This window comes from Paractinoplanes atraurantiacus, assembly GCF_900215205.1.
GTDB classification, from domain to species: domain Bacteria; phylum Actinomycetota; class Actinomycetes; order Mycobacteriales; family Micromonosporaceae; genus Actinoplanes; species Actinoplanes atraurantiacus.
Genome location: NZ_OBDY01000034.1, coordinates 57,092 through 112,440, shown reverse-complemented (window position 1 = coordinate 112,440; position 55,349 = coordinate 57,092). Strand labels below are relative to the sequence as shown.

At 71.5% G+C, this 55,349-nt stretch carries 57 protein-coding genes (2 of these 57 running past the window's edge); 27 read left to right on the top strand and 30 right to left on the bottom strand.

Annotated elements, in window-relative coordinates; all coding sequences use genetic code 11:
• On the top strand, positions 1-2,446 hold the 3' portion of the coding sequence (locus CRP55_RS44635) for a S8 family serine peptidase (RefSeq protein ID WP_097328158.1). The gene continues 326 nt to the left of window position 1, outside the view; 2,446 of the gene's 2,772 nt are visible here — the last part of the coding sequence; the start codon falls outside the window, past its left edge; the stop codon is at positions 2,444-2,446.
• 158 nt (positions 2,447-2,604) lie between these two features.
• Positions 2,605-5,397, top strand: a complete 2,793-nt coding sequence (locus CRP55_RS44630) for a S8 family serine peptidase (protein WP_143235373.1) — start codon at positions 2,605-2,607, stop codon at positions 5,395-5,397.
• On the opposite strand, the gene CRP55_RS44625 is transcribed toward CRP55_RS44630, so the two are convergent.
• Positions 5,394-5,945, bottom strand: coding sequence for a hypothetical protein (locus CRP55_RS44625; protein ID WP_097328156.1), 552 nt, complete (start codon positions 5,943-5,945; stop codon positions 5,394-5,396). The two genes, CRP55_RS44630 and CRP55_RS44625, sit on opposite strands and share 4 nt — an antisense overlap.
• 120 nt (positions 5,946-6,065) lie before the next feature.
• Between CRP55_RS44625 and CRP55_RS44620 the strand changes: the two genes are divergently transcribed.
• A complete protein-coding gene (locus CRP55_RS44620; protein ID WP_245923754.1) occupies positions 6,066-7,046 on the top strand; it encodes a glycoside hydrolase family 18 protein in 981 nt (326 codons plus the stop codon).
• Here the strand turns inward: CRP55_RS44620 and CRP55_RS44615 are convergent.
• Both CRP55_RS44615 and CRP55_RS44610 read right to left on the bottom strand, forming a co-directional pair.
• A complete protein-coding gene (locus tag CRP55_RS44615; RefSeq protein WP_342751616.1) occupies positions 7,043-7,894 on the bottom strand; it encodes a serine hydrolase in 852 nt (283 codons plus the stop codon). The genes CRP55_RS44620 and CRP55_RS44615 overlap by 4 nt on opposite strands.
• Positions 7,895-7,997: 103 nt before the next feature.
• Entirely contained in the window at positions 7,998-8,924 is a 927-nt protein-coding gene (locus CRP55_RS44610; RefSeq protein WP_097328154.1) for an acyl-CoA dehydrogenase family protein, read from the bottom strand.
• A gap of 22 nt (positions 8,925-8,946) precedes the next feature.
• Here CRP55_RS44610 and CRP55_RS44605 point away from each other — a divergent pair, with 22 nt between their 5' ends.
• Entirely contained in the window at positions 8,947-9,426 is a 480-nt protein-coding gene (locus tag CRP55_RS44605) for a pyridoxamine 5'-phosphate oxidase family protein (RefSeq protein ID WP_097328153.1), read from the top strand.
• Position 9,427: 1 nt separating this feature from the next.
• Here CRP55_RS44605 and CRP55_RS44600 read toward each other — a convergent pair whose 3' ends face one another.
• The 12 genes from CRP55_RS44600 to CRP55_RS44545 form a co-directional block, all read right to left on the bottom strand.
• The gene (locus CRP55_RS44600; protein ID WP_097328152.1) at positions 9,428-9,922 is read right to left on the bottom strand and encodes a flavin reductase family protein; all 495 of its coding nucleotides are present in this window, start codon (positions 9,920-9,922) and stop codon (positions 9,428-9,430) included.
• On the bottom strand, positions 9,915-10,397 hold the full coding sequence (locus CRP55_RS44595; RefSeq protein ID WP_097328151.1) for an NADPH-dependent FMN reductase: 483 nt from the start codon (positions 10,395-10,397) through the stop codon (positions 9,915-9,917). The genes CRP55_RS44600 and CRP55_RS44595 overlap by 8 nt, the downstream gene beginning before the upstream one ends.
• 106 nt (positions 10,398-10,503) lie before the next feature.
• Positions 10,504-11,289, bottom strand: coding sequence for a riboflavin kinase (locus tag CRP55_RS44590; protein ID WP_218854996.1), 786 nt, complete (start codon positions 11,287-11,289; stop codon positions 10,504-10,506).
• Positions 11,286-12,611 (bottom strand): MFS transporter, encoded by a 1,326-nt coding sequence (locus CRP55_RS44585; protein ID WP_097328149.1) that lies wholly within the window; start codon positions 12,609-12,611, stop codon positions 11,286-11,288. The genes CRP55_RS44590 and CRP55_RS44585 overlap by 4 nt, the downstream gene beginning before the upstream one ends.
• Positions 12,611-13,945, bottom strand: a complete 1,335-nt coding sequence (locus CRP55_RS44580; protein ID WP_097328172.1) for an NtaA/DmoA family FMN-dependent monooxygenase — start codon at positions 13,943-13,945, stop codon at positions 12,611-12,613. Before CRP55_RS44580 ends, CRP55_RS44585 begins: the two co-directional genes overlap by 1 nt.
• Complete coding sequence (locus tag CRP55_RS44575) at positions 13,942-14,550, bottom strand: cysteine hydrolase family protein (RefSeq protein ID WP_097328148.1); 609 nt, start codon at positions 14,548-14,550, stop codon at positions 13,942-13,944. Before CRP55_RS44575 ends, CRP55_RS44580 begins: the two co-directional genes overlap by 4 nt.
• Complete coding sequence (locus tag CRP55_RS44570; RefSeq protein WP_245923753.1) at positions 14,547-15,575, bottom strand: LLM class flavin-dependent oxidoreductase; 1,029 nt, start codon at positions 15,573-15,575, stop codon at positions 14,547-14,549. Before CRP55_RS44570 ends, CRP55_RS44575 begins: the two co-directional genes overlap by 4 nt.
• 41 nt (positions 15,576-15,616) lie before the next feature.
• Complete coding sequence (locus tag CRP55_RS44565; protein ID WP_097328146.1) at positions 15,617-16,699, bottom strand: ABC transporter substrate-binding protein; 1,083 nt, start codon at positions 16,697-16,699, stop codon at positions 15,617-15,619.
• A gap of 29 nt (positions 16,700-16,728) precedes the next feature.
• A complete protein-coding gene (locus CRP55_RS44560) occupies positions 16,729-17,544 on the bottom strand; it encodes an ABC transporter permease (protein WP_097328145.1) in 816 nt (271 codons plus the stop codon).
• Complete coding sequence (locus CRP55_RS44555) at positions 17,541-18,332, bottom strand: ABC transporter ATP-binding protein (protein WP_097328144.1); 792 nt, start codon at positions 18,330-18,332, stop codon at positions 17,541-17,543. The genes CRP55_RS44560 and CRP55_RS44555 overlap by 4 nt, the downstream gene beginning before the upstream one ends.
• A 153-nt stretch (positions 18,333-18,485) precedes the next feature.
• Entirely contained in the window at positions 18,486-19,328 is an 843-nt protein-coding gene (locus CRP55_RS44550) for an LLM class flavin-dependent oxidoreductase (protein ID WP_143235371.1), read from the bottom strand.
• A gap of 24 nt (positions 19,329-19,352) precedes the next feature.
• Positions 19,353-20,210: a Vgb family protein gene (locus CRP55_RS44545; protein ID WP_097328142.1), complete on the bottom strand. Its 858-nt coding sequence runs from the start codon at positions 20,208-20,210 to the stop codon at positions 19,353-19,355.
• A gap of 81 nt (positions 20,211-20,291) precedes the next feature.
• On the opposite strand from CRP55_RS44545, the gene CRP55_RS44540 reads away from it, so the two are divergent.
• Positions 20,292-21,692, top strand: a complete 1,401-nt coding sequence (locus CRP55_RS44540) for a GGDEF domain-containing protein (RefSeq protein WP_097328141.1) — start codon at positions 20,292-20,294, stop codon at positions 21,690-21,692.
• Here CRP55_RS44540 and CRP55_RS44535 read toward each other — a convergent pair.
• Positions 21,661-22,572: an RNA polymerase subunit sigma-70 gene (locus CRP55_RS44535; protein WP_097328140.1), complete on the bottom strand. Its 912-nt coding sequence runs from the start codon at positions 22,570-22,572 to the stop codon at positions 21,661-21,663. The genes CRP55_RS44540 and CRP55_RS44535 overlap by 32 nt on opposite strands.
• 57 nt (positions 22,573-22,629) lie before the next feature.
• Here CRP55_RS44535 and CRP55_RS44530 point away from each other — a divergent pair, with 57 nt between their 5' ends.
• Positions 22,630-23,184, top strand: a complete 555-nt coding sequence (locus CRP55_RS44530) for a dihydrofolate reductase family protein (RefSeq protein ID WP_097328139.1) — start codon at positions 22,630-22,632, stop codon at positions 23,182-23,184.
• Here the strand turns inward: CRP55_RS44530 and CRP55_RS44525 are convergent.
• From CRP55_RS44525 to CRP55_RS44510, 4 genes are all read right to left on the bottom strand, one after another.
• Positions 23,155-24,057, bottom strand: a complete 903-nt coding sequence (locus tag CRP55_RS44525) for an aldo/keto reductase (RefSeq protein WP_245923752.1) — start codon at positions 24,055-24,057, stop codon at positions 23,155-23,157. The genes CRP55_RS44530 and CRP55_RS44525 overlap by 30 nt on opposite strands.
• On the bottom strand, positions 24,054-24,554 hold the full coding sequence (locus CRP55_RS44520) for a hypothetical protein (RefSeq protein WP_143235370.1): 501 nt from the start codon (positions 24,552-24,554) through the stop codon (positions 24,054-24,056). Before CRP55_RS44520 ends, CRP55_RS44525 begins: the two co-directional genes overlap by 4 nt.
• A 9-nt stretch (positions 24,555-24,563) precedes the next feature.
• Positions 24,564-25,706, bottom strand: a complete 1,143-nt coding sequence (locus tag CRP55_RS44515; RefSeq protein WP_179855614.1) for a hypothetical protein — start codon at positions 25,704-25,706, stop codon at positions 24,564-24,566.
• 99 nt (positions 25,707-25,805) lie between these two features.
• Positions 25,806-26,645: an MFS transporter gene (locus tag CRP55_RS44510; RefSeq protein ID WP_097328137.1), complete on the bottom strand. Its 840-nt coding sequence runs from the start codon at positions 26,643-26,645 to the stop codon at positions 25,806-25,808.
• Here CRP55_RS44510 and CRP55_RS44505 point away from each other — a divergent pair.
• The gene (locus CRP55_RS44505) at positions 26,607-27,041 is read left to right on the top strand and encodes a LysR substrate-binding domain-containing protein (protein WP_179855609.1); all 435 of its coding nucleotides are present in this window, start codon (positions 26,607-26,609) and stop codon (positions 27,039-27,041) included. The genes CRP55_RS44510 and CRP55_RS44505 overlap by 39 nt on opposite strands.
• A 57-nt stretch (positions 27,042-27,098) precedes the next feature.
• The gene (locus CRP55_RS44500) at positions 27,099-27,821 is read left to right on the top strand and encodes a CYTH domain-containing protein (protein WP_245923751.1); all 723 of its coding nucleotides are present in this window, start codon (positions 27,099-27,101) and stop codon (positions 27,819-27,821) included.
• 4 nt (positions 27,822-27,825) lie between these two features.
• On the opposite strand, the gene CRP55_RS44495 is transcribed toward CRP55_RS44500, so the two are convergent.
• On the bottom strand, positions 27,826-28,392 hold the full coding sequence (locus tag CRP55_RS44495; RefSeq protein ID WP_097328135.1) for an HD domain-containing protein: 567 nt from the start codon (positions 28,390-28,392) through the stop codon (positions 27,826-27,828).
• Positions 28,393-28,437: 45 nt separating this feature from the next.
• Positions 28,438-28,887, bottom strand: coding sequence for a MarR family winged helix-turn-helix transcriptional regulator (locus CRP55_RS44490; RefSeq protein ID WP_097328169.1), 450 nt, complete (start codon positions 28,885-28,887; stop codon positions 28,438-28,440).
• An 86-nt stretch (positions 28,888-28,973) separates the two neighbouring features.
• Between CRP55_RS44490 and CRP55_RS44485 the strand changes: the two genes are divergently transcribed.
• The 12 genes from CRP55_RS44485 (at position 28,974) to CRP55_RS44430 (ending at position 39,942) form a co-directional block, all read left to right on the top strand.
• Complete coding sequence (locus tag CRP55_RS44485; protein ID WP_097328134.1) at positions 28,974-29,609, top strand: FMN-dependent NADH-azoreductase; 636 nt, start codon at positions 28,974-28,976, stop codon at positions 29,607-29,609.
• Positions 29,606-30,262, top strand: coding sequence for a hypothetical protein (locus tag CRP55_RS44480; protein WP_097328133.1), 657 nt, complete (start codon positions 29,606-29,608; stop codon positions 30,260-30,262). Before CRP55_RS44485 ends, CRP55_RS44480 begins: the two co-directional genes overlap by 4 nt.
• A gap of 451 nt (positions 30,263-30,713) precedes the next feature.
• Positions 30,714-31,634, top strand: coding sequence for a sensor histidine kinase (locus tag CRP55_RS44475; protein WP_218854993.1), 921 nt, complete (start codon positions 30,714-30,716; stop codon positions 31,632-31,634).
• A 124-nt stretch (positions 31,635-31,758) separates the two neighbouring features.
• The gene (locus tag CRP55_RS44470) at positions 31,759-32,406 is read left to right on the top strand and encodes a response regulator (RefSeq protein ID WP_097328131.1); all 648 of its coding nucleotides are present in this window, start codon (positions 31,759-31,761) and stop codon (positions 32,404-32,406) included.
• A gap of 1 nt (position 32,407) precedes the next feature.
• On the top strand, positions 32,408-35,182 hold the full coding sequence (locus CRP55_RS44465) for a Na+/H+ antiporter subunit A (RefSeq protein WP_097328130.1): 2,775 nt from the start codon (positions 32,408-32,410) through the stop codon (positions 35,180-35,182).
• The gene (locus CRP55_RS44460) at positions 35,179-35,568 is read left to right on the top strand and encodes a Na(+)/H(+) antiporter subunit C (protein ID WP_097328129.1); all 390 of its coding nucleotides are present in this window, start codon (positions 35,179-35,181) and stop codon (positions 35,566-35,568) included. The genes CRP55_RS44465 and CRP55_RS44460 overlap by 4 nt, the downstream gene beginning before the upstream one ends.
• Positions 35,565-37,064, top strand: coding sequence for a Na+/H+ antiporter subunit D (locus CRP55_RS44455; RefSeq protein WP_097328128.1), 1,500 nt, complete (start codon positions 35,565-35,567; stop codon positions 37,062-37,064). Before CRP55_RS44460 ends, CRP55_RS44455 begins: the two co-directional genes overlap by 4 nt.
• Positions 37,061-37,603 carry a Na+/H+ antiporter subunit E gene (locus CRP55_RS44450; RefSeq protein ID WP_097328127.1) on the top strand — a complete coding sequence of 181 codons (543 nt, stop codon included), beginning with the start codon at positions 37,061-37,063 and terminating at the stop codon, positions 37,601-37,603. The genes CRP55_RS44455 and CRP55_RS44450 overlap by 4 nt, the downstream gene beginning before the upstream one ends.
• Positions 37,600-37,884 carry a monovalent cation/H+ antiporter complex subunit F gene (locus tag CRP55_RS44445; RefSeq protein ID WP_097328126.1) on the top strand — a complete coding sequence of 95 codons (285 nt, stop codon included), beginning with the start codon at positions 37,600-37,602 and terminating at the stop codon, positions 37,882-37,884. Before CRP55_RS44450 ends, CRP55_RS44445 begins: the two co-directional genes overlap by 4 nt.
• Entirely contained in the window at positions 37,881-38,222 is a 342-nt protein-coding gene (gene mnhG, locus CRP55_RS44440; protein WP_097328125.1) for a monovalent cation/H(+) antiporter subunit G, read from the top strand. The genes CRP55_RS44445 and mnhG overlap by 4 nt, the downstream gene beginning before the upstream one ends.
• A complete protein-coding gene (locus CRP55_RS44435; RefSeq protein ID WP_097328124.1) occupies positions 38,219-38,662 on the top strand; it encodes a BON domain-containing protein in 444 nt (147 codons plus the stop codon). The genes mnhG and CRP55_RS44435 overlap by 4 nt, the downstream gene beginning before the upstream one ends.
• 110 nt (positions 38,663-38,772) lie before the next feature.
• Complete coding sequence (locus tag CRP55_RS44430) at positions 38,773-39,942, top strand: hypothetical protein (protein WP_097328123.1); 1,170 nt, start codon at positions 38,773-38,775, stop codon at positions 39,940-39,942.
• A gap of 52 nt (positions 39,943-39,994) precedes the next feature.
• Here CRP55_RS44430 and CRP55_RS44425 read toward each other — a convergent pair whose 3' ends face one another.
• Together CRP55_RS44425 and CRP55_RS44420 are read right to left on the bottom strand one after the other, a co-directional pair.
• Positions 39,995-40,765: a dienelactone hydrolase family protein gene (locus CRP55_RS44425; protein WP_097328122.1), complete on the bottom strand. Its 771-nt coding sequence runs from the start codon at positions 40,763-40,765 to the stop codon at positions 39,995-39,997.
• A complete protein-coding gene (locus CRP55_RS44420) occupies positions 40,762-41,712 on the bottom strand; it encodes an alpha/beta hydrolase (RefSeq protein WP_097328121.1) in 951 nt (316 codons plus the stop codon). The genes CRP55_RS44425 and CRP55_RS44420 overlap by 4 nt, the downstream gene beginning before the upstream one ends.
• Before the next feature lie 69 nt (positions 41,713-41,781).
• On the opposite strand from CRP55_RS44420, the gene CRP55_RS44415 reads away from it, so the two are divergent.
• Together CRP55_RS44415 and CRP55_RS44410 are read left to right on the top strand one after the other, a co-directional pair.
• Positions 41,782-42,330, top strand: coding sequence for a TetR/AcrR family transcriptional regulator (locus CRP55_RS44415; protein ID WP_097328120.1), 549 nt, complete (start codon positions 41,782-41,784; stop codon positions 42,328-42,330).
• Complete coding sequence (locus CRP55_RS44410) at positions 42,327-43,646, top strand: peroxidase family protein (protein ID WP_097328119.1); 1,320 nt, start codon at positions 42,327-42,329, stop codon at positions 43,644-43,646. Before CRP55_RS44415 ends, CRP55_RS44410 begins: the two co-directional genes overlap by 4 nt.
• On the opposite strand, the gene CRP55_RS44405 is transcribed toward CRP55_RS44410, so the two are convergent.
• The gene (locus tag CRP55_RS44405; RefSeq protein ID WP_097328118.1) at positions 43,636-44,205 is read right to left on the bottom strand and encodes a TetR/AcrR family transcriptional regulator; all 570 of its coding nucleotides are present in this window, start codon (positions 44,203-44,205) and stop codon (positions 43,636-43,638) included. The two genes, CRP55_RS44410 and CRP55_RS44405, sit on opposite strands and share 11 nt — an antisense overlap.
• A 67-nt stretch (positions 44,206-44,272) precedes the next feature.
• On the opposite strand from CRP55_RS44405, the gene CRP55_RS44400 reads away from it, so the two are divergent.
• From CRP55_RS44400 to CRP55_RS44390, 4 genes are all read left to right on the top strand, one after another.
• Positions 44,273-45,805: an MFS transporter gene (locus CRP55_RS44400; protein ID WP_097328117.1), complete on the top strand. Its 1,533-nt coding sequence runs from the start codon at positions 44,273-44,275 to the stop codon at positions 45,803-45,805.
• Positions 45,806-45,862: 57 nt separating this feature from the next.
• Entirely contained in the window at positions 45,863-46,564 is a 702-nt protein-coding gene (locus CRP55_RS51780) for a hypothetical protein (protein WP_101536251.1), read from the top strand.
• A gap of 710 nt (positions 46,565-47,274) precedes the next feature.
• Positions 47,275-49,905, top strand: coding sequence for a glycosyl hydrolase (locus tag CRP55_RS44395; RefSeq protein ID WP_097328116.1), 2,631 nt, complete (start codon positions 47,275-47,277; stop codon positions 49,903-49,905).
• A gap of 76 nt (positions 49,906-49,981) precedes the next feature.
• Positions 49,982-50,725 (top strand): SDR family oxidoreductase, encoded by a 744-nt coding sequence (locus CRP55_RS44390; RefSeq protein ID WP_097328115.1) that lies wholly within the window; start codon positions 49,982-49,984, stop codon positions 50,723-50,725.
• On the opposite strand, the gene CRP55_RS44385 is transcribed toward CRP55_RS44390, so the two are convergent.
• From CRP55_RS44385 to CRP55_RS44365, 5 genes are read right to left on the bottom strand one after another with little or no spacing between them, the layout of a single operon-like run.
• Positions 50,685-51,536: a helix-turn-helix transcriptional regulator gene (locus CRP55_RS44385; RefSeq protein WP_097328114.1), complete on the bottom strand. Its 852-nt coding sequence runs from the start codon at positions 51,534-51,536 to the stop codon at positions 50,685-50,687. The genes CRP55_RS44390 and CRP55_RS44385 overlap by 41 nt on opposite strands.
• A 12-nt stretch (positions 51,537-51,548) precedes the next feature.
• Positions 51,549-52,469, bottom strand: coding sequence for an SDR family oxidoreductase (locus CRP55_RS44380; protein ID WP_097328113.1), 921 nt, complete (start codon positions 52,467-52,469; stop codon positions 51,549-51,551).
• Between the two features lie 29 nt (positions 52,470-52,498).
• On the bottom strand, positions 52,499-52,873 hold the full coding sequence (locus CRP55_RS44375; RefSeq protein ID WP_097328112.1) for a sigma-70 family RNA polymerase sigma factor family protein: 375 nt from the start codon (positions 52,871-52,873) through the stop codon (positions 52,499-52,501).
• Complete coding sequence (locus tag CRP55_RS44370) at positions 52,857-54,212, bottom strand: NAD(P)/FAD-dependent oxidoreductase (protein ID WP_097328111.1); 1,356 nt, start codon at positions 54,210-54,212, stop codon at positions 52,857-52,859. The genes CRP55_RS44375 and CRP55_RS44370 overlap by 17 nt, the downstream gene beginning before the upstream one ends.
• A gap of 22 nt (positions 54,213-54,234) precedes the next feature.
• Positions 54,235-55,122, bottom strand: a complete 888-nt coding sequence (locus tag CRP55_RS44365; RefSeq protein WP_245923750.1) for a sigma-70 family RNA polymerase sigma factor — start codon at positions 55,120-55,122, stop codon at positions 54,235-54,237.
• Positions 55,123-55,258: 136 nt separating this feature from the next.
• Between CRP55_RS44365 and CRP55_RS44360 the strand changes: the two genes are divergently transcribed.
• Positions 55,259-55,349: the 5' portion of an alpha/beta hydrolase gene (locus CRP55_RS44360; protein WP_179855613.1), read on the top strand. Its footprint extends 563 nt past the window's final position; 91 of the gene's 654 nt are visible here — the first part of the coding sequence; its start codon is at positions 55,259-55,261; its stop codon lies off the right edge, out of view.

Here is a 55,349-nt window from a genome sequence, read left to right as displayed (position 1 = left end):
GCCGAACGACACGTACTACGCGCAGCAGTGGGGCCTCGGCAAGATCAAGGCACCGGCCGCGTGGGCGCGCACGACCGGCGGCGGCGTCGTGGTGGCGGTCGTCGACACCGGCGTCACCACCACCAACGAACTCAGCGGCCGGGTGCTGGCCGGATACGACTTCGTCAACAACGACGCCGACCCGTCCGACGACAACGGCCACGGCACCCGGTCGGCCTCGGTCATCGCGGCCAAGGGCGACAACGGGGCCGGCCTGGCCGGTGTCTGCTGGGACTGCAAGATCCTGCCGGTGAAGGTGATGGGCTCGGACGGCACGGGCTCCTCCGACGTCGTCGCCCAGGGCATCGTCTACGCGGTCGACCACGGCGCCGCCGTCATCAACCTCTCGCTGGGCTCGGACACCGAGACCCAGGTGCTGGCGGACGCGGTCAAGTACGCCACCGACCACAACGTCGTCGTGGTCGCCTCGGCCGGCAACGACGGCGTGACGAGCCGCTTCTACCCGGCCGCCTACACCGAGGCGATCGCCGTGGCCGGCTCCGACGCGGCCGACGGCCGCTACAGCTGGTCCAACTACAACAGCGCGGACGACCCCTGGGTCGACCTGACCGCGCCCGGCGCCAACTACGCGCAGGGCCCGACCTTCGCCTACGGCTGGTTCGTGGGCACCAGCTCGGCCGGACCGGTCGTCGCCGGCGTCGCCGCGCTGGCCCGCGCGGCCAAGCCGGCCGCCACCGCCGCCCAGATCCGGGCCGCGCTCGAGAGCCAGGCCGACCCGGTCGGCTCCTGGGTCGCCAAGGGCCGCGTCGACGCCGAGGGCACCCTGCAGAAGCTGGTCACCGGCGCCTCGGCCGCGCCGTCGACCTCGTTCAGCATCACCACCCCGGCCGCCGGCACGATCCCGGTCGCCCTCAACGACCCGTCCGACGACACCATCAAGATGGAGGTGCTGGTCGCCGACAAGGCCGTCGCCTCGACCGAGGAGTCGCCCTGGTCGATCGACTGGGACACCACCGGCCTCAACGGCACCAAGGCCGTCAAGGTGCGCGTCACCGACAGCGCCGGCAACGTGGCCACCTCGGCCGCCCGCTCGATCTCGTTCGACAACACCGGCCCGGCCCTGAAGTGGACCGCCCCGGTCGCCACCGCCGCCCTGCGCGGCACCACCACCATCACCGCGACCGCCACCGACAGCAGCGGGGTCGCGACCGTCGAGCTGCTCGCCGACGACGAGCTCATCGCCGAGGACCTGACGTCGCCGTACGCCGTGACGGTCGACACGACCACGCTGAACGCCAGCCAGGCGCTGACCCTGCGGGCCGTCGACAAGCTCGGCAACATCACCGACATCGCCCGCACCGTCACCGTCGACAACGAGGCGCCGACCGTCGACCTGACGCTGCCGGACGCCCTGCGCGGCAGCGTCAAGCTCACCCCGGACGTCGCCGACAACGTGGCCGTCAAGCTGGTCAAGGCGGTCATCACCGACAGCACCGGCAAGGCCGTCACCACGCTGAGCGCCACCAAGGCGCCCTGGACGCTGGCCTGGAACACCGGCAAGCTCAGCGGCGAGTACGAGATCGCGGTGACCGCCACCGACACCACCGGCAACAGCACCACCGGCACCTTCACGGCCAACGTCGACAACGCGGCGCCGTCCGCGGCGGCCACCGTACCGGCCATGATCGCCGGCCCGGTCACGGTGGAGCTGAGCGCGCCGTCCGACGACACCGCGAAGATGGAGCTGCTGGTCAACAACCGGGTCACCGAGACCGTCGAGTCGGCCCCGTGGTCGATCGAGTGGACGCCGGCCGCCGCCGGGTCGTACACCCTCGTGGTGCGCACCACCGACGCCGCCGGCAACGTCGCCTCCACCACCCGCAAGGTCACGGTCGACACGGCCGGCCCGCGGATCACCTGGTCGGCCCCGGCCGCCACGACGCTGCTGCGCGGCACCGCCACCGTGACCACGGCCGTCACCGACCCGGCCGGGGTGGCCAAGGTCGAGCTGCTGGCCGACGGCGAGGTCGTCGGCGAGGACACCACCGCCCCGTACGCCATCGCCGTCGACACCACCTCGCTGGCGGCGAGCCAGGAGCTCGAGCTGCGGGCCACCGACAAGCTGGGCAACGTCGCGACCCTGACCCGCACCTACACGGTCGACAACGAGGCGCCGACGGCCGACCTCACCCTGGCCGGCCCGCTGAGCGGCACCGCGAAGCTCACCCCGGAGATCGCCGACAACGTCGGGGTCAAGCAGGTCAAGGCGGTCGTCACCGACAGCACCGGCAAGACGATCACCACGGTCACCTCGACCAGGAGCCCGTGGACGATCTCCTGGAGCACCGGCAAGCTCCGCGGCGAGTACACGATCACGCTGACCGTGACCGACAAGGCCGGCAACACCGGCACCTGGACGGGCACGGCCGAGGTCACCAACGGCTGACACCCGCACCGCACCACAGCGCCGCCCGGGATGCTCTCATCCCGGGCGGCGCTCGTTCGTTCGGCCGATGCGCCGCCATCCGTTCCGCGGCGCGGTCCGGCCGATTTGTGCACGCGTACGGCCGCCGCCCGCCGATCGACAACTCCGTGGCCCACCGAATGAAGACTGCAGCCGCCGCGGCCCTCGCGACCGCCTCGCTGACCGCCGTCACCGCCGCGCCGGCTCTCGCCGCGCCCGCCGGCCCGAGCCCGTCCTCGCTGGTAGTCGGACTGCGCAGCGACAGCGCGGCCGCCACAACCGTGAAGGCTCTCGACGCCGACCCCGGCGTCGAGGTCCTGAGCAGCTCCACCACGCCCGCCCTGGACAGCCTGACCGTGACGGTCCCGGCCGGTGACCGCGCCGACGCGATCGCGGCGCTGCGCGACGACCCGAACGTCACCTACGTCGAGCCGAAGGCCGTCGCCTCGGTCGTCTCGACCGCCGCCCCGAACGACCCCAGCTACGCGTCCCAGTGGGGCCTCGCCAAGATCAAGGCGTCCGGCGCCTGGGCCTACACGACCGGCGACGACGTCGTGGTCGCGGTCGTCGACACCGGCGTCAGCGCGATCAGCGAGCTGTCCGGGCGGCTGCTGCCCGGCTACGACTTCGTCAACAACGACTCCAGCCCGGTCGACGACAACGGGCACGGCACGAAGGCCGCCTCGGTCATCGCGGCCAAGGGCGACAACGCCACCGGCATCGCCGGCGTCTGCTGGGACTGCAAGATCCTGCCGGTCAAGGCGATGGGCGCCGACGGCCGGGGCACGACCGACGTCATCGCCAAGGGCATCGTCTACGCCGTCGACCACAACGCCGACGTCATCAACCTCTCGCTCGGCACCGCCACCGACACCCAGGTGGTGCGCGACGCCGTCGCGTACGCCGCCTCGAAGGACGTCGTCGTCATCGCCTCGGCGGGCAACGACGGCGTGACCAGCCCGTTCTACCCGGCCGCGGTGCCGGCCGCGATCGCCGTGGCCGGCTCGGACACCAGCGACCTGCGCTACAGCTGGTCGAACTACAACGGCGCGGACAACCCGTGGGTCGACGTGGCCGCGCCGGGCCAGAACTACGCGCAGGGCACCGACAACAAGTACTACTGGTACGCCGGCACCAGCTCGGCCGGACCGGTCGTGGCCGGCGTGGCCGCGCTCGCCCGCGCGGCCAAGCCGTCGGCCACGGCCGAGCAGATCCGGGCCGCCGTCGAGGGCACCACCGACTCGGTCGGCTCCTGGGTGGCCCACGGCCGCGTCAACGCCGAGAACGCGCTGAAGGCCATCACCGGCGGCGTCGTGCCCACCCCGGCCGTCAAGGACAGCACTCCCCCGTCGGCCGCCTTCAGCGTGGCCACGACCGCCGGTGGCGCCGTCCCGGTCGCCCTCACCGACCCGTCGGACGACACGGCCCGCATGGAGCTGTTCGTCGCCGACAAGCTCGTCGCCACCGCGACGTCGGCGCCGTGGAGCATCGACTGGGACACCACCGGCCTCACCGGCAAGAAGGCCGTGAAGGTCCGGGTCACCGACACCTCCGGCAACGCGACCACCGCCCCCAGCGTCACCGTCACCGTCGACAACATGGGCCCGGCCCTCAAATGGGTCACCCCGGCCGCCAAGGGCAGCCTGCGCGGCACCGTCGCGGTGACCGCGACCGCGGCCGACCCCAGCGGCGTCACCTCGGTCGACGTGCTGGCCGGCGGCCAGGTCATCGGCAGCGACGACACCGCCCCGTACCGTATCGACGTCGACACCACCGCTCTGACCAGCGGCGAGACCGTGACACTGCGCGCCACCGACGCGCTGGGCAACGAGAGCGCCATCGCCCGCGCCCTCACCCTGGACAACTCCGCGCCGACCGTCGAGGTCTCGGTGCCGGGCATCCTCAAGGGCGCCGCGGTGATCACCCCGACCGTCGGCGACGACGTCGCGGTCAAGCAGGTCAAGGGTGTCGTCACCGACGACAACGGCAAGGTGCTGGCCACCCTGGTCACCAACAAGGCCCCGTGGGCGCTGGCCTGGGCCACCGGCAAGCTCGCCGGGGTCTACCACCTCCACGTGACGGCGTTCGACACCACCGGCAACACCACGACCGTCTCGACGACGATCGAGGTCGACAACGCGGCCCCGTCGGCCGCCGCCGACGTGCCCGCCGCGACCGGCGGCCCCATCACGATCGAGCTGAGCAACCCGTCGGACGACACCGCGAAGATGGAGCTGCTCCTCAACGGCAAGGTGATCCAGACGATCGAGTCGGCGCCGTGGTCGATCGAGTGGACGCCGGCGCTCTCCACGACGTACGCCGTCGGCGTGCGCACCACCGACGCCATGGGCAACTCGGCGACCACCACCCGCAAGGTCGTGACCGACCTGGTGGGGCCGCGGATCGCCTGGCCGACCCCGATCGCGTCGTCCCCGCTGCGCGGCACGGTGACGGCGAACATGACCGCCACCGACCCCTCCGGGGTGGCGTCGGTCGAGCTGCTCGCCGGCGACCAGGTCATCGGCGAGGACACCACCGGCCCGTACGCCATCGAGGTCGACACCACCACGCTGCCCGACACCCAGGTGCTGACCGTGCGGGCGACCGACAAGCTGGGCAACGTCAGCACGCTGAGCCGCACGTTCACGGTCGACAACGAGGCGCCGGTCATCGACATCGCCCTGCCGGCCACGGTGATCGGCCTGGCCAAGCTGACGCCCACGGTCACCGACAACGCCGGGCTCAAGCAGGTCAAGCTGGTCGTCAGCCAGAACGGCAAGGTCCTCAACACGGTGATGGCGACCAAGGCCCCGTGGACCCTGCTCTGGAACGCCACCACCCTCAACGGCAGCTACACCCTGACGGCGACCGCCACCGACAAGGCCGGCAACACGGCCACCTGGTCCGGCGAGGCCACCGTCACCAAACGCTAACCATCAGCAGTGACGCGGCCCGGGAGGTTCTCCCGGGCCGCGTTCTTTCTCCGGATCAGAACCCCGGCTCCCACCGGTACGGCCACGAGCGCCATCAGAGGCAGGCGGTCAGCCGGATAGAACGAGAGCGTGACGAGCAGCGCCATGCTCGCGAAGGCCCACGCCGACACGGCCACCGGCCGCCGGACCGCGATCACCACCAGGACGAGCACCTGCAACGCCAGGATCGCCGGGTGCCACGAGAAGGGCGTACGGCCGTGGGCCTGAACGAAGAGCCCGGTGACCACGGCCGTGAGAAAGGCGCACCGCCAGGCCAGCAGCGGCCGGGTGACGACCAGCGGAAGCGGCGCCGCCAGCGCGATCCCACCGGCCACGCAGAGAGGGAGCGGAAGCCCCGACTTGAGGTCGAGGTAGGTCGCGCCGCCGTGTGCGAGACAGGCCGCGCCGAGCGCGGCCAGCACCCACAGCAGCACCGGGGTGCCGAACCGTGGCGGGTCGGCCCCGATGAGGAGTGTCCGTCCGCCGCTGAGAAACCGTCGAAACGTCATGGCACGGACGCTAGGGACACGAACCCGCCGAGTCGTGATACCGAAGGGTGACCTTCGCCGTCATACCGGAGTACGTCGATTCGCGGATCCCGTCGACGGCCTGGATGAAACAGTGTGGTGGTGCGCTTTCTCGCCATCGTCTGCGGCCTGCTGCTCGCGGCCGGGTGCGCGGACAGCAACGGCGAAGCCACCTCGCCCACACCCAGCGTGTCGGTGACCGGCAACCACCGGGTGTCGCCGTATCTGGACATCGAGAGCGGGACGGCCGACGTCACCGCGATCGCCGAGGCGACCGGGCAGGCCGACTACACGGTGGCCTTCGCGGTGGCGAACAGCGCCGGGGAGTGCACGGCCACCTGGGGCGGGTCGACCGCGCTGGACGACGAAGAGGTCAAGGCCGACCTCGACGCGATCGGCGAGCTGGGCGGGCAGATCACCGTGGCCACGGGCGGGGCGGACGGGACCTACCTCGAGGCCGTGTGCACCGCGACGGAGCTCGCCACCGCGTACGAGAAAGCCCTGGACGCCGCCGGCAGCAACCGGCTCGACGTCGACATCCTGATCGGCGACGGCCAGAAGTTCAGCGCCGGCACGGTGGCCACGGCGCTGGAGGCGGTGCAGGCCGCGCGCGACACCGTCGTCTCCGTCACCGTGCCGGTCGCCGAGGACGGCGGCGGGCTCACCGACGACGCCACCGAGCTGCTGAGGAGCGTGAAGAGCGCCGGGCTGGACGTCACGGTCAACGTGATGACGATGAACTTCGAGGGGTCCGGCGACTGGGGCACGGCCATGACGAAGGCGGCCGAGGCGGTCCGCGACGACGTGGCGGCGATCTGGCCCGGCGTCAGCGACGCCGACCTGTACGAGATGCTCGGCGTCACCCCGATGATCGGGGTGAACGACAGCGGCGCCACCACGACGGTCGCGAACGCGCGGACCCTGCTCGACTACGCCGAGGAGAAGAAGCTGGGCTTCGTCCGCTTCTGGTCGGTCGACCGCGACAACGACGGCTGCGCCGACGGCACGGTCAGCAGCTCGTGCAGCGGCATCGCGCAGAGCGACTACGCGTTCACTTCGCTGTTCGCCGGCTTCCGGTCTTAATACTTCAGGTACTGCCGGGTCAGCTTGGCGACCTTCTCCACGAGCGCGATGCCATCCTCGTACGTCTGATTGTTGTGGGAGAGCACGGCGACCGAGACGTCGGTCTTGCGGTCGGCGGAGGTGATGCGTCCGATCGAGTTGACCGCCCACAGGCCGTTGTCGGCGTCGCGCGTGTCCCAGCCGTTCTTGACGGTGGCGGTCTCGCCCGCCTTGGCCGCGGCCGGCACACCCCAGTCCTGGTCGTCCTGGACGCTGGTCATCAGCGAGAAGGCGTACTGCCGGGACGGAACCGACAGCGGGCTCTTCGGGTTGACGAACTCGGCCAGCAGGCGCACCTGGTCGTCGGCGGTCGTGCGGGTGAGGCCCCAGGCGCTGTTCACGGCCGTCTGGGTCAGGCCCAGGCGCTTGTTGCAGGCGGTCAGGCCCTGAACCTTGCCCAGGTCGCCGAAGAGCTCGGTGGTGGCGTCGTTGTCGCTGTTGCGGATCGACCGGGCGGTCAGCTGCCGCTGGCCGGTCGTGAGCTTGCGGTCGTCGTCCTGGGCCTGCAACAGGGTGCAGGCGAGGATGGACGCCTTGACGACGCTGGCGGTGTCGAATTTCTCGGTGCCCTTGAACTCGAACCGCTCCCCCGTCTTGCGGTCGAGGACCGCGACGGAGAACTCGGGCACGGTCGGTGCGAGCTTGGTGAGCGCCGCGGTGAGCTGCTGGCGGCGCTGAGCGCGCAGGGCGATCGCCGGATCGACTGTGGTACGGGTCGGTGACGGTCCGCCTGAGGTCGACGACCCTCCGGAGTCGTCGCTGCCCTGGAGGCCCTGAACGATCAGCGCGCCGCCTCCGACTGCCACCACCGCTGCGACGATCAACGAGACTAGTTGGATTCGTTGCACCCGAGCATGGTGCCGTACACGGTCAAAAATGGCGAGACCGTGAGGGATTGTTCAAAGCGAGCAACTATTCACCCGCCGTCTGCGTACTCCCGAGCTGAGCCTCCCGCACGGCCGTCGTCTGCGCCTGAACGAGCAGAAAGAGGGCCGACCGCGCGTGCAGCTGCGCCGTGTCGTCCAGCGCCAGCCCTCGCCCGGCCCGCACGACCACGAGAGCCCGGGTCAGTGTCGACAGCACCTCGCCGATCTCCACCCGCACCCGCAGCCGTTCGGCGACCTCGCCACCGGCGTAAGCTCTCTGGCGCAATCGCTCGACCCTGGGCGCCCACGTCTCGGCGACCTGCCGCGCCGCCGGCTCGGCGGCCAGCTCCCGCAGCACGGTCCGGGCCAGTCCGAAGTGGTGCGGCTTGGCGTCGGCCGTTCCGGCCGCGTCGGCCCGCAGCCACTCGTCCAGCGGCGTCACGTCAAGGACCGATTCGGCTCGTACGCGGTCGAGCCGCACCCGCGCGGTCCGGCTGCCGCCGGCGGCGGCCAGCGCCAAAGGCGTGCCGGTCAGCCCCGGCCCGACGGGCACGAGTCCGGTCACCACGGTGCGGTCGCCGGTCACCCCGGCCACCACCAGCGCCTCGTTGAGGCCCCACCCGCTGACCCAGCTCACCGTGCCGTCGAAGACCCACCCGTCGCCGTCGCGTTCGGCCGTGACATGACCGCAGGGAAGGCGCCGCACGTCGCTGACGGCCACGCCGAGCAGAATGTCGCTGCGAGGCACCAGCTTCACCACGCGTGCGTGCTGCGCCCACACCAGCCAGGTGTTGAGGCAGGCTCCGGCCAGGATCTCGTGCACCCTCCGCTCGTCGTCCCCGCCCAGGGGCTCGAGAAGGCCGAGGGCGCGAAGGTCACGCACGGTCTTTTCCGGTACGCCGTCACGGTCTGTTTTCAGGGCCGCGGGCCGCAGGACCCGCTCCGCGTACTCCTCCACCCGCGCCAGCAGCATCGTTGAACCGTATCCTCAGACGATGTCGCTGGCGGAGCACGCGCGGGAACTCCTCGAGTCGAACCTGTATCTGACGCTGAGCACCGTCGACACCGACGGGCGGCCGTGGGCCTCGCCCGTCTATTTCGCGCCCGTCAGCGAGCGCGAGGTCCTCTGGTGCTCCGAGGCGAGCGCGCGGCACTCGGTCAATCTGACCGGCCGACCGGGAGTGAGCTTCACCGTCTTCGACTCCACAGTGGAGCCGTACCACGGGCGCGCCGTCTATGCCGACGCCGAAGCCGCCGAGGTCTCCCCCGGCGACGTCGGCGAGGCGCTCGCGCGCTATCCGAGGCGCGACGGCCACGACGTCACGATGCTGGACCGTGACGACGTGACCGCCCCGTCGGAATACCGGCTCTACCGGGCCTCCGTGACCGCCCTGTGGGTTCTCTGCCCGCGGGAGCCGCGCACCCCCTGCGAGGTGCACGGCCTGGCCAAGGACCACCGGGCCCGCGTCTTCTGACTCACGCGGCCGGCCGGTGCAGGCGCTCGTAGGCGCCGTTGAAGTACAGCAGCGGGTGCCGGTCCGGGTCGCTCTCCAGCGCCACCACCCGGCCGATCGTCAGGTAGTGGTCGCCGGTCTCGTGCTCCTGCTCCAGCGTGCAGTCGATGGAGGCCAGGACCCCCTGAAGGATCGGGCTTCCGGTGCTGCCGGGCCGCCAGGCGACACCCCGCCACTTGTCGGTTCCCGTACGGGCGAACTGGTTGCACAACTGCTCCTGCCCGGCCTCCAGGATGTTCACGCAGAACGCGCCCGCGCCCCGGATCAGCGGATAGGACGCCGAGGTCCGCGACGGGGAGAACGCGATGAGCGGCGGGTCCAGCGACAGGCTGAAGAACGACTGGCAGGTCATGCCGACCGGCGCACCGTCGACGACGGCGGTGACCACGGTGATGCCGGAGGCGAAGCCGCCCAGCACGCGGCGGAACTCGCGGCTCGCGATGGCGGTGTCAGTCACGGCCCACCAGCCCCACGTTCGCCTTGCCCCACTCCTCGACGATGTCGGTGAGCGAGTCCATCCGGGACATCACCATGTAGAGACCCCGGGTGGGTACGCTCGCGCCCAGCTCCACCAGCAAAGGGCGCAGATACGCCTCCACGGCCAGGGCGTGGTCGGGCGCCGCGCCGGTCATCACCGGGACGGCTGTCACGCCGGCCAGGCCGTTCGATCCGTACCGGTCGAGGAAAGCCTTGAGCAGACCGGTGTAGGTGGCCTTGTAGGTCGGCGAGGCGACGATCAACAGGTCGGATCCGGCGACCCGGGCGGTGAGCTCGTCGATCCCGGGCTCGGGCCAGGTGAAGAGGCGGCCGGCGTGGTCGGCGAGGTCGACCACCAGGCGGTCGTCGCCGCCGAACAGGCCGGCCACCGCTTCGGCGGTCACCCTCGTACGGGAAAGAGGTTTGGGGTTGCCCACGAGAACAGTGATTTTCATGGCGGAGGCGTACTCCTTTACTAGCTTGGAACATCAGCCACCGCGGAGCAGTCCGGAATGGTCGCCAGGCACAGAGGGATGAGACCGGCCGTCTGCGGATTCTCTCTTACTTGCCGACGACGGTTTGCAGCTTGCCGTCGCCGGTGTACAGCAGGACCTCGATGCCGAGGTCGCGGGCGGCCCGGGTGGTCCAGCCGGACGGGCTGAAGACCTGGGCCACGGTCTCGCTGACGCACAGCAGGATGCGGCTCTCGGGGAACATCGACGATCGCAGCCAGGTCAGCTTGAACATGTCGGCCATCACCTTGTTGCGGTGAAGGGAACGGAACGTCCCCTGGTTGCCGACCATCTGCACGAGCAGGCCGCAATTCTCGTCGGCGCCCTCGATCTCGAGCCGGGTGCCGTCGCCCAGGTTGATCGACCGGGGCCGCAGGTCGACGCCGAGCTCGTCGCTGAGGGCGAGCAGCATCGCACGCTCGATGCTGTCCGGCCCGAACCGGCGCCAGCCCCGCTCCTCGGCGTCCTCACCCATGGTCAACAGCCTACGGGCGGCGCGTTCGTCCGAGGCCATCGCCTCGACAAGCGCCTCGGCCGAATCGAACCGCTCCTGCTCCCGGATGAGCGTCACGAGCCGCACCTCGGCCCTCCTTCCGTACATGTCCTCGTCCCGGTCCAGGACGTACGCCTCGACGGTCCGCACCTCACCGCCGAAGGTGGGATTGGCGCCGATCGAGACCAGCGCCGGCGCGGCCGGGCCGCCGTCGAGCGCGAACATGCCCAGATAGACGCCGTCCCCGGGCAGCCCCGCCGGATCCTCGACGGCCAGGTTGGCCGTCGGGAAACCGAGAGGACGGCCACGACCGGCCCCGTGCACCACCTCACCGCGGATCACGGCGCACCCACCAGGGCCGGGGCGGCGATCGCGGCCTGGGACGACCGGTGACGCAGCAGGGCCGTCACCAATCCGGCCGCGGCGAGCAGGAACAGAGCGGCCAGCACCGCGCAGGCCGCCTCGAAGCCGGCGAACCCGGCCACCGCGAAGACCGCGAGCGGCCCGATCGCGGCGCCGATGTCACCGGCGGTGCGGGTCAGGCCGATGACGCCGCCGGCCGCCGAGGCGGGGTAGGCGTCGCCGGTGATGACGCCGGGGAGCACGCCGATGACGCTCGTGGCCAGGGAGTAGGCCACGATGGCCACGGCGAACCCGGCCGGCACGTGCAGCAGGGGCAGGCAGAGCATGGCCACGGCGCCGGCGATACCGGCCGGAACGAGCAGGGCGATGCGGGCGCCGCGGTCGACCCAGCGCGCGATCAGGGGCATCGCGGCCAGGCTGGCCACCGTACCGGCGGCGGTGGCCAGGCCCAGCGTGAAGGGCTTGAGGCCACCACTGTCGTACGCGAGGACGGGCACCAGGCCCTGCTCGCCGGCGAACCGGACGAAGAAGGTGGCGAACGCCTCGGCGCAGAGGGCCAGGAGGAGCCAGCTGCGCTTTAGCACGGGTTGCGGGCGCGTCCGGCGTTTTCCCCAGAGGCGGGTTGTCCACAGCCGCCCGACCTGATCATGCGCTTTTCCGGGATACTGACCGACGGGGGCTCCCCCTGGGAGGGCGGGCTCCGTGGGTGGGGGCGTTCTCGATGCGGCGGTCGACGACCAGTAATGCGACGCCGGCCGCGCCGCGTCCCACAGCAGCACCCCCAGCACCGGCACAGCCGCCACCGCGAACGTCCAAGCCGGCCCGACCACCCCCACGACCGCCCCGCCCAGCAACGCCCCCGCCCCGGCCGTGCTCATCTGCACCACCGTGGCCGTGGCCATCACCGCCCCTCGGCGCCCGGCCGGCGCCCCCGCCACCAGCAGGGCGAACCCCACCGTGACGGCGGCACCGCCGAGCACCCCCGCGACCAGCCGGAAGCCGATCAGCACACCCGCCGACGTGGCCAGCCCGGTCAGCGCCGTGACCAGCGCCAGCCCCACCAGCACCACCCGCAGGTAGGTCCGCGCCGGGAACCGGCGCAGCGCCAGCCCGGCCGGGATGTTGGCCAGGATCCGCCCCACGGCGAAGGCGGCCACGAGCGGTCCGAGCAGCCCGACCGCGATCCCGTAGGAATCCAGGTAGACCGGCAGCACCGGCACCGTGACACCCCACGTCATCTGGGCCGTCCCGATCAGCGCGCACATCAGCACGGTCTGCTGCGGCAAGGGAGTCGCGCTCATCAGATCGCGAGGTTCTCGCGGAGGGTGCGGCCCTGGTAGCGCGGCGCCAAAGCTCCCCGCCGCCGCAGCTCCGGTGCCAGCAGCTCGGCCAGGTCGGCCAGCCCTGAGGGCATCGCCAGCGGGCTCGACAGCATGTAGCCGCCGCGGGCGCCGGTGGCCGCGAAGTTCTCCTCGAGGGCGTCGGCGACCGTGCCCGGGTCGCCCAGCACGGTGTGGTCCATGCCGGTGGCGCTGCGCCAGCCGTGCTCGAAGAACTCCGTACGGCTCATCTCGTAGTCCTCGCCGTGCTCGGCCAGCAGCGTGCCGATCAGGCCGCCCGGTGTCGCCTGCGCCTCGGCCGCCTGCCGCTTCAGCTCGCCGAGGGGGAACGACGAAGGCAGTTTCGAGAAGTCGACGCCGGCGTTGTGGGAGAGGAACGCGCCGACCGCCTCCTCGCTCCAGAACGTCAGCACCTCGTCGCGCCGGGCCCGGGCCTCGTCCATGGTCCGCCCCACGATGACCTGGGTGGCCCACAGGATGCCGACCGACGACGGGTCGCGGCCCTGCTCTTTCAGGGCCTCGTCGAGCATCGTCCGGTGCCGCTGCTGCGACGGCAGGCTGCCGCCGAAGCCGAAGACCAGGTCGGCGAAGCGGGCCGACGCCGCGATGCCGCGCGGCGAGTTGCCGGCCTGCACCAGCATCGGCGCGATCTGCGGGCTGGGCACGCTCGGCAGCGGGCCCCGCACGTCGAAGAACTTGCCGTGGTGGTGGATGGCCCGCACCTGGGCCGGGTCGGCGAAGCGGCCGGTCTCCCGGTCCCGGACGATGGCGCCGGCGCCGACCGACTGCCAGAGCGCCTGGCAGACGTCGATGAACTCCTCCATCCGCTCGTAGCGCATGTCGTGGGCCATCAGCTGGTCGAAGCCGTAGTTGGCGGCGTCGGCGCTGCGGGTGGAGGCGACCACGTTGAAGGCGATCCGCCCGCCGGTGACGTGGTCGAGCGAGTTGAGCAGCCGGGCCACGTAGAACGGGTGCATGAAGGTCGACGAGTAGGTCAGCCCGAAGCCGATGTGCGACGTGACGGTCGACATGGCCGCGATGATCGGGCTCATGTCGTGCCGCGGCCACTGGACGCCCCATTCGACGGCGGCGTCGATGGAGCCGCGCCACGTGTCGGGGATGCCGGTGCCGTCGCCGAAGAACAGCATGCCGATGCCGGCCCGTTCGGCGACCTGGGCGAGCTCCATGTACATCCGCGGGTCCGGGAAGTCGCGCCCGACCCACGAGCCGCGCCGGGCCCAGCGGCCCTCGGTGTGCGAGAACGACAGATCGAAGGCGAGGTGCATGCCGCTCATGCCGTCACCCACAGGTCCGCGAGCTCGTCGCTGTCGGTGAGCACGGCGGCGTTCAGCGCCAGGGAGGCCAGAGCAGATTCATGGAGTTCTTTGTCGTACGCGGCGACGCCGTTCACCGGGAGCAGGACGGGCCAGTCGAGCTGGAACGCGTCGGTGGCGGTGGCCGCCACGCAGCATTCGGTGGTGAGCCCGCAGACCGCGACCCATTCGATGCCCGCCGCGCGCAGCTGAGATTCAAGACTCGTACCGAGGAAGCCGCTGTAGCCGCGCTTCACGACCCGGATCTCGCCTTCCGCGGGCTCGGTGCCGTACCACTCCGCGCCCGAAGTGCCGAGAACGCAAGGTTCTTCCGGGCCGTACGGGGCTTCGGGGTCACCGGCGCGCAGCCATTGGCTCGCGTGCCACGGGTGGCGGGGGTCGCTGCCCAGCTCGACCCAGGCCACTGTGACACCGGCGGTGCGCGCGACCTGTACGAGTTTGCCGATGGCAGCAACCGCATCAGCGACGACAGGGGAATCGGCGAACGACCGCTGCACGTCGACGACGATGAGTGCCGGCTTGCGGCCGCGCAGGGCCGCCAGCTGTGCCGTACGAAGCTCGCTCATGACTTGCCTCGCAGGGCGGGCAGCACGGCCTCGCCGAACGGCAGCATGTCCGCGTGGTAGTCCGGGAAGATGAGCATGAGGCCGTCGAGCTCGGCCTCGGCCGTGATCTGCTCGATGTGCTCGATGACCTTCTGGGGGCCACCGGTGACGTACGGCGTCTGGAAGGCCTCCGATCCCGTCGCCCCGTCGGCCCAGGCCCGTGCCGTGTCGGCCGGGATGCCCCACGAGGTGCGCATGCCGATCAGCGCCTCCTTGTCGAGCCCTTCGCCGTAACGGGCCGCCTTCGCCTCCGCTTTCGCGTCGGTCTCGTCGAGGACGACCGTCAGCATCGAGTACGTCTTGACCTCGCGCCCGTGCGAGGCGCCCTTGTCGTGGACGTAGCGCGAGAACTCGCGCATCTGGTCGAGGTTGTCGGCGCTCAGGAACGCGCCGTCGGCGTACTTGGCCTGGAAGTCGCGGCCCGCCGCCGAACGGCCCGCGCTGATGATGGTCGGCCGCGCCGCCGGGTGCGGGCGCGACTCGCAGGCGTCGAGCGTGAAGAAGTCGCTCTTCATCGTCACGACGTCCTCGGTCCACAGCCGGCCGACCGCCTGCGTCCACTCCTCGGTCATCCGGTAGCGGTCGGCGTGCGACAGCTCGGCGTCCCAGAGCCCCATCTGCTGGAACTCGTCGGCGTAGCTGCCATTGACGATGTTCATGCCGGCCCGCCCGCCGGAGACGTCCTGGAGCGTGGTGAACATCTTGGCCGCGACCGCCGGGTGGTGGATGTTCGCGTGCATGGTGGCCCAGATCTTCACCGTCGACGTGGCCTCGGCCAGGGCCGACATCATCGTCATCGACTCGAGCGTCTGGCCCCAGTGGTCGGTGGTGCCGCCGAATCCCTTCCACTTGGCCATCGACATGATGAAGTCGAGGCCGATCTGCTCGGCTTCCACCGCCACCCGCCGGTTGTAGGCGTAGGTGGCCTCCGGGTGCGGAGCCGTTTCGGAGATCATCCAGCCGCCGTTGCCGATCGGCAGGAACACGCCATATTCCTTGCTAGCCATAACTGTTTCCTGTTCTCGAATTACGGCGCGGGCCAGATCAGCTTGTCACCCTGGTAGATCGCGGAGACGTACGAAGTGTCGAATTCGCTCGTCGCCTGTTCGGGCGTGATCGAGGTCTTCGTGTACGTGTTCAGCATCTCGGCCAGGGCGGTGACGTTCTTCGTGTCGATCGCCCCGAGCGCGGTGCCGGACGTCAGGCTGTCCCGCACGACCTTGTCCTCGGTCTGCCAGACGGCGAGGTTCTGCTTCTCGTCGTATCCGGCGCCGGTCAGCTCGGCCGCCGCCTTCACGCATTCCCCGGCGTTGTCCTCGCAGTATTCGAAGGCGTGCAGGCCGGCCCGGAGGAAGTCCTGCACGGCCTCCGGGTTCTTCGCGGCGAAGTCGGGGTTCACGGCCATCGCGCCGAGCGAGCCGGGCACCTTGTAGTCGTACGGCCGCCAGACCGTCACCGGCGTGCCGGCCGCCTTGAGCTGGTTGGGCTCGTTGGAGATGAAGCCGGTCAGCGACTTGACCTGGCCGCGGGTCAGCACGGACGGGTCGTAGCCGACGGTCACCTGCTTGACCGAGCCGAAGTCGGCGCCCGCCTGCACGAGCATCGCCTGCACGCCGATCGGCATGGCGCCCTTCTGGCCCAGCGTCGTGCCGTCGAGCTGCTTGAGGTCGGTGACGTCGGTCTTGGTCATCAGGACCTCGAGACCCACGTTGGAGTACGAGGAGATGCCCGTGACCTTGATGCCGTTGGCGTTGGCCGAGAGCACGTCCTGCTGGCTCACCGGGCTGAACGTGACCTTGCCGCTGGCCAGGAGCTTGGTGTTCTGGCTGGTGTCGCCGGTGCCGGGCTGCATGGTGACGTCGAGGCAGACCGCGTCGAAGTAGCCCAGCTTCTTGGCCGCGGCGTACTCCAGGATCGAGGCCGACGCCTGCCACTGGTAGCCCGACAGGTAGGTGACCTTCCCGGCCGCCTTGTTCTTGGCGCAGCGGTCGGCCGAGATGGCCGTGCCGGCCGCGGCGGCCGGGGCCGTGTCGTCATCGCCTCCACACGCGGAGACGGTTATCAACAAGGCCGCGGCGGAAAAAGCCGCAAAAAGGGTGCGAGTACGCATGAGTTATCTCCGTCAGAGAGTGCGGTGACTTATTTGGCGCCGGCGCGGGTCTCGTGCCAGTGCAGGAGACGGCGCTCCAGCAGCGTCACGACCAGCAGCAGCAGGGAGCCGAGCACGGCCAGGATCGCGATCGACGCGTAGACGGCGGCCAGCCGGTTCATGGACGAGGCGAGGCTGATCGCCGTACCCAGGCCCTTGGACGAGCCCGCGGCCGACAGCTCCGCGACCACCGCGCCCACCACCGAGAGCGGGAAGACGATCCGCAGCGCCGCGAACAGGTACGGCAGCGAGCTGGGAACCCGGATGTACCAGAGCGTCTCGAGCCGCGAGGCGTGCATGGTCTGGTAGACCTGCAACACCGGCAGCGGCACCGCCCGCAGGCCCATCGACATGTTGATGAGCACCGGGAAGAAGCAGATCAGCCCGGTGACGATGAGCTTGGGCGCCGCGCCGAAGCCGAAGGCCACCACCAGCGCCGGCGCGATCGCCACCAGCGGGGTCACGTTGAGGATGACCGCCACCGGCATGATGGCCCGCCGGGCCAGCGTGAACTCGCTGACCACCACCGCCAGCACGAACGCCACCGCGGTGCCGATCGCGAGGCCGCCGAGCGCCTCCCGCAGGGTCACCAGCGCGTTCTCGAGGTAGTAGCCGGCGTCCTGGGCCAGGGTCTGCCCGATGTCGCCGAGCGGCGGCAGCAGGTACGGCATGGAGCCGGCGCCCCACTGCCACAGCGCACCGAGCACGGCCAGCATGAGCACCAGCGGCAGCCATTTCGCCGGATGCAGAAAGGCGAAAGTTCGTTTACTTGTGGCGCGCGGCTTCGCCACGAGAGCGAGGGTCATGACGCGATCGCATTCGCATAGTGGAACGCTCCGCGCAGCCGGTCCCGCACGAGGTCCTCGTACGCATGGAACTCAGGGGTTTTCAGCAGGGCCTGACCGCGCGGCCGGGGCAGGTCGATGTCGATGACGTCGGTGATCCGGCCGGGCCGGGGCGCCATCACGACGATGCGGTCGGAGAGCCGCACGGCCTCGCTGACCGAGTGCGTGATGAACAGGACGGTGGCCTTGAGCTCGTCCCACAGGTCCAGCAGTTGCTCCTGGAGGGCCTCGCGGGTGAACTCGTCGAGCGCCGAGAACGGCTCGTCCATGAGCAGCACGTCCGGGTGCAGGCCGAAGGCGCGCACGATCGCCGCCCGCTGCTGCATGCCGCCGGAGATCTGCGACGGCAGCTTGTGCATGACGTCGCCCAGCCCGGCCTTGCTCAGCAGGTCGACCATGTCGGCCGTGGTGCGGCCCTTCCTGCGATTGACCTTCTTCGGCAGCGACACGTTCTTGAGGACGGACAGCCACGGCAGCAGCGCCGGGGTCTGCGGCACCAAGCCGAGCATCTTGTCGGCGGCGGCCCTTTCGGGCGTCAGGCCGCCGACCGTGATCTGACCGGCGTCCGGCGTCTCCAGCCCGGCCACGGCCCGCAGCAGCGTCGACTTGCCGCAGCCGCTGGGCCCGATGACGCTGACGAAGGTGCCGGTCTCCACGGTGAGATCGACGTCGTCGAGGGCGGTCAGCGAGCCGCCGGCGCCGATCTCGTAGACCCGGCGCACTCCGGTGACGCGGATCTCTCCGCTCATGCGGAATTTCCGAACATAGCGGTCTCCAGACAGATAGAAATCGTCAATGGAGCCGGAGAAGCGTGCGAGGCGAATACGAGGATATGACTCGCGAGACTCAAGCTGAGAAAGAAGCTAAAGACGCGTTGATTCGGCCAGAAGTATCTGAGGTTTCTACGCCGTTAACTCGGCTTTCTCCAGTACGGCGAACTGCCGCTCGGCGTCGTCGCCGCGCGGCCACAGCACGGCGACGCGGGTCGCGCCCAGCTCGGTGTAGCGGCCCACGCAGTCCCGGAAGGCCTCGATCGACGCGAGCGGCTGCTCGCCGCCGTAGCCGAGCACGACCACCGTCGACGGCATCGCCCGCCCGGCCGGCGAACAGGCCTCCCGCAGCCGGCCGAACTGGCGTGCCACCTCGGCCTGCGGCGTGACCGACCGCTTCCGGATGTCCTGCGTGACGAACCAGTCGGCCCGCTCGGCGGCCAGCGCGATCCCGCGTGGCCCGGTGGCGGCCACCGCGAGGGGCGGCCGCCGGGGAAGGCCCCCACCGAGGCCGGCCGCCCGGGCCGTGAACCACTCGCCTTCCAGCGTCGGCGCGGGCTCGGTCAGCAGGGTGTGGACGTGCTCGGTGAACTCGACGAATCGGCGCCCCCGCTCGGCCGCGCTCAGCGGCGGCGTACCCAGCGCCTCGGCGTCGTCGCCGGGCCCGCCGGCCCCCAGCCCGAGCACGAACCGCCCGCCGCTCACGTCGTCGAGAGCGAGCGCCGCCTTGGCCGTGGTGACCGGATGGCGGAAGTTGGGCGCGGTCACCATCGTGCCGACACCGATAGTGGTCGTCGTGGCCGCCGCGGCGGCGAGCACGGCGTACGCGTCGTGCCAGACCGGCCTCCCGCCGAGAACGAGATGGTCCCAGAGCCAGCCCCGCCCGATGCCGAGCCGCTCGGCCCGCTCCCACTCCCCCCGCAGCTCGCGCCACGGCCGGTCCGGCCACATCACCGCATCGATCTTCGCCCCCACGCAGCGCAGCCTATCCGGAGCCGGTCAGCCGAGATCCAGGCGAGCCAGGGCGCCGATCTCGAGGGCCGCCCACACCGCCCCGTCGGGGCCGAGCGCGATGCCGTGGGGCTCGCTGCCCGGGGTCGGCAGGTCGTACGACTCGATGGCGCCGTCGGGGGTTATGGAGCCGATCCGGTTGCCGGCCCACTCGGTGAACCACAACCGCTCGTCCGGTCCGGCGGTGATGGCGTGCGGGCGCCCGGCCCGGTCGGGCAGCGGGAACTCGGTGACGGCGCCGTCCGGCGTGATGCGCCCGATCTGGCCGGCGCCGATCTCGACGAACCAGAGGGCCCCGTCGCGGCCCGCGGTGATGCCGACGGGCGCGGCGCCCTCGGTCGGCAGCGGATGGATCGCCGTCGTGCCGTCCATGGCGATGCGGCCGATCGCGTTGCCCTGGTTGAGGGTGAACCACATCGCGCCGTCCGGACCCGCTGCGATGGCCGACGGGAAGGACCCGGTGGGGAACTCGGTCACCGAGCCGTCGACGGTGATCCGCCCGACCCGGTCGGCGGCGCTCTCGGTGAACCACAGCGCCCCGTCCGGCCCGGGCGCGATCCCGAACGGCCCGGCCTCCGGGGTGGGCAGCGGGAACTCCGTCATCTCGCCGCCGGTCGTGATCCGGCCGATGCGGTGGGTGCCGTACGCGGTGAACCAGAGCGCCCCGTCCGGCCCGGCGGCGATGATGGTGGGCCGGGCATCAGCGCCGGTCTCGAAGGTGGCGACCGGCGAGGTGAGCCGGCCGATCTGCCCGCGGGAGACCAGGGTGAACCAGAGGGCGCCGTCGCCGCCGGTGGCCAGGGCGTACGGGCCGCCGGGCACCGGGAACTCCTCGATCTTCGTCACGTGGTCCGATCCTGCCCGGCCGCCGGGAATTCGCAACCCGTTTAGGCTCAGGTCCGGGCCCGCGCGGGCGATGGGCGCATCATGGCCCGGGGACCCCTGCTCGCGTACGCCGTGGTGGCTCTCCTGGCCGCGGTGGCCTATCCGATGGCGCCGGAGGGCGCCCACCCCCTGCTGTACTTCCTGATCGGCTCGGCGTCGCTCGTGCCGGCCGCCCTGGCCCTGCGCAAGCGGCGCGGCCCGACCGTGATCATCCTGGCCGGGCTCGCCGTCATCAACGCTGGTGGCCTGTGGGCGGCCGTGCAGCTCGGCTTCACCGACAACCGCAACCTGGTGTCGCTGGCCTTCATCGTCGCCGGCCACCTGCTGCTGCTCGCCTCGGCCGTCTGGATCGTGCTCCGGCACGGGCGCGGCGACATCGGCGGCATCCTGGACGCGGCCGTGATGGCCGTCGGCCTGGTGGGGCTGCTCTGGACCGTGCTGGTGCAGCCCCGGCTCGCCGCCACCTCGATGTCCACCGGCTCGCGGGCCGGCCTGCTCGTGATGGCGTTGTGCCTGGCCGGCATGCTCGGCGCCCTGCTGCGGGTGGAGAGCGCGGGCCGCGAGTCCCTGCTCGCCCTGCGCGCCTTCATCGTGGTGTTGCCGCTCGCCCTGATCGGGAACCTGAGCCTGCTCTGGTACGCGGCCGACACCCCGCTGACCCGGCCCGGCTGGGTCGACACGCTTTTCCTGGCCGGCTACATCGTGGCCGGCGCGGGCGTCGCCGACCGTTCGATGGACCAGTTGCAGCGTCCCGGTCCCGTGTCGGCCGACCGGCTCGGGCCCGGCCGGCTCGCCTTCCTCGGTGGCGCGCTCGCGCTCAACCCGATCGTGGCCGCCGTCCAGCACCTCGCCGGCCGCCCGATCGACGCCGTGCTCCTGGCCGTCGGCACCGCCGTGATCGTGCCGATGGTGATGGTCCGCATCGGCATGCTCTCGGCCCAGCGGTCCCGGGCCGAGCGGGCCCTGGCGTACGAGGCCACCCACGACGCGCTGACCGGCCTGGCCAACCGCAAGAAGTTCCTGGACCGTCTGGACACCGACCTGTCCGCCGGCGAGGCCCCGCTCATCCTGTTCTGCGACCTCGACGGCTTCAAGGCGGTCAACGACGGCCTGGGCCACGTCGCCGGAGATCAACTGCTTCAACAAGTGGGTGTACGCCTGGCGGCCTGCGTCCGTGAGACCGACCTGCTCGCCCGGTACGGCGGCGACGAGTTCGTCGTCCTGTGCCGCGACGCCCCGGCCGAGGTGGTGCCCCGCATCGAGGCCGCCTTCGCCGCCCCGTTCGTGGTCACCGGCGAGCAGGCCGTCGTCGGTGTCAGCATCGGCGCCGTCCGTGCCGCACCCGGCGACGACGCCGTCTCGGTGCTGCGCCGGGCCGACGGCGCCATGTACGAGGCGAAGTCGCGGCGCGTCACCGCCGGGGCGGGAAGCCGAACAGCGTGAGCACCGCCGGGTCGGCGAACGTGACGCAACGCCGGATCAGCCCGCCGCGGACGTCGAAGACCTGGAGCGAATGCGCCTTCCCGTCCGGCGTGTAGGCGGCCAGCGCCGGGCTGCCGTTGGCCTCGGCCGGCCACAGGCGCCAGCCCGGCCCGCGCATGGCGAAGACCCGCTCCATGAACCGGACGTAGTTCTCCCGCCCGGCCAGCCACAGCGCCACCGGCGGCATCTCCATGGCCACGTCGTCGGCCAGCAGCCGGGTCAGCCCGGGCACGTCGGCCGCCTCGAACGCCGTCAGATAGCGCTCGACGACCTCGCGCTCGGCCGGGTCGGCGGGCTCGCGCAGCTCGTCGAGGACCGGCCCGGCCGCGGCCACCGCGGCCCGGGCCCGTTGCAGGCTGCTGTTCACCGAGGCGACGGTGCTGTCCAGCGCCTCGGCCACCTCGGCCGCGGACAGCTGGAGCACCTCGCGCAGCACCAGGGCCGCCCGCTGCCGAGCGGGCAGCAGTTGCAGCGCGGCGACCAGCGCCAGCCGCAGCCCTGCACGCTGCTGGGCGACGTGCGCCGGGTCCAGCCGGGCGTCGGGGAACGGCTGCAGCCACGGCACGTCGAGGCGGGGCGTCAGCGGCGCCCGCGGGTCGCCGTCCGGTCCGAGCCCGCTCGGCAACGGCCGCCGGGCCCGCCCCTCCAGCGCGGTGAGGCACACGTTTGTCGCGATCCGGTGCAGCCACGTGCGCCGGGACGCCTTCGCCGGGTCGTACGTCGCCGAGGCCCGCCAGGCCCGCAGCAACGTCTCCTGCACCAGATCCTCGGCCTCGTCGACCGATCCGAGCATGCGGTAGCAGTGCGCGAGCAGGTCGCCCCGGAATTCCTCGTCGGACACCGCGATGAGTCTGCCACCCGCCGCCGGTATGTGGTGTTCAGGAGAAGGGAGCCCCACATGGGCGATGTCATCGTCATCCAGTTCATCACGCTCGACGGCGTGGTCTCCGACCCGCGGAGCTGGGCCTTCCGCTACGGGCAGGGCCCGGTCAGCGACGACAAGTTCCGCCTGGGCGAGCGGATGGAACAGGGCGTTCAGTTGTACGGGCGCAGGACCTGGGAGGAGTTCTCGCGTCTCTGGCCCTCGCGTGACAGCGACTACGCGAAGCTGATGAACGCCGTGCCGAAACGGGTCGCCACCCGCACCGGCATCGACGCGAGCGCCTGGGCCCACTCGGCGGCGATCGACGGCGACCCGCTGGCCTGGGTCAAGGACCAGGAGCGGGACGTGGTCGTGATCGGCAGCCTCAGCCTGGTGCACGCGCTGGCCGCGGCCGGCCTGGTCGACGAGTACCGGCTGCTCACCTTTCCGGTCGTCCTCGGCGCCGGCGACCGGCTGTTCGCCGAGGGGACGCCCGGCGACTTCCGCTTCACCACGGTCGAAGCGGCCGGGCCGGCGACGCTGACGGTGTTGCGCCGCGACTCAGCTCCAGGCGAGGGTCGAGCGGTGTGACCAGTACTCCTCGGGCGGCTCGGCCAGGTGGGTCAGCGCGCCGGCATCGACCTCGACGGCCGGGGCGCGCAGGTTCGAGTCGAGCTGCTCGAGGGTGGCCGCGCCCGAGAGCACCACGTTGGCCCACGGCTGGTGCAGGGCCGCGGCCAGGGCGACCGCGTCGGGAGCGTCGCCCAGCTCGGAGACGGCGGCGAGGCGGCCGTTGGCCATGGCCTCCTTCACGATGACCAGGCAGCCGGCCTCGTGGGCCTCGGCCAGGGCGGGGCCGGCCGACGGTTCGAGGAGGTTCCAGGTGGCCTGGATGCTGCGGAACAGGGGTTCGCCGTCGATGCGTACGGCCAAAGCCTCTCGAATCGCCGTCGCCTGGTCGGGACCGCTCGTGGAGACGCCGACGATGATGCCCTGGGCGGCGAGGCCGGCCAGCCGCCGGTGCAGCACCTTGTCGGTCAGCGCCGTGCTGTGCGGGGTGACCGAGTGGACGTGGTAGATGTCGAGGCGCTCACCGAGCAGGTCCTGCGTCTCCTCGATCTGCCGGTCGAAGGTGGCCACGCTGTGGTCCTTGACCTCGTGCACGTCGGCGTCGACCCGCCAGCCGGCCGTGTAGGTGTAGCCCCACTTGCTGCCCACGACGACGCCGCTCGGGTCACGAGAGACGAGCCACGCGGCCAGGAACTCCTCCGCGCGCCCGTACGAGCGGGCGACATCGAAATATCGGACCCCGTGGGCGTACGCGTCGTCGAGCAGCGCGAAGACGAGCGAGCGCATCGCCTCCACCGTGCGGTCGGCGGGCAGGTCGGCGTCGCGCCCCAGGTTGATGTACCCGGGGCGGGCTACGGCGGCCAGGCCCAGGCCGACGCCCCGAACCGAGATCAACGGCTGGAGGCCGTGCGGGCGGCGATCATCTGCGAGGCCGTGAGCCGGTCGGCCGGCACCGAGGCGGTCGGCCGGCGGCCGGCGCGGCGGAAGCCGTCGTCGGTGCGCGGCGCGATCAGGTCGGCTGCCGGGATCTTGGTCTCCGAGGGCGGCGCGGGCGCGTTCAGGTCGGGGTAGCGGTTCTCCCACGCCTGCCTGACCCGGTCGGGAATGTGCAGGTGACGCCAGAGGCGGCGCAGCACACCGGGATGCAGGAGATCGTTGATCTCGCAGCAGTCGGCGGCCTGGCACAGCACGGTCTGGTAGGCCAGCCGCTGCTGGGCCGGATCTTCCAGGTCGAACCGGCGGCGGGACTTGTGACCGGCGGCCATGTGGTGCGGGAGCTCCAGCACCCCCACGCTGTGGCCACGCAGGTCGTCGAGTCGTTCGGGGACGGAGGGTGCCCGATCCTGAGGGCCGCGTTGCCGGCGGCCGTCGCGGGCGGCGACGTACGGCATGGGCCCAGGCTATGCCCGGCGGCGCGCCCCGGGTACCCGGTCGGCCGGATCGGTTACGCGGGTGCCGAAAGTGACCGTGTTGCGCAGCCGCCGTCTCATGCCGCGCAACCGGTTCAGCGGGCCGGGCGGGCGCTTCTCCAGCGGCTGGTCGAGCGCGGCCGCGTGACCCAGCATGCCGACGATCGTGTCGATCGCCGCCTCCAGCACCTGGGTGTCCGGCAGCTGGTCCGGGGTCGGCCCGGTCACCGGCACGGCCACCGGGCGCAGTTCGTCCAGATCGCCCACGATGTCGCAGGGATAGTCGCGCAGGGTGGCGATCTGCTCCTCGGCCACCGACAGCACCCAGGCCGCCCGGTCGGCCCCGATGCCGAAGCGCAGCGCGTTGGCCCGCTGCTTGAGGACCGCGTCGACCAGGTGCCGCTGGACGACCCGCTGATAGGGCACCCGATGCGGGTAGAGGTCGCCCAGGGCCTGGTTGACCCGGCGCAGCAGCTCGATCTCGGCCGCGCCGAGCGAGACGTTGGCGGTCGGCGCGGCCAGCCGGCACAGATCGGGTGGCACCCCGATGACCCCGGCGAAGCGCTGCCACAGCAGGTCGTAGGGCGCTCCCGCCGGTGGCACGGTGATCAGATGCCGCTGGGCGGCCGGCAGCAGGTCGCCCCAGCGGCGCAGCATCCGGTCCGCCGTGTGCTCGTCCCAGAAGGCCTGGTAGCGGCCTTTCTCGACGGCCGACAGGAAGTCCTCGAAACGCCAGGTGCTGCGGCCCCGAATGCTCTGCTGCCACATCGAGGGCAGCGTGCGCCACAGGTCGCGCCCGGCCACGATGACGTGCACCTCGGCCGTGCCGAAGCTGGCCAGGGCCCGCGCGGCCTGCTCCCGCGTGGCCGCGCCCAGCCCCTCGCTGCTGATCACCGCGTCGCCCGGCCAGGCGTTGGCCAGCCCGGCCAGCCGGTCCCAGGTCCAGCCGGACGAGGGGTCGTACCAGGTCACCTCGCGCAGGTCGGCCATGCCCTGGTCGTGGGCGTAGAGGGTGTGCGGGACCAGAACGCCGGCGCGGTCGCGGAGGATGTCCGCGTTGCCCCAGAGGACGTTCTGGATGTAGGTGCTGCCGGTTTTCGGCGCACCGATGTGCAGAAAGACTCGCCGGGCCACCGGGCCATCTGATCAAAGTCGACTGGGAAAGTCGTAAAACACTCCCAAGAGTTCCCTCAAGAGGCGTAATAGCCGCAACTCGGGATGAACTTCCGGCGTTCAGCGGACGGCTGGCTCCAACGCGGGTACGCGGCGCAGGTTCATGGCCAGCACGCCACTGATCCCGGCGAAGACCGAGGCCAGCGCGACGACCGCCGGCCACCCGCCGAGCGACCAGGCCGTGCCGGCCAGGCTGCCGAAGACCGACGAGCCCGCGTAGTAGGCGAACAGGTAGAGCGACGCCGCCTGCCCGGCCGGCACTCCCCCGGCGTGCGCCCGCACCGGCACCCAGCCGCCGGCCACGCCGTGCACGCAGAAGAACCCGGCGGTCATCACGGCCAGCCCGGCCACCATGACCGGGAGGTTGCCGGGCAGCGTGAGCAGCGGGCCCACCGCGGTCAGGACGCATCCGAACGGCATCACCGCGCGCCGTCCGTACCGATCGGCCGGCCGGGGCACGAAGTGACGCGACTTCGGCAGCAGCACGGCCACCACCACGGCACGGGCCACGCCGACCAAAGCCACAGCGGCCAGGGCCCATCGCCAGGTGTACGCCTCGGCGACCCACCCGGTGACGAGACGGCCGGCCATGCCACCGAGCGCGGTGCCGCCGATGTAGAGGCCGGCCGCCCGTGCGTGCGTGTCGGCGTGCAGTTCCTCCCGCAGATAAGCGGTGGCCACCGCGGGAAGCCCGGCCAGCGTGATGCCCTGCACCAGCCGGAGCCCGAGCAGCACGTGCCAGGTCGGCGCCACCGCACAGGCGAGCCCGACCAGAGCCGACAACGCGAGCGACAGGTGGATCAGCCGGGTGCGCCTGACCTTCGCGACGCCCGCGGCGTACACCCGAATCCGCTCGGTCAGTTGACCCTGGCCGCCGCCCGCGACATCGTCGACCGCCACGACCGCCTCCGCCGCGACCGGGCCGGCCTGCTCGACCCGTCGTCGGGCACGGTGCGGCTCGCCTTCCTCCAGGATTTCGTGACGATCCCGCCCGGCTTCGGCTTCCGGCAGCTGGTCGACGACCTCTTCGCGGCGGCCGGGGTGACGCCGCGGGTCGCCTTCGAGATCGGCGACCTGGCCACCATTGAAGGCCTGGTCGGCGCGGGTCTGGGCGTGGCGCTGGTGCCGGAGCCGTTCGTCGGCGCCTCGGGCACGATCGGCTTGGGTCTGGCCGCGCCGGGCGCGGAACGGGTGGTCGGCCTCACCTGGCGCACCGACCGGCGGCTCGGACCGGCGGCGTCCCGGTTCCGCGACTTCGTCGAGCGTGAGGCCCTGTACGGGTTAACGGAGGATTAACGAGAAATGGCCCCCCGTTGATGATCGTTTAACGGAAGGTCATGTACGGTTGTTCGAGTGAGTTCGCGACCTTCAATGTGGGGATTCTGGCAGCCGCCGTCGGATCAGGCCGACGACCTGCGGGTCATCACCCGTCAGGCCGACCTGGTGGAGCTGAAGCTCCTCGTTCCGGACGGTGGTCCCGCGGGTGGCCAGGCCCGGAAGGTCTACTTCCTCGACACGCCCTCGCTCGCTCTCAAGCAGAGCGGCATCGTGGTGCGCGTCCGCGAGCGGGCCGGCCGCGAGGACGACATCGTCGTGAAGCTGCGGCCCATGCACACCCGCAACGTGCCGGGCTGGCTGCGCCGCGCCCCCGGCTTCCATGTCGAGGTCGACGCGATGCCCGGCAACTACGTCTGCTCGGGCGCGCTCAAGCAGCAGCTGGGCAAGGGCAGCGTGGCTCAGGCCCTGAAGGCTGGGAAACCCCTGACGTCACTGCTCTCGGCGCGTCAGCGGCGGCTGCTTTCGGCGTACGCCCCGTGCGCCCTCGACGACCTCACCACGTTCGGCCCGGTGAAGGCGCGCAAGCGCCGCGTCAAGGTGCGCGGCCTGGCCCTGACCGCGGAACGCTGGGTCTACCCGGACGGTTCGGCCCTGCTGGAGCTTTCCACAAAGTGCCCGGTCGACGAGGCCGCGGCCGTGTCGGCCCGCATTTCCCGGGCGCTGCGCAAGGACGGCATCGCCCCGTCCGAGATCCAGCACACCAAGACCGAGCTGGCCCTGGCTCAGGCCGCGGCCTGAGCGTTCACGCGACGCGCATGCCGGCCGGGATGGCCAGCCGGGACATCACGCGCTGCACGGCGGCGCGCAGCATCGGCGCGCGACGGGAGTGCACCGCCGCGTTCGGCGAGCCGGGACCGTGCCGGCGGAGCATGTCGGCCATCCGGTCCTCGAAGTCCATGCTGCGCCCGTAGGGCCCCACGGTCTGATCCGCGTACGTCAGCCCGTCGCTGACCGGCGTGTTCTCCTGCGGGAACTCGGCCAGCGCGCCCTCGAGCCCTTTGACGTGGGCCACGCAGATCGCGCCGGAGTGGTGGGCGACCAACCCGGCGATCCGCATCGGCCACTCCAGTCGCTGAAGGTGCCGCGCCCCGTCGAGCGGGTGGAAACCGGTGTCCCGCAGAGCCTCCGCGTAGCCGATGTCGTGCAGCCAGGCCGCCGCCACGAGAACGTCGGCCTCCTCGGCGCTCACGGTCGCGCTGATCTGCGTGGCCCGCTCGGCCACGCCGACCGAGTGCTGCCATCGCTCGGGCAGGTCCGCGAGCACGCGTTCGGCGAGTTCACGAGCGTCGGCGACAAGCGGGCGGATCATGCCGTAACGGTAACCCCGTAAACATGAACAGCAGGTGTACAAAACTTATACGTTGGCTGTTCGCCCGTCCGCGGCCAGAACCTTCTCCAGGGCCTTGGCGACGGTACGGGACTCGGCCGCGCTCATCCGCGAGGTGAAGTGCCGGGCGATGCCGTCCAGGTAGACCGGGGCCGCCTCGCGCAGGCGACGCCGGCCCTGCTCGGTGATGGTGGCGTAGGACGAGCGCTTGTCGCCGGGATTCGTCTCGCGCTCGACCAGTCCCGCGGCGACCAGGCTGTCCACCACCCGGCTGGCCCGGGTGCGGCTGACCACCGCGGCCTCACCCAGCTCGCCCATGCTCAGCCGGCGCCCCGGCGCCGAGTTCAGCTCCAGCAGCACGTCGTACCAAGTCAACGGCAGGTTGCAGGCTGCCTGCAGCTCCTTGTCGAGCCGCGGGACCAGGGCCGCGTGCACCCGCAACAGGGCCGCCCAGGCCGCCACGTCGGTGTCACTCATCACCGCAGCCTAGCCAACTCTTGTGCGGGCGCACGCATCGGCGTAAGAATATGCGTGCGCACGCATTCTTAGTACAGGAGACCACCATGAAGCTGCTGCACCTGTCCGCCTCACCGCGCGGGCCCCGCTCCGAGTCGCTCGCCATCGCCGGCACGTTCCTGGAGGTGATCCGCGACGCGCGGGACGCCGCCTCGCTCGAGATCGAGGAGTACGACCTCTGGGACGGGACGCTGCCGGCGTTCGGGCCCGACGCGGCCGCGGCCAAGATGGCCGTCTTCGCCGGCGAGGAGCCGCAGGGCGCGGCGGCGGACGCCTGGGCCGACGCGATCGCCACGTTCCGGCGGTTCGACGCGGCCGACCGCTATCTGTTCAGCGTCCCGATGTGGAACGCCGGAATCCCGTACATCCTCAAGCAGTTCATCGACGTCGTCAGCCAGCCCGGCCTGGTCTTCGGCTTCGACGCCGAGACGGGTTACCGGGGGCTGCTGAGCGGCAAGAGGGCCGCCGTCGTCTACACCAGCGCTGTCTACGGCCCCGACCGCGGCCCGGCCTTCGGCGCCGACTTCCAGGCGCCCTACCTCGAGGACTGGCTGCGCTGGGCCGGCGTGGACGACATCCGCACCGTCCACTTCCGCCCCAACCTGGTCACGGCCGACGCCGCCGCCGCCCGCCGCCTCGCCCACGAGCAGGCCCGCGACCTGGCGAAAGGATTCCTGGAATGAAAGCGTTGCTCTGGGCGCTCCCGGCCTACGGCGTTCTGCTCGGCCTGAGCACCCTCACCCACCAGCCACCGGTCTCCGACTTCGGCGCGTACGCCGACTACGTGACCACCGACATCTTCCTGACCAGCCACCTCGGCGCCAGCGTCTTCGGCGCCGCGCTGGCCATCCTCGGCGCCGTCGGCCTGGCCTTCACCCTCGGATTCAGCCGGCCGGCGCTCGCCGGGCTGACGCTCACGACCGTCGCCAACGTCTTCCTGGCCGCGACCTTCGGCAGCGCCGCCTTCGTCCAGCCGGGCATCGGCCGCGCCCACCAGGCCGGCGTGGCCGGCATGCCGGCACTCAACGACGACACCGCGTACGGCTCGGCGCTGGTCGTCACCGCCCTGTCCGCGTCGTTCCTGCTCGTGGTGGCCGCGGTGGTCATGGGTGTCGCGCTGAGCCGGGCGGCCCTGAAGCCGTACGGCATCGCCTATGCCTCTCTGATGGCGCTGTTCGTCGCCGGAATCGCCGTGCCGGTCGTGCAGCCTTTCGCCGGCTTCGCCTTCGCCGCCGCAACCGGCCTTCTCGCCTTCTCCGTGGCACGCCACGACTCCTTCGTAGGGGCAGTCTCCGGGCGGTCGCGTGCTCAAAGCGTTCCCACGCGGCAGGCGTGAAGGAGTGGACCCGTCGAGGATCAGGTCGGCGACGCGCCGCGCTTCGTCGCGTATCCGTGCCGCCTCGGCGGGGTGTCCATTCCTGGCCGACGGCGTCGTCGAGCTCGTCGTCGTCGGGCGATGCGGACGGTCCGCCGTGCCGGCTGAGCATGCGGCGCGGGTCGGCGCCGGCAGGCGTGTCGTCGTCCGGCAGGTGCCAGAGGTCCAGCTCGAGGTCGGCGAAGCCCCGGACGTCCCGGTCTCACCTCACGGGGCAGGACAGGTCGACGGTGATCCCGGTCCAAGGAGTGTGCCGCTCAGCACGCGGGCATCAGCCGGCCTCAGACCGCCGGGCGGTGGTGAATGGGGGTCGGCACGGATGGACGGGCAGGTCACGAACCGGCAGGCTTGAGTTGCGTCTGAAGCCGAGCTGATGGGTGGTCCTGTGTCGTTGTTCTGGAGAATCTTCTCGTTGAACGCGGCCGTTCTCACCGTGGCGGCTCTCGTGCTGCTCTTCGCTCCGGTGACGGTCTCGACGACCGCGCGGATGACCGAGGCTGTGATCATCTTTGCGGGCACGATCGCGACGCTGATCGCCAACGCGGCGCTGCTGCGGGTGGGGCTGCGGCCGCTGGCCCGGGTGACGCGGGTCATGACGACGATCGACCTGCTCCGGCCGGGCACGCGGCTGGCCGCCGAAGGACCGGGCGAGATCAGCGCGCTCATGCACGCTTTCAACACCATGCTCGAGCGTTTGGAGCACGAACGCGCGTCGAGCGCCGGCCGGGCGCTCGCCGCGCAGGAGGACGAACGGCACCGCATCGCCCAGGAACTGCACGACGAGATCGGCCAGACGCTCACCGCCGTGCTCCTCGACCTCAAGCGCGTCGCCGACTCCTCCCCCGGACCGGTCCGCGACCAGTTGCGCCAGGCTCAGGAGAGCACCCGCAACAGCCTCGACGAGATCCGCCGCATCGCCCGCCGGCTGCGACCGGGTGTGTTGGAGGAGCTCGGCCTGGCCAGCGCCCTGCGCGCGCTGGCCATCGAGTTCACCACCGCCGGCCTGACGGTCCGCCGCCAGGTGGCCTCCGACCTGCCCGCGCTCGGCAAGGACGTCGAGCTGGTCGTCTACCGGGTGGCCCAGGAGGGCCTGACCAACGCGGCCCGCCATTCCGGCGCGCACCAGGTCGAGCTGTCACTGCAGGGCCAGGCCGATGGTGTACGCCTGTGCGTGCGCGACGACGGCCGGGGCATCGGCGCCGCCACCGAGGGCGCCGGCCTGCGCGGCATGCGCGAACGCGCACTTCTGATCGGCGCCACGCTCACCGTCGAACCGGCACCCGGCGGCGGCACCGCGGTCTCGTTGCACATACCCACCGCCGCGCAGGCATGAAGCCGCACAGGCACGAAGTTGCACATACCCACCGCCGCACAGGCTCGAAAATGTGCGCTTCCGCCACAAGCGCGCACTCCAACACGACGAATCGCTCAGAAACGCTCTCGGGAGGTAGCGCACGATGACCGCCACCCGCATCCTGCTGGCCGACGACCACGCGCTCGTCCGCCGGGGCGTACGGCTGATCCTCGACAACGAACCCGACCTGACGGTGATCGCCGAGGCCGCGGACGGCGCCGAGGCCGTGGCCCTGGCCGCGGCCGACCCGCCGGACCTGGCCGTGCTGGACATCGCGATGCCGCGCATGACCGGGCTCCAGGCCGCGCGCGAGCTGACCCGCCGCCAGCCCGCGCTGCGCATCCTCATCCTGACCATGTACGACAACGAGCAGTACTTCTTCGAGGCCCTGCGCGTCGGCGCGGCCGGGTTCGTCCCGAAGTCGGTGGCCGACCGCGACCTGGTCGAGGCCTGCCACGCGGCGATGCGCGACGAGTCCTTCCTCTACCCGGGCGCTGAGACCGCGCTGGTCCGTGACTACCTCGAACGGGCCCGCACCGGCGAGATCCCGGCCCGGCCCGTGACCGAGCGCGAGGAGGAGGTCCTCAAGCTCGTCGCCGAGGGCCACTCGACGCGCGAGATCGCCGAGCTGCTGTTCATCAGCGTCAAGACGGTGGAGCGCCACCGGTCCAACATCCTGGCCAAGCTGGGCCTGAAGGACCGGCAGGAACTGACCCGGTACGCGATCCGCTCCGGTCTGATCGAGCCCTGACATGCTCGCGATCCTGCTTCTGCACGCCCTCGCCGCCCTGACAGCGCCGGTTTTGATCAGGTTTGTCGGTAACCGCGGGCTGTACGCACTTGCCCTCGTTCCGGCGTCGGCGGCCGTCTGGGCCGTCCTGAACCCCGGTCCGGTGGCGGCGACGTACCGCTGGGTGCCGCATCTGGACATGGACATCGCCCTGCGCTCGGGGCCGCTGCCGTGGCTGATGCTGCTGATCGTCGGCGGCGTCGGCGCGGTCGTCCTGGCGTACTGCGCGTCGTACTTCCCGCCCGGCGATCCCGGCCTCGGGCGCTTCGCCGCGGTCTTCCTCGGCTTCGCCGGCGCGATGACCGGCCTGGTGCTTTCCGACGACCTTCTTCTGCTGTACGTCTTCTGGGAGCTGACCACTGTCTTCTCGTACCTGCTGATCGGGCACAAGCCCGACCAGGCGGCGGGCCGCCGCGCGGCGATGCAGGCGCTGGTCGTGACCACGGCCGGCGGCCTGGCGATGCTGGCCGGCTTCGTCATCCTGGGGCACGGCGCCGGCACGTACCGCTGGTCCGAGATCGCCGAGGGCCCGCTGCCGGCCGGAAGCACGACGGCGGCGGTGCTGATCCTGGCCGGGGCGCTCTCCAAGTCGGCCATCTTCCCGTTCAGTTTCTGGCTGCCGGCCGCGATGGCCGCGCCGACGCCGGCCTCGGCCTATCTGCACGCGGCCTCGATGGTGAAGGCCGGTGTCTTCCTGGTCGGCCTGCTCGGCCCGGTCCTCGCCGTCACACCGGCCTGGCAACCGATCGCGGTGATCGGGGGCGCGGTCACGTTGCTGCTCGGCGGCTGGGCCGCGCTGCGCCAGAACGACCTGAAACTGCTTCTGGCGTACGGAACGGTGAGTCAACTGGGTCTGCTGACCGTCGCGTTCGGCGCCGCCTCGAAGGCGGCCGCCCTGGCCGGCGTCGCCCTGCTGGTGGCGCACGCCTTGTTCAAGGCCACCCTGTTCCTGGTCGTCGGCATCATCGACAAGCTGACCGGCACCCGAGACCTGCGCGAGTTGAGCGGCCTGGCCCGCCGGATGCCGGTCCTGGCCGGCGTGGCCGCCCTGGCCGTGGCGTCGATGGCCGGCCTGCCCCCACTGGCGGGCTTCGTCGGCAAGGAGGCGCTGTTCGCCGCGTTCGAGCACGACCCGCTCGTGCTGGCGGTCCTGGTCGCCGGTTCGGTGCTGACCGTCGCCTACGGCCTCCGATTCCTTTGGGGCGCCTTCGGTGACAAGTCCGTCGCCGCCATCGACGCCGCTCGCCCCTCCCCGGCCTTCATCGCGCCGGCGGCGTTGCTCGCCATCGCCGGGCTCGCGGTCGGGGTGGCTGCGCCTGCGCTTGATCGGGTGCTCACGCCGTACGTCAATCTCTGGAGCGGAACCACCGATCACCTCGCGCTGTGGCACGGGTTCGGACTGCCGGTGCTGCTGTCGGTGGTGGTGCTGCTCGGCGGCACGGCGATCTTCCTCGCCCAGCGACGTGGCCTGCGGTGGCCGGAGCAGCGGCTGCCCGCGGCCGACGGCGTCTACCGGCGGCTCATGGCGGCCATCGACCGGGCCGCGGTCGAGGTCACCGGGGCCACGCAGCGCGGGTCGCTGCCGTTCTCGCTCGGCGTGATCCTGCTGGTTCTCGTCGTGATGGGGGCGACGACGCTGCTGCTGTCCGGGTTCCGGCCCGACGGGGTGCGGCTCTGGGACTCACCGCTGCAACTCGTGGCCGGCGCCGTCGTGGTGGCGGCGGCGCTGATCGCGGTGCGGGCCCAGCGCCGGCTGACCGCGATGATCCTGGTCGGGGTCTGCGGGTACGGGGTGGCCGTCCTCTTCGTGCTGCACGGCGCCCCCGATCTGGCGCTCACGCAGTTCCTGGTCGAGACGGTCACGATCGTCATGTTCGTGCTGGTGCTGCGGCGGCTTCCGCGACGGTTCTCGGAGCGGCCGCGGGCCAGCCGGTGGATCCGCATGTCGGTCGCGGTGGCCACCGGTCTGGTCACGTCGGCCATGGCCTACGTGGCCGTCAGCGGACGGCTCGCGGTGCCCGTCTCCGTCGACTTCCCGGGGCCCGCGGTCTCCTTCGGCGGGGGCCACAACGTCGTCAACGTGGCCCTGGTCGACATCCGCGCCTGGGACACGATGGGCGAGATTTCGGTGCTCGTGGTGGCCGCGACCGGCGTGGCCAGCCTCATCTATCAGCGCAGCGCGGCGCTGCAGCGGCGCCGGGCCGAGCAGACCGTGCCGCCGCGGCAGGCCGGCTGGCTGCTGGCCGGCGAGAGCCGCGAGTCGATCATCTTGCAGGTCGTGGCGCGGCTGCTGTTCCACGCCATCGTGCTGTTCTCGGTCTACCTGCTCTTCTCCGGCCACAACGCGCCGGGCGGCGGCTTCGCCGGCGGGCTGGTGGCGGGGCTGGCGCTGACCATCCGTTATCTGGCCGGTGGTCGCCGCGAGCTGAACGCGGCGGCGCCGGTCGACGCGGGCCTGGTGCTCGGCACCGGCCTGCTGATCGCGGTCGGCACCGGGGCGGCCGCTCTCATAGCGGGCGGGCAGGTGCTGCAGAGCGCCCTGGTCGACGTGACGCTGCCGCTGATCGGACATGTTCACTTCGCCACGTCGGCCTGCTTCGACGTCGGCGTCTACCTCATCGTCGTCGGCCTCGTCCTGGAGATCCTGCGCAGCCTCGGCGGTGAACTGGACCGCCAGTACGCCGCCTCCGAGACCTCTTACGCCGCCGAAGACCGACGAGAGAAGGAGCTGGTATGACTCCGAACCTGGTCTACGTCGTCATCGTCGGCGTGCTCTTCGCGGCCGGTGTCGCGATGCTCCTCGAGCGCAGCCTCACCCGCGTGCTGATGGGGATGATCCTGCTCGGCAACGGCGTCAACCTGCTCATCCTGCTGGGCGGCAAGGCCGGGGCGCCGCCGATCGTCGGCGCCGCGAACGAGCGGGACATGGCCGACCCGCTCCCCCAGATCATGATTCTCACCGCGATCGTCATCACGCTCGGCATGACCGCCTTCCTGCTGGCCCTGGCCTATCGCAGCTGGGCCATGGCCGGGCACGACGAGGTGCAGGACGACGTGGAGGACCAACGCATCATGCGCCTGGCCGAGACCGACCAGGGTTCCGGAACCGAGGACGACCGATGACTTGGCTCGTGCCCCTGCCCGTCGTCATGCCGCTGATCGGCGCGGCGCTGACCCTGATGATGGCCGGCCGGCCGCGCGCGCAGCGGACCGTGAGCCTGACCGTCCTCACGGCCACCGTCATCGTGTCGGCCGCCCTGCTCTGGCTCACCACCACCGGCGGCTCGATGGTCGTGACGGTCGGCGGCTGGGCCGCCCCGCTCGGCATCGTGCTCGTCGCCGACCAGTTGGCGGCGCTGATGCTGGTGGTCTCCGCCACCATGACGGTGTGCGTGCTCGTCTACTCGATCGGCCAGGGCATGGCCGACGGGCACGAGGAGACGCCGCTGTCGGTCTACCACCCGACGTATCTGGTGCTCACGGCCGGTGTCACCAACGCCTTCCTGGCCGGCGACCTCTTCAACCTCTACGTCGGATTCGAGATCCTGCTGGTCGCCAGCTATGTCCTGCTGACGCTCGGCGGCACCGAGAACAGGATCCGGGCCGGCATCACGTACGTCGTCGTCAGCCTCCTGTCGTCGGTCATCTTCCTGACCGCGATCGGCCTCATCTACGCGGCCACCGGCACACTGACCATGGCCCACCTGGTCGAGCGGCTGGACGAGCTGCCGGACGGCCTGCGCCTGATGCTGCAGGGCATGCTGCTGCTCGCCTTCGGCATCAAGGCCGCGGTCTTCCCGCTGTCGTCGTGGCTGCCCGACAGTTATCCGACCGCGCCCGCGCCGGTCACGGCCGTCTTCGCCGGCCTTCTGACCAAGGTCGGTGTGTACGCCATCATCCGCACCGAAACCCTGCTGTTCCCCGGCGGGCGCGCGGCCGTCGTGCTGCTCATCCTCGCCCTGCTGACGATGGTCGTCGGCATCCTCGGCGCGGTCGCGCAGTCCGACATCAAGCGCCTGCTGTCGTTCACCCTGGTCAGCCACATCGGCTACCTGCTGTTCGGGGTCGGCCTGACCACGCAGCTGGGCCTGTCCAGCGCCATCTTCTACGTGGTCCACCACATCACCATCCAGACCACGCTGTTCCTGGCCACCGGACTCATCGAGAAACGCGGCGGCAGCACCGCGCTGGACCGGCTCGGCGGCCTCGCGCGGCTCTCCCCCGTGCTGGCCGTCCTGTTCCTGGTGCCGGCCCTCAACCTGGCCGGGATCCCGCCGTTCTCCGGCTTCATCGGCAAGCTGGGCCTGGTCCAGGCCGGCGCGGCCGACGGCGGGGTGCTGGCCTGGCTGCTCATCGCCGGTGGCCTGGCCACGAGCCTGCTCACCCTCTACGCCGTGGCCCGCGTCTGGAACCTGGCCTTCTGGAGGGTCCCGCCCGCGTCGGCGCCCGCCCGGAGCCCGCTGCCGCCGCTGATGGTGGGCTCGACGCTGGCGCTGGTCGTGCTGGGCGTGGGCCTCACGGTCGTCGCCGGCCCGCTCTTCGAGATCGGCGACCAGGCCGCCGGTGGCCTGCTGGAACGTTCCGGCTACGTCGAGGCCGTCTTCGGGGGCCCGCGATGAGCCCGGCACGGGGACGGTGGCGGGACCGGGCCATCGCGGCGCTCGGGCTGACCGCGATCTGGGTGCTGCTGTGGGGCTCGTTCACCCCGTTGACGATGGTGGGCGGGGCGCTGGTGGCCGTCGTGGTCCTGACCGTCTTCCCGCTTCCCGCGGTGACCTACGCGGGGCGGATACACCCGCTCGGGGTGCTGCGCTTCGCCGGGCGCTTCGCCAAGGACCTGGTCGTGGCGAGCGTGCAGGTGTCCTCGCTCGCCTTCCGGTTCGGGCACGTGCCGCGCAGCGCGGTCATCGCCGTACCCCTGAAGGTCCCGTCCGATCTCGGCCTGACCCTGACCGCCGAGGCCGTGTCGCTGGTGCCCGGAAGCCTCATCGTCGAGGCGGACCGGGAGCGCGGGGTGCTCTACGTGCACGTGCTCGGGGTGCGGGACGCGGCCGGCGCCGACCGTTTCCGCCGCGACGTGCTCGACCTGGAACGCCGCATCGTCCAGGCGTTCGGCTCACCGGCCGAGCGCCGCGCCATCAAGGAGCCGCCGACATGACAGTCATCGCCGTGCTGGTCACTTCCCTGCTCGCCCTGGGCGCCGGCCTGGCCCTGATCCGCGTCGTCCGAGGGCCGTCCGTCCTCGACCGCATCGTCGCCACCGACGTGCTGCTGGCGGTCATCGTGATGGCCATCGCCGCCGAGGCCGCCTTCTCCCGCGACGCGACCGGCCTGCCCATCCTCGTCGTCCTGTCCATCCTGGGTTTCACCGGCGCCGTCAGCGTCGCCCGCTTCACTTCCGCGGCCTCCGCGGCCTCCGCGCCGAGGGGGCGTCGATGAGCGGCGTTCTGGACGTGGTGGCGGCGGCCTGCCTGGTGGTCGGGGCGCTGCTCAGCCTCTCGGCCGGGGTGGCGCTGCTGCGCTTTCCCGACCTGTTGTCGCGGATGCACGCCGCCACCAAGCCTCAGGTGCTCGGCCTGCTGCTGGTACTGCTGGGCTGCGGCCTGCGGCTGCGCGACATCGTCGACGTCACCACGCTGATCCTCGTCGCCGTCTTCGGAATGGCGACCGCCCCGGTGGCCGCCCACATGGTCGGCCGCGCCGGCTACCGGGCCGGAATGGCCCGCTCCGACCTGCTGGTCACCGACGAACTGGCCACCGCCGACGAGCGGCCATGACGCACTTCTTCGCCGAGCCGCCACCGGAGGATCCGGCGCCGGCCGACAGCCGCCTCGCCCGCCGGGTGGCCGCCGCGCTCACCGGGCACGACGGCGTGACCGTCGACGTGCAGAACGGCGTCGTCATCCTGACGGGAACGGTGGGCGACGCGCGTAGCCACGATGCCGTGCTCGGGCGCGTACGGGAAATGGGTGAAGCTCGTGATCTCTGCGACGGCCTGACCGTGCGCGACGGGCGCAGCGGCCCCGGCCGCGAGGCCGAGCTCTTCGGCGAGTTGGCCGCCCGCCTGGCCGTCCGTCCCCCACCACGCAAGGCGTGGCGGGCCCCGATGGCCGTCGCCGCCCGGGCCGCCGTGGTGACCACCACCGTCACCGTCGTCTTCGCGGTCGGGATCCTGGCCCTGATCGCCGACATCCTCCTGCGCGCCCGCGGCCGGTAGCGCGGCTTTTTCAGCGTCGCGTCAGCGCCGTTCCAGCGCTCCGTGCCATCGTCCGCCGACGGATGGCGGCCGGGCCGCACCCGGTCGCCCGGCAACGGCAAAGGAGCGACATGTTACGCATTCTCGGCGCCGCGGGGACGAGCCTGGTGCTCGTGGCGGCCGCCGCCGCGCCGGCCCAAGCGGCCACGTCCTGGACCGTGCTGAGCACATCCGATCGGGGCACTGTCGCCAACGAGCTCTACGGCAGTGCCGCGTTGTCGGCCTCCTCCGCGTGGGCGGTCGGCAGTTGGTACGACACCGGCCGGGCCGCACCGCGCACCTTGATCGAGCGCTGGAACGGCACGTCCTGGTCGACGGTGACGAGCCCGAACGCCACCGACTACTACAACGAGTTGCGCGACGTCGACGCCGCCTCGGCGAGCAGCGCGTGGGCGGTGGGATACGCCAACGGGTCGCCCGGCGTGAACGGCGCCCCGCGCAACGCCCTCGCCCTGCGGTGGAACGGCACGTCCTGGTCGGCCGTCGCCACGCCGCAACCCGGAACCAACTTCCGGCAGTTGTACGGCGTGAAAGCCGTCTCCGCCACCGATGCCTGGGCGGTCGGCTGGTACTACGACAGCTCCCTGCACGGCGAGGCCCTGATGCTGCACTGGAACGGGACCGCGTGGACCCAGGTCACCGCGCCGGACCCGGGAACGTCCGGCACCTCGCTGGAGGGCGTCGCCGGCACCGCGGCGAACGACATCTGGGCGGTCGGCTACTACTCGAACACCGGCGAGAAGGGCGTGCTGGCTCATCCGCTCGCCGTCCACTACAACGGCGTCAGCTGGGTGCGGAGCCCGTTGCCCGAGTCGGGCACCGGAACGTTCCTGCACTCGGTCACCGCTCTGTCCGCGACCGACGTGTGGGCCGTCGGCTCGAAGAACGGCTACGCCACCCCGGTCGCCTACCACTGGAACGGCTCCGTCTGGAGCGAGGTTCCCACCGCGCCTGTCGGCGGGGCCGGAAACAACATTCTGTACGGCGTGTCCGGCACCGCCTCCGGAGTCTGGGCGGTCGGTTACAGCTCGGCCGGCGGCCGGACCCAGCCCATGGTTCAGCGCTGGAGCGGCACCGCGTTCACGAACGAGACCGTGCCGCGGCAGGAGATCGGCGGCCTGCTCTACTCGGTCGCCGCCACCGCCGGTCCCACGGTCTTCGCGGCCGGCACGCGCTGGGACCTCAACGACAGCGGCTCGATCAGCGACCGCACCCTGTCGATGCGCGGCAGCGGCAGCTGACACGATCCGATGACCGGCCCGGCGGCACATCTGTGCCGCCGGGCCGGAACCGTCAGGCGGTGAAGACCTCTTCCAGGAAGTTCTCCAACTCGCGCCAGCTGCGCTTGTCGGCCTTCTCGTGGTACGGGGGAATGCCGGGCAGCGTGTACGCGTGCTGGGCGCCCGAGTAGAGGGTGATCTGCCAGTCGAGGTCGTCGCGGGTGCGCAGCTCGTCGGCGAACTTCTGCACCGCCGCGTCCGGCACCACGGGGTCGGCGGCGCCGGTGAGGATGAGCAGCGGGGCGGTGATGGCGGCGACGTCGGCCGGCTCGTGGGTGACCAGGCTGCCGTGGAACGAGACGGCGCCGGCGAGCGGGGCGCCGGTGCGCGCGAACTCCACGGCGGCGCTGCCGCCGAAGCAGTAGCCGAGGACCACGATGCGGTCCGGGTCGACGCGCGGGTCCTGGGCGACGACGTCGTACGCGGCCCGCACGCGGGCCCGCATCAGCCCGAGGTCGCCGTAGTACTTGCCGGCCTCGGCGGCCGACTGCTCGTCGTTGTCGAAGGTGACGCCGGCGCCGTAGATGTCGGCGGCGAACGCGAAGTAGCCGAGGCGGGCGAGCATCTGCGCGCGGGCCTTCGGGTACTCCCGCAGGCCCGTCCAGTCGTGGACGACGATGACCGCGGGCTTGCGGTCGGTGACGGCGGTGTCGTGGACGGCGTACCCCTGAAGGGGTTGACCGTCGTGCTCGTAGGCGACGGTCTCGTCCTCGATGCGGGTGCCCGCGCCGGCCGGCACGGTGTCGACGAGGTTCTGGTGAAGGGCGGACAGTTGCTCGGTCATGCTTGCGATCTTCGTACTTCCGGGCGGTGGGGCGTGAGGCGGCCCCGGAGAAAGCCGGTGATCTCGGACCGGGCGGCCCGGGCCTTCCGGACGAGGCCGGGTGTGCTGACGAACGCGTGCGGCGCGCCGGGATGCTCGGCCACCTCGGCCGGGACACCGGCCGCGCGGAGCCGGTGGGCGTACGCGCGGCCCTGGTCGGCCACCGGGTCGAGCGTGGGCACCACGATGAGCGCCGGGGCGGCGCCGCTGTGCTCTACGGCGTGCAGCGGTGACACGGCGAGGGGATCCGCGCCGTCCGGGACGGCCAGCCGGAGGAAGAACTTCATCTGGGTCAGGGTGAGAGTCGGGCTGTCGGCGTGTTCCCGCATCGAGGGGTAGCCGAGCGCGGTCGCGGTCAGATCGACGCACGGGTTGACCAGCACCTGGGCCCGGATCGCCGGGCCCGCGCGAAGGGCGATCATCGCGGCGACCACCCCGCCGGCGCTCTCGCCGAACAGGGCGACCCGCGACGGGTCGACGTCATCCCAGGTCAGCGCCTGGTTCAGCACCTCCCAGCCGTCCTCGACGGCCGCCGCCAGCGGGGTCTCGAACGAGACGAGGCGGTGCTCGACCGACACCACAACGGCCGGCAGGCGGGCCGCGAGATGACTGTTGATCCAGTCGCTCTGCACGGCCGTGCCGACGAAGCCGCCGCCGTGCACGTGCAGCACCAGCGGCAGTTTCCCGCCGGACGGGCGGTAGACGCGCACTCGCACCACGCGATCGGGCAGCGTGACGTCCTGCCAGTGGATCACGACGCCGCGGGCGGGAAATCCCGTCACCAATCGCGACAGCCGCGACGAGCGCTTCCGGTTCTCCGCCTCGCTGAGCGAACGGAGCTTCGCGGGTGTCATCGCCGGCCAGTCCGGTTCCTCGCGCAGCGCGGACAGGACACGGATTCCGAGCATGTCTCCTCCAGCCAATAACGCTACCTTCGGTATCGAAACTTGAAGTAGCGTAACTGCTAGGGTGGCGGCATGGCCAGACCCCGTACCGGCATCGACGCCGAGGTCTTCGCGGCGACGCTCAAGACGGTCCACGAGCTCGGGTACGCCCGGGCCACCGTCGACCGGATCGCCGCCGAGGCGGGAATCGCGAAGACGACCGTCTATCGCCGCTGGCCCACCAAGGGCGCCCTGCTCACCGCCTGCCTGGTCGACGCGTTCGGGCCGGCGCCGCTGACCGGCGCGAGCCGGGAGGAGATCCTGGCCGGGGCCGTCCGCTGGATCGCCGCGAAGATCGGCGAGCCGGGCATCGGGGCCGCGTTCGCCGGTGTCTTCACCGATGCCGTCAACGATCCTTCGCTGCGGGAGATCCTGTCGGCCCAGCTCCAGGATCCGTACCGGATCGCGATCGAGGAGACGCTCGGCATGGCGGAGCGGGAGGTGCTCTTCATCATCGACGTCGTGGTCGGCACCCTGTTGCACCGCATGGGCATGACCGGCGAGCCGATGGACGGCGACGACGTCGAGGCGCTGATCACGCTCGTCACGAAACAGGATGCCGCCCGGTCTCAGAGGGCATGACCCTTCCCACCCGCGACCACTGCCTCAGCCTCGTCCGCGCCGTCGACCGCCCGACCGGGCCGGCCCGGTACGGCCGTATGTTCCCGGGCCTGGAGCCGCTGGGTTCCGACCCGAAGCTGCTGATGCGCGCCGGCGACACCGGCGGGATCTGCGACGCGGCGCCGCTGCTGGACGAGCTGAACCCGGGCGGCGACGACGCGGCCGGTGCGGCCGGCTGGCCCTTCTTCGGCCAGCTGATCGCACACGACATCACCGCCGACCGCTCCCCGCTGGCCGGCGGCATCGACCCCGAGGCGCTCAAGAACGCCCGCACGCCCAAGCTCAACCTGGAGATGCTCTACTCGGACGGCCCGATCGGCTCGCCGTTCCTGTTCGACGTGAACGATCCGGCCAAGTTCCTCGCCGTCGACGGCGACGTGCCACGCAATCCCCAGGGCGTCGCCCTGATCGGCGATCCGCGCAACGACGTGCACAGGTTCGCTCTGACGCTGCACGTCGCGCTCATCAAGGCGCACAACCGCATCGTCGACTGGTTGCGCGAGGGCGGCGTTTCCGAGGCGGACGTGTACGAACGCGCGCGCATCACGCTGACCTGGCACTACCAGTGGATCGTCGTGCACGACTTCCTGCCCCGCCTGGTCGGCGCGCCGCTCGTCGACGACGTCCTGGCCAACGGCGGCCGCTGGTTCGCGCCGGAGCCGATGAAGGCGTACATCCCGCTGGAGTTCGCCGATGCGGCCTTCCGCTACGGGCATGGGCAGATCCGGCACACGTACCGGCTCGTCGAGGGTGGCCCGGAGGTGCCGCTCTTTCCCGACCTGGTCGGCTTCGGCCCGCTGGAGCCCGGCCGTCATATCGACCTGGCACAGATCTTCGACGTGCCCGGCCGCCCGCCCGCGCAGCGCGCCAAGCGCCTCGACGGCCGCCTCGCGGCCAGCCTCATCGGATTGCCCGTGCAGGTCACCGGGGCCGTCGACGCCGACGCGTACCACTCCCTGGCCGTGCGCGACCTGCTCCGCGGCGAGACGACCGGCCTGCCCAGCGGCGAGGCGGTGGCGCGCGCGATCGGCGCCGAGCCGCTCGTCCTCGAGGAGTGGCCGCACGGCATCCCGCTGTGGTTCTACATCCTCAAGGAGTCCGAGCTGCTCGGCGACGGCGACCGCCTCGGCCCGGTCGGCGGGCGGATCGTCGCCGAGGTGCTGATCGGCCTGCTCCGGGCCGACCCAGCCGGCTATCTGAGCCTGGAGGCGGACTGGACGCCGATCCTGCCCGCCCGCGGCGACAGCTTCACCCTGGCCGACCTGCTCATCCCGTGAACGAGCCCTCGCCCCTGGTCATGGAGAGCAGCAACTCCCGCGTCCGCTCCAGGGCCGCGGGGTTGCTGCCACCCTCGTAGAGAGTGGCCAGCGAGGCGCCGTCGGCGGCCTTCGTGATGATCAGGACCCGGTCGGGGTGCAGGCCGTCGGAAGTGAACGCCGCCTCCCACTGCCGCGCGTCCCGCTGGAGGATCTCGGCCACCCCGGGCACGGTCGACAGGGCGGCCGACAGCAGCAGGTGCTCCGAGATCGCCGTGTCGTCGCCGAGACTGTCGAAAATCGCTTTGACGTACGCCCGGACGAGGCGCCCCGCCGCGTGATCGGCCGGGTCGACCGCCGCGCGGACCTCGGCCGCGAAGGTGTCGACCTGATCCTGCGCCAGCGCGAGGAGCAGTTGGTCGCGGCTGCGGAAGTGGTGGAGCAGACCGCTCTTGGAGACTCCCGCCTCACGGGCGATGACGTCGAGGCTCACACCGGCGCCCTGCTTGGCCACGGTGCGCGCGGCGGCGTCGAGCACCGTGCGCCGCGTGCGGGCGGTGTCCCGTTCACGAGGAGGCATGCAGATCACAGTAGTAGCCGACCGTTTGGTCTGTACTACCGACCAGATGGTCGGCTAATGTTCGAGCATGACTTCGAACGGACGCCGCTGGGGTGCGCTCGCCGCCCTGACGCTGGCGGTGACCCTGCTGGCGGTGGACGGCACAGTGCTGGCGCTGGCGGTGCCGGCGCTCACGGCGGACCTGGCGCCGACCAGCAACCAGCTGCTCTGGATCGGCGACGTCTACTCGTTCGCGCTGGCCGGGCTGCTCATCAGCATGGGCACGCTGGCCGACCGCATCGGGCGCAAGCGCCTGCTCCTGCTGGGCGTGACCGGCTTCGGCGCGGCCTCGCTGCTGGCCGCCTTCGCGCCCACCGCGGGCTGGCTCATCGCCGCCCGGGCGCTGCTCGGCGTGGCCGGCGCGACGCTCATGCCGTCCACGCTCTCGCTGGTCCGCAACATCTTCCCGGAGCCGCGGCTGCGCACCCGGGCCATCGCCATCTGGTCGGCCGGCGCCTCCGGCGGCGCCGCGCTCGGCCCGCTGGTCGGCGGCCTCCTGCTGGAGCACTTCTGGTGGGGCTCGGTCTTCGTCATCAACGTGCCCATCATGCTGCTGGTGCTGGCGGCCGTCTTCGTGCTCGTGCCGGAGTCCCGCGACCCCGCGCCGGGCCGCTTCGACCCGCTGAGCGCACTGCTTTCGGTCGCCGCGATCGTCCCGCTGGTGTGGGCCGTGAAGGAGGCCGCCCACTCGGGTGTGAACGCCTCCTCGCTCGCGGCGGCGCTGATCGGCCTGGCCGCCGGCACGTGGTTCGTGCGGCGCCAGCGGCGGCTCACCTCGCCGCTGGTCGACGTCACGCTCTTCGCCCGGCCGGCCTTCAGCGGCACGGTCGCGGCCAGCGTGATCGCCATCTTCGCGTTCAGCGGTCTGCTGTTCTTCTTCTCGCAGTACCTCCAACTGGTCCGCGGCTACTCACCGCTGCAGGCCGGCCTGCGCGAGCTCCCGTTGACGCTGGCGTCGATCGCCGTGGTCGTCATCGCCGTCCGCGTGATGAACCGCCTCGGCGTCGGCCGCTCCCTCGGCCTGTCCCTGCTGGTCACGGCGGCCGGCTTCGCGGTGCTGACGGTCGGCGAGGGCGCGCCCGGCTTCGGCGTGCTGGCCGTGGGCCTGGTCATCGTCGGCCTCGGCGTCGGCATCGCGTTCACGGCCTCGACCGACGCGATCCTGGCCTCGGTCCCGCCGCAGCGGGCGGGTTCCGCCTCGGCGGTCTCCGAGATGGCGTACGAGCTGGGCGTGGCAACGGGAATCGCCTTGCTGGGCACGTTGCACACGGTGCTCTACCGGGCGTCGCTGCCCGACCTCTCCGCCCTGCCCGGCACGGCGAGGACAGCCGTCGAGGAGTCGCTCGCGTCGGCCACCCAGGCCCTGAGCGGCAACGCGCTTCTGGACGCGGCCCGCGACGCCTTCTCCCACGCCATGCAGGCGACCTCGATCGTCGCGGCCGTCCTGCTGCTCGTCGCCGGCGCTCTCGCCTGGAAGCTGGTCCCCTCCGGGCCCGCACCCACGGGGGAGCTCGCCGACGAGCCCGGCGCTCGCGAAACGGCTTCGGCGCGACCGCACTGAGCCCGCTGGCGTCCATGGGTTACGGTTCCTGCTCAAAGACGCTGGGGGGCATGGACGATGGTCGACGTCATCGAGACGACGGAGCTGGCCGGCGCGCGCCGCCGGATGGACAAGGTGACGAGCGCCGCCGTCGTGGTCACGGTCGACGCCGTCCTGTTCCTGGCGATCGCCGTCGTCGGCGTGCCGTTCCTGATGTTCGTCTTCGCGGACGAGACCGGCACGTGGGCTCGCCTGTGGCCGTACGTGGGTAGCTGGGTCCTCGCCGGCGTGGGCGGCGCGGCCTGCGCGGCCGCCACCTACGGCCTCACCCGCAGCGGCGCGCAGCTCGCCCGCCACGGCGGCGCGGCCGCGGCCGTGGGCGCCGCCGTCGTGGCGGTGCTCATCTCCGCGCTGCTGTGGCGTTCCCTGATGCTCGGCCCGGTGACCGCGGTCTTCGTCATCGCCAACCTGATCGCCGCTTTCGTTCTCTTCAGTGCCAAAGAGCCGTCCTTCGCACGCTTCCAGCCCGCCACCCTGACGCCGGAGCCGTCACCGCTCCCCGAGATGCCCGGCTTCGCCCCCACCGAGGACACCACCCCCGAGGCCCACGACCTGTACCGCCGCCCCGGCCGCGGCACGGAGTCCGAGACCAAGTCGACCATCGACCTTCAGGTCCGCCCCCGCCCCGGTTCCGGCCGCCGGCGCCCCCGCACCCAGCCCGCCCTGCGCACCCACGCCGGCATCCAGCTGCCACCCCGCGCCCGCCGCACCCGCCCCTGACTTTCACGAGCTCAGCGCCGAACCGCTGTCCGCGAACTCCCCCGGCGCCCCCGGACGGCACTCAGCCGACCGAGAAGGAGGGCGGTGGCGCGGAAGTGGGTGGTTGCCGATCGGCTCGGACGTCGCGATGTGACGGTGATCGCCGTTCAGCGGGTTCGGGTGCGGTGGGGCCGCGGCCTCGCGCGGCGCGCCGCAAGCGAACCGGCGTCGCGGACTGGACCAGCCGCTGCCCTCCTCAAGTGCGGCGTCCGATGTGGTCGTGCATGACGCCCTCTTCGATGAGGTGAACTGCTACGCGCCGAGCGAGGCGGGTGCTGAGCGGCGGAGTCGAGCTCGCCGCCGAAGCCGGCGTGTGCGTGCGGGCCGAGGGGAACGCTGTCGCGGCCGTTCCTGGGTCGCGTCCCTCGCCGCCGGGGCTTCTCCCGGTTGCTCACCCTCCGGCCCGGAGAGGCCGGGCGGCGCGGGGCGGCCTTCCGCCCATCGGCTGTGCCTGCGATCCCTCCTGGCACGACGAGAGCCAGTTGGTGAACGTCAGCAACGGCCGGGTCGCCCGCATCCATCAAGGGCTATTGACGTGATTGATGACGGCACATTAACGTGATCGTTACCACCTCGTTAAAACGTTTCACAACCACGCTCCACCGGATCATTGGCCGCTGGGGCCGTTCTGGTTGAAACGATTTCTCCACCGCGAAGCTGGAGCCCACCCGATGAAACGCCGTACCGTCATAGCTCTGGGCGCGGCCGCCGCGCTGGCCACGAACGCGCCCGCCTCCGCCGCCGCCGCGGCCACCCCGGCCAAGGCCGCCGGCACCGGCGCCAAGTTCCGCTGGTGGTGGCCGCACGGCCTGGTCGACCCGGCCGAGATCGCCCGTGAGATCGACCAGATGGCCGACGCCGGTTTCGCCGGCGCCGAGATCCAGGACGTGCACCACAGTGTCCGCGCCGACCTCGACGCGGCCGGGCACGGCTGGGGCACCCGGCCCTGGCGCGACGCCGTCGAGTCGGCGCTGCGCCAGGCCAAGCGGCGCGGGCTGACGATCGACCTGGCCGTCGGCCCGAGCTGGCCGGCCGCCGTTCCGGGCATCACGCCGGACGACCCGGCCGCGGCCAAGGAGCTCGTGCACACCGTCACCCCGTTCACGTCGAGCATCACCGCGCCGGTCGCGGATGACGTGTTCGCCGTGCAGATCGCCCGGATCGTCTCCGGTACCACGCTCGACCCGGCCTCGGTACGAACCCTGACCCCGGCCGGCGGGCAGGTCACGGCGACCGTGGACGGCGGATCGTGGCTGCTGTTCACCTACACCGTGCGCGGCTCCGGGCAGGAGCCGGAGGGCGGCCCGCACACCGTTCCGCCGTCCTATGTGGTCGACCACTTCAGCGCGGCCGGCACCAGGGCGGTCATCGACGCCTGGAACGAGCTCGTGCTCACCGGGCCGATCCGGCAGCTGCTGCGGCAGGCCGGCGGCGACCTCTTCGAGGACTCCCTCGAGCTGGAGACCGACTGGACGCTCTGGACACCCGCGATGCCGGCCGAGTTCGCCCGGCGCACCGGCACCGACCTGCTCCCCTATCTGCCGATCCTGCTGAACCCCAAGGGCAAGTACCTCTACTCGTTCGACTCCGACACGTCCAACCATGTGCGCGACGCCTTCAACCAGGTGCTGTCCGACCTCTACCACGAGCACCACCTGATCCCGCTGCGCGACTTCGCCCACCGGCTCGGGCTTCAGCTGCGGGCCCAGCCGTACGGGCTGTCGACCGACGCCATCCGCAGTGCCACCCTGCTCGACGTGGCCGAGGGCGAGTCGCTCGGCTTCAAAAACCTGGACGACTACCGGGTGCTCGCCTCGGCCCGTGACATGGCCGGCAAGCGGATCCTCTCGTGCGAGTCGGCCGCGTACGCGAACGGCGCCTACAGCACGACGTGGAACAAGGTCCTCCAGACGATGGGCAGCGTCTTCGCCGGCGGCGTGAACCAGGCGGTGCTGCACGGCTTCGCCTACAAGGACGCGCCGGGCGCCGCGTGGCCCGGTTTCGCGGCGTTCTCGCCCTACAACGGCAACGGCATCGGATACGCCGAGGCCTGGGGACCGCGGCAGCCGACGTGGCGGCACGCGCGCGACGTGGCCGGCTGGTTCGCGCGGACCCAGGAGCTCCTGCAGAGCGGGACCGCCCGGGCCGACCTCGTCTTCTTCCGGCAGAAAGGCTGGACGGCGACCGGGATCGGCGCGCCCTGGGCGACGAACGACGGCATCCCGATCGGCTGGACGCACGGCTTCACCGACGAGGCGTCGCTCGCGCTGCCGGCCGCGAAGGTCCGCGATGGACGCCTCGGCCCGCCCCGCTACAAAGCCCTTATCCTGGACGGCGACGCCTTCCGGGGCAAGGACCACACGCTTTCCGTACGGGCGGCTCACCAGCTCCTGGCGCTGGCCAAGGCCGGGCTCCCGATCGTCGTCATCGGCAACTGGGCCGACGTGCACCCGGCCCCGCTCCAGCTCCTCGTCGCCGAACTGCTCGCATCCCCGTCGACGAGGGTCGTCGCCGATCAGACCGGTGTACCGGCCGCACTGGAGGCGGCCGGAGTGACACGGGACGTGGAGTACGAGCGGTCGTCGCTGATGACCGTGCACCGGGTCGACGGCGACAAGGACTACTACTACCTGGCCAACGCGCGGCACGCCGAGAACCGGACCATCACGGCGATCGACCAGGACGTGTGGCTCACCACGGCGTCGCGGTCGTCGGTGCCGGTCCGGATCGACGCGTGGACCGGCGAGAAGCACGGCGTGGCCCACACACGCGACGGGAACCGGGTGCGTGTGCGGGCCACCCTCCAGCCCGGCCAGTCGATGCTGCTGGCCTTCCAGCGAGGCCGCGCCGACATCCCGGCCCGCACCTTCAGCGAGCCCGCGGTCGCGGTGACGGGCTGGGAGCTGTCGGTCGAGGACTGGCAGCCGACCGGCGTCACCACACATCAGGTGACGCTCACCGACCCGCTGCCGTGGTCGTCGATCCCCGAGCTGGCCGACGTCTCCGGCATCGGCACCTACCGCACGACCGTCACCGCCGATCGGGCCGGGCGGGCGCTGCTGTCGCTCGGCAAGGTGGTCGACACCTGCCGGGTGCGCGTCAACGGGCGCCTGCTGCCGCCGATCGACGTGCTGGAGCCGGTGGCCGACCTGGCCCTGCGAAAGGGCCGCAACACGATCGAGGTCGAGGTGGCCACGACGTTGCTCAACCGCCTGCGCACGACCAGTCCCGCGGTGTTCGGCATCGCCACCCGGCAGGCGTACGGACTGCTCGGCCCGGTCTCCCTGAGGCCATACCGATGAACCAGCCTGTCACGTCATGCCCGGCCCCGTGGTCCTAGCGGCGAACGAAGTCGCCAGGACCACGGAGGACCGAACCATGAAGAAGATCGCTGTCATCGGCGGCACCGGGCTCATCGGCTCGCAGGTCGTCAAGCGTCTCAGCGCGCAGGGCCACGACGCGACCCCGTACTCGCTGTCGAACGGGGTCGATCTGGTCGGGAACAAGGGTGTCGCGGAAGCCATCAAGGGCGCCGAGGTCGTCGTCAACCTGACGAACTCGCCGACCTTCGACGAGGCCTCGGCCGTCTTCTTCCGCGAGACCATGGAGAACCTGCTCGACGAGGCCGAGGACGCCGGCACCGAGCACATCGTCATCCTGTCCATCGTCGGCGTCGACCAGGTGCCGGATCTCGCCTACTACCAGGCCAAGGTGTTGCAGGAGAGCCTGCTCGAGCAGGAGGAGAAGATCCCGTACTCGATCGTGCGGGCGACGCAGTTCTTCGAGTTCGTGAGCGCGGCCATGTCGTGGACCTCGGACGAGACTGCCGTACGCCTGCCCTCGACGCTCGTGCAGCCGATGGCCTCGGCCGAGGTGGCCAAGGCGGTGGCCGACGTCGCGGTGGGTGAGCCCCTCATGGGTGTACGGAACTACGCGGGCCCCGAGGTCTTCTCGCTCGACGAGCTCGGCCGGGTCACCCTGGCGTTCCAGGGCGACCGGCGCCCCGTCGTGGTGGACGAGAGCGCCGGCCTGTTCGCGGCGGTGACCGGCGACGCCATCATCGCCCGGGACGACGCCGTGATCACCACGACGCGGTACCAGGACTGGTTGCTGTCCCGATGACCGACAGCAGTCGCAGCCTCTCCTGGGACAGTGAACCCGGCTTCGCGGTGTAGACGACGAGCTGCTGCGACCGGTCCGGGTCGACGAGCCGCTGGCAGTCCAGTTCCAGCGGACCGACCTCCGGGTGCAGCAGCCGCACCGGGCCGCAGTAGGGTCCGGCGACCGGGTGCCCCTTCCACAGCGCGGCGAACGACGGGCTGGCGGCCAGGAGGGCATCCACGATCGCACCGGCCCGTGAGTCCTGGCCGTCGCGGGTGTAGGAGGCGTGCAGGTCGGCGACGATGAGGCGGCTCTGCTCGTCCCACTCGTCGCGCGGGTACAGCGAGCGGGTGGACGGGTCGGTGAACCAGCGGTAGTGCTTGCTGCGGTCGAGTCCCGTGTAGATGCTCTCGTCGCCGACCAGGGCCACCGCGAGGCGGGTTTGCAGCAGCGTCTCCCCCAGAGGGGAGACGACCATCGCGGCCGAGTCCTGAAGGCCGTCGAAGATGCGCATCATGCCCGGGTTGACGTGCTCGCTGTCGGCCACCCGGCGCGGCGTCGCGTAGCCGGCCAGCTCGAACAGGTGGTCGCGCTCCTCCAGCGACAGGCGCAGGCCGCGGGCGATCGCGCCCAGCATCTGCTCGGACGGGTGCGGGCCGCGCGGCTGCTCGAGCCGGCTGTAGTAGTCGATCGACATGTCGCTGAGCACCGCCACCTCCTCGCGGCGCAGGCCGCGGGTGCGCCGCCGCTGCCCGCGGGGCAGCCCCACGTCCTCGGGTTGCAGGGCCTCCCTCCGCGTGCGCAGATATTCGGCCAGTCTGGCGCGATCCATTTCCCTGACTCCTCAGACGCTCACACCGAGGGCGTAGCCCCACAGGCGGGCCGCGGCGCTCTCGTCGCGCGCGGACTTGTAGATGTCGAGCTCGGCCGGGCCGCCCTTGAACTGCCCGAAACCGTCCGGGCCGTAGAGCCGCCCGCCTTGCGCTTCGGGGCTCGTGGCCGCGTACTGGATCGGAAGGACCCCGTGGGCCACGTCCTGGACCAGGATTCCCCAGCGGGCCAGGCGGGCCATGACGGCCTCGTGCGGCGCCGGCTTGCCGCGGCCCAGGTTGGGCCCCGCGGCGTAGAGGCCGGTCAGCGTCGTGCCGGGGTGGGCGGCATTGCTGACGATGCCCCAGCCCTCAGCCCGGCTGCGGCGGTCGAGCTCGAGCGCGAACACGAGGTCGGCCAGCTTGGAATTGTTGTACGCCTTGACCGGCGAGTAGGAGCGCTCGGCCTGGAGGTCGTCGAAGTCGAGCCGGCCCTGCCGGGCGGCGCTGCTGGTGACCGTGGTGACCCGGGCCTGGCCGGCTTGCAGCAGGGGCAGCAGGCGGTGGGTGAGGACGGCGTGGCCGACGAAGTTGGTGCCGAACTGGAGCTCGAAGCCGTCGGCGGTGGTGTGCCGGGTCGCGGGGGCCATCACGCCGGCGTTGTTGACCAGGAGGTGCAGGGGCCGTCCCTCGGCGAGCAGGTCGCCGGCGAGGGTGCCGACCGACTTCAGCGACGCCAGGTCGAGGGCGCGGAGGGAGACGCTGGCCCCGGGCACCTCGTCGCGGATGGCGCGCAGGGCCGCGGCGCCCTTGGTGGTGTCACGGACGGCCAGGAGCACTTCGGCGCCGTCGGCGGCCAGGCGTGTGGCCAGCTCGCGGCCGACACCGCTGTTGGCCCCGGTGACGAGGGCCAGACGGCCGGTGAGATCCTGCGGATGAAGGCTTACTTTCCTCATGACCCCAAGGCTCCCGCGGTGCGGAACCGTCAACCATGTTCTGTGGATACATGCCAACGGGCGAGCTTGGCCGGGGTGAGCACGATCCACAGGGCCGACACGAGACCGCCGGCGGACTCGGCCGCGATCACCGCCTCGGCGCGGCCGCCCCGGCGCAGCGCCAGGCCGGTCCGGCCGTTCACCGACTCGACGGTGAGCTCGGACCCGGGCCGGCACAGCAGCACGGAGACGAGCCCGGCCACGTTCTCCGCACCCCGGACAGGGTTGAGCGCCGCGAGGACCGCCCCGCCGCCGTCGCACATCGCGACGGCGTCGTCGTGCAGGGCGGCTCGCAGCGCTGAGATCTCTCCCGTCCGGCAGGCGGCTAGAAACTCGCGCACGACGTCGTCATGCGGAGGGCGCATGCTCGAGCGGCACCGTCGTCTCCGGAAGGGCCGGCACCTCGCCGCCCGTGACGAAGGCCCGCCGCGGGTGCTGCACCGAGGCCAGCGAGACGATGTCGCGGCCGAACAGCGCGGCGGTGATCCAGACGAACAGGACCCGCACCTTGCGCTCCCAGCTGGGGACGGCGAGCACGTGGTAGCCGCGGTGCATCACCCAGGCCGGGAAGCCCTTGATGACGATGCCCCGCCACTGGAAGATGCCCCGTCCCAGGCCCAGCGTCGCCACGACGCCCAGGCTGTGGTGCAGGTACTGCTTCGGCTCGCGGCCGCGCAGCGAAGCGACGATGTTCTTGGCCAGCAGCTTGCCCTGGCGCACGGCGTGCTGAGCGTTCGGCACGGTCGCGGAGCCGGGCAGGGCCAGGTCGGGGATGGCGGCGTCGTCACCCGCGCCCCACGCGTCCGGCACGAAGGCCTCGTCGGTGCCCACCTGCAGGTCGGCCCGGACGCTGAGCATGCCCCGCGCGTCGACGGGCAGGTCGGTGTGGTTGCGCACCAGCGGACTCACCGCGTTGCCGACGGTCCAGACGATCAGGTCGGAGTCGAACTCCTCCCCGGTCGACAGGACCACGTGCCCGTTCTCGGCCGACTGGAGCACGGAGTTGAGGTGGATGTGCGCGCCGCGCTTCTCCAGCGAGCGCACCACCCATTCGCCGGGCTTGTCGGTCACCTCAGGCAGGATCCGGCCGCGGGCCTCGACCAGGTGGAAGGAGAGCTCGGACTCCTCGAGCTCGGGATATTTCCGGGCCAGGGCGGTGGCCAGCGAGAGCAGCTCGCCGAAGCCCTCGACGCCGGAGAAGCCGCCGCCGACGAAGGTGACGGTCAGCAGACGGCGGCGCTGCGGGCCCGGTTCGAGCGTCGACGCGCGGTCGAAGTTGGTCAGCATCCGGTCGCGGATGGCGACGGCCTCCTCGACGTGCTTCATGCCGATCGCCTGGTCGGCCACGCCCGCGATGTCGAGCTTGCGGGTCACGGCGCCGGCGGTCACGGCGATGATGTCGTACGCCAGCGCGTATTCCGGCCCCTCGGCCGGGCGGATGGTGGCGGTCTTGTGCGCGTGGTCGACCTTCACCACCGTACCCGAAATGATCTTGGTCTTCTTGAGGTGCCGCCGGATGGAGACGGCCGCGTGGCGCGCCTCGACCGAGCCGGCCACGACCTCGGGCAGGAAGGGCTGATAGGTCATGTACGGACGCGGGTCGACCACGACGACCCGCGCCTCGTCGCGCCGGAGCTTCTTCTCGAGCTTCCAGGCCGTGTAGAAGCCGGCGTAACCGCCGCCCACCACCAGGATCGTCCGCATGTCGTCCTCTGTTCTCTCGCAGTCACTCCTCAAGACCGGGCAGCTCGAGAACTTGTGACAACTTTTCCGGAACCATTTGCCAGAGGACCCGGTCGATGCCGTCGGCGGTGACGCCGATCGTCAGGAAAGCCTCGTTGCCGTTGGCCAGCGAGAGCAGGACGGCGGTCTGACCGTTGGTCTCCAGCCAGCGTGTCGAGGCCCCCTCCCACATCCAGGCCGACAGCGCCATGAAGAACTTCGCGACCGGCAGCGGCCCCTCGACCACGCGGCGGGCGATGCCGAGCGCGCCGTTGCCGTCGGAGACGCTGAGCACGCCCGGCGCCAGGAGCCTCTCCAGCGCGGCCATGTCGCCGGTGCGCGAGGCCTGGAGAAAAGTGGCGAGCAGCTTCTTCTGCTCGGCCGCGGCCACCGGCGTGCGCCGCTCGTCGGCCAGATGCTTACGGGCCCGGCTCACCAGCTGGCGCACGGCCGGCTCGGTGGCGTCGAGGATCTCGGCGATCTGGCCGTACGGATAGTCGAACGCCTCCCGCAGCACATAGGCCGCGCGCTCGGCCGGCTTGAGCTTCTCCATCAGCAGCAGCGTCGCGTACTCCAGCGCCTCGCCCCGCTCGGCGCCCAGGTAGGGATCGGCGCTCGTGTCGACCGGCTCGGGCAGCCACGGCCCCACATAAGTCTCGCGGCGCGCCCGCGCCGACTGGAGCTCGTTGATGGCCAGCCGGGTCGTGGTGGTGGCCAGGAAGGCGGCCGGGTTGACCACCTGGCTGCGGTCGTACGCCTGCCAGCGCAGCCAGACCTCCTGAAGCAGATCCTCGGCCTCGCTCGCGCTGCCGAGCATCCGGTAGGCGATGCCGAACAGGCGCGGGCGCACGCCGAGGAACACCGCCGTGGCATCGTCGAGATCCGTCGTCACCTGCTCATCGTGGTCCGTGCCGGAGCAATCACCAAGCATCTGTCACAAGAACCACGGCTGCCCTGTCTGGGCTGGCATGATGCTTCTGCCCCACGATCCGGACCGAAGAGAGCTAGAGGAGTCACAGGCCACGCCGGTGCCCAAGCCCGACGTCGACGAGTCGTGGGTGACGGTGGGCGACGTCGCCGTGCGCCTGGTGCGGCCGCCCGGCGCCGTCCGGGTGCTGC

Bases quoted from the DNA above. Each gene is read 5' to 3' on its own strand.
- CRP55_RS44455 (WP_097328128.1), top strand. From the start codon at position 35,565: ATGACTTGGCTCGTGCCCCTGCCCGTCGTCATGCCGCTGATCGGCGCG.
- CRP55_RS44575 (WP_097328148.1), bottom strand. From the start codon at position 14,550: ATGAGCGAGCTTCGTACGGCACAGCTGGCGGCCCTGCGCGGCCGCAAG.
- CRP55_RS44560 (WP_097328145.1), bottom strand. From the start codon at position 17,544: ATGACCCTCGCTCTCGTGGCGAAGCCGCGCGCCACAAGTAAACGAACT.
- CRP55_RS44370 (WP_097328111.1), bottom strand. From the start codon at position 54,212: ATGCGGACGATCCTGGTGGTGGGCGGCGGTTACGCCGGCTTCTACACG.
- CRP55_RS44485 (WP_097328134.1), top strand. From the start codon at position 28,974: ATGAAGCTGCTGCACCTGTCCGCCTCACCGCGCGGGCCCCGCTCCGAG.
- CRP55_RS44540 (WP_097328141.1), top strand. From the start codon at position 20,292: ATGGCCCGGGGACCCCTGCTCGCGTACGCCGTGGTGGCTCTCCTGGCC.
- CRP55_RS44470 (WP_097328131.1), top strand. From the start codon at position 31,759: ATGACCGCCACCCGCATCCTGCTGGCCGACGACCACGCGCTCGTCCGC.
- CRP55_RS44610 (WP_097328154.1), bottom strand. From the start codon at position 8,924: ATGCTGCTGGCGCGGGTGGAGGAGTACGCGGAGCGGGTCCTGCGGCCC.
- CRP55_RS44625 (WP_097328156.1), bottom strand. From the start codon at position 5,945: ATGACGTTTCGACGGTTTCTCAGCGGCGGACGGACACTCCTCATCGGG.
- CRP55_RS44430 (WP_097328123.1), top strand. From the start codon at position 38,773: ATGTTACGCATTCTCGGCGCCGCGGGGACGAGCCTGGTGCTCGTGGCG.
- CRP55_RS44480 (WP_097328133.1), top strand. From the start codon at position 29,606: ATGAAAGCGTTGCTCTGGGCGCTCCCGGCCTACGGCGTTCTGCTCGGC.
- CRP55_RS44580 (WP_097328172.1), bottom strand. From the start codon at position 13,945: ATGAGCGGCATGCACCTCGCCTTCGATCTGTCGTTCTCGCACACCGAG.
- CRP55_RS44530 (WP_097328139.1), top strand. From the start codon at position 22,630: ATGGGCGATGTCATCGTCATCCAGTTCATCACGCTCGACGGCGTGGTC.
- CRP55_RS44565 (WP_097328146.1), bottom strand. From the start codon at position 16,699: ATGCGTACTCGCACCCTTTTTGCGGCTTTTTCCGCCGCGGCCTTGTTG.
- CRP55_RS44385 (WP_097328114.1), bottom strand. From the start codon at position 51,536: ATGGATCGCGCCAGACTGGCCGAATATCTGCGCACGCGGAGGGAGGCC.
- CRP55_RS44605 (WP_097328153.1), top strand. From the start codon at position 8,947: ATGTCGCTGGCGGAGCACGCGCGGGAACTCCTCGAGTCGAACCTGTAT.
- CRP55_RS44450 (WP_097328127.1), top strand. From the start codon at position 37,061: ATGAGCCCGGCACGGGGACGGTGGCGGGACCGGGCCATCGCGGCGCTC.
- CRP55_RS44415 (WP_097328120.1), top strand. From the start codon at position 41,782: ATGGCCAGACCCCGTACCGGCATCGACGCCGAGGTCTTCGCGGCGACG.
- CRP55_RS44520 (WP_143235370.1), bottom strand. From the start codon at position 24,554: ATGCCGTACGTCGCCGCCCGCGACGGCCGCCGGCAACGCGGCCCTCAG.
- mnhG (WP_097328125.1), top strand. From the start codon at position 37,881: ATGAGCGGCGTTCTGGACGTGGTGGCGGCGGCCTGCCTGGTGGTCGGG.
- CRP55_RS44555 (WP_097328144.1), bottom strand. From the start codon at position 18,332: ATGAGCGGAGAGATCCGCGTCACCGGAGTGCGCCGGGTCTACGAGATC.
- CRP55_RS44390 (WP_097328115.1), top strand. From the start codon at position 49,982: ATGAAGAAGATCGCTGTCATCGGCGGCACCGGGCTCATCGGCTCGCAG.
- CRP55_RS44400 (WP_097328117.1), top strand. From the start codon at position 44,273: ATGACTTCGAACGGACGCCGCTGGGGTGCGCTCGCCGCCCTGACGCTG.
- CRP55_RS44405 (WP_097328118.1), bottom strand. From the start codon at position 44,205: ATGCCTCCTCGTGAACGGGACACCGCCCGCACGCGGCGCACGGTGCTC.
- CRP55_RS44490 (WP_097328169.1), bottom strand. From the start codon at position 28,887: ATGAGTGACACCGACGTGGCGGCCTGGGCGGCCCTGTTGCGGGTGCAC.
- CRP55_RS44435 (WP_097328124.1), top strand. From the start codon at position 38,219: ATGACGCACTTCTTCGCCGAGCCGCCACCGGAGGATCCGGCGCCGGCC.
- CRP55_RS44375 (WP_097328112.1), bottom strand. From the start codon at position 52,873: ATGCGCCCTCCGCATGACGACGTCGTGCGCGAGTTTCTAGCCGCCTGC.
- CRP55_RS44465 (WP_097328130.1), top strand. From the start codon at position 32,408: ATGCTCGCGATCCTGCTTCTGCACGCCCTCGCCGCCCTGACAGCGCCG.
- CRP55_RS44380 (WP_097328113.1), bottom strand. From the start codon at position 52,469: ATGAGGAAAGTAAGCCTTCATCCGCAGGATCTCACCGGCCGTCTGGCC.
- CRP55_RS44495 (WP_097328135.1), bottom strand. From the start codon at position 28,392: ATGATCCGCCCGCTTGTCGCCGACGCTCGTGAACTCGCCGAACGCGTG.
- CRP55_RS44585 (WP_097328149.1), bottom strand. From the start codon at position 12,611: ATGAGCGCGACTCCCTTGCCGCAGCAGACCGTGCTGATGTGCGCGCTG.
- CRP55_RS51780 (WP_101536251.1), top strand. From the start codon at position 45,863: ATGGTCGACGTCATCGAGACGACGGAGCTGGCCGGCGCGCGCCGCCGG.
- CRP55_RS44410 (WP_097328119.1), top strand. From the start codon at position 42,327: ATGACCCTTCCCACCCGCGACCACTGCCTCAGCCTCGTCCGCGCCGTC.
- CRP55_RS44395 (WP_097328116.1), top strand. From the start codon at position 47,275: ATGAAACGCCGTACCGTCATAGCTCTGGGCGCGGCCGCCGCGCTGGCC.
- CRP55_RS44630 (WP_143235373.1), top strand. From the start codon at position 2,605: ATGAAGACTGCAGCCGCCGCGGCCCTCGCGACCGCCTCGCTGACCGCC.
- CRP55_RS44460 (WP_097328129.1), top strand. From the start codon at position 35,179: ATGACTCCGAACCTGGTCTACGTCGTCATCGTCGGCGTGCTCTTCGCG.
- CRP55_RS44420 (WP_097328121.1), bottom strand. From the start codon at position 41,712: ATGCTCGGAATCCGTGTCCTGTCCGCGCTGCGCGAGGAACCGGACTGG.
- CRP55_RS44445 (WP_097328126.1), top strand. From the start codon at position 37,600: ATGACAGTCATCGCCGTGCTGGTCACTTCCCTGCTCGCCCTGGGCGCC.
- CRP55_RS44425 (WP_097328122.1), bottom strand. From the start codon at position 40,765: ATGACCGAGCAACTGTCCGCCCTTCACCAGAACCTCGTCGACACCGTG.
- CRP55_RS44595 (WP_097328151.1), bottom strand. From the start codon at position 10,397: ATGAAAATCACTGTTCTCGTGGGCAACCCCAAACCTCTTTCCCGTACG.